Raw genomic sequence first — 57083 nt, 5'->3', positions numbered from 1 at the left:
CTAAAAATTTCATCAATGAAGTTCCGGTCGGTATTAGAGGAACGATCAGAGGTGTTTTTCCGGAATGGGCGTATCAGCAGATTGATGCAAAAATGTATGGGCTTGATCTGGATGTCAATTTTAAAATTACAGATGATCTTACCTACGTTGGAAAGGGTAGTTATGTTTACGGGCAGGACGAAACCAACAACGAACCATTAATTCTAATGATGCCTCCGAATTTCTCTAATGCATTGCAGTTCAAAAAAGAAAAATGGAATAATTTCTATTTTACAGTTGAAAACCAAACATTTTTAAAGCAAACCCGATTCCCGATCAGAAATGCTGACTTAGAAATTTATGAAAACGGCGAACTGGTCAATAAAACAATTGATTTCAGCACTCCGCCCAACGGATATTCGCTTTGGAATATTCAAACGGGAATCAATATCAGCAAAAATCTTTCTGCAGGTGTTATTGTAAATAATCTCTTCAACACTTCGTACAGGGATTACCTTAATCGTTTGAGATTCTTTGCGGATGAGGCAGGAAGAAACTTTATTCTAAACTTTAGATATAGATTCTAAAGATTTCAAAAAAAATTATTTAATCAAAATTTTACAATCTTAAATTTATCAAAATGAACAAATTATTCAATACTAAAAATATCATCAAATTATTAGCTGTTTTATTCATCACAATTACGTTTGTTTCTTGTCAGAGAGACGGCTCGGCAGAAGAAGATGACCTTCCGCAGGAAGAACTCACCAATATCATCTTATTGGTGAAAGAAGATGCTCCGGGAGCTGCTGTAATAGAATATAACTACAGCATTGGTGCAGGAGGAATACCTACCATTCCCCTTACAAATGGGAAATCCTACACGGTTGAAGCAAAATTCAGAAACGGAAATGAAGATGCAACAGGTGAAATCATTGATGCCAAAGATGAGCATTTTCTTATTTTCGATTTCCCGAAATCTACCATCAATATCACAAGATTAGATGGAAACGATCTGAGAAATGATGGGAAAAGAGTAGGGCTGAGAACAAAATGGGAAGTTGTAAATGTGGTAAATTCTCAAGCTCCATTTTTAAAATTAGACCTGATCCATGCTCCTCAAAGTGTAAACGATGCAATGTCCGGAACAGCTTGGGGAAGCTTAGTAGGAGGAGAGACTGATGCGGAAGCAACATTTAATCTCACGAATTAATAAAAGTCTTCAGATTGAAATAAAAACCACTGAATTTTTCGGTGGTTTTTTTATTTAACAATATTTGGCTTTATAAGTTGACTTTAATTGGTAAGTTTTCATAAAATTTTCATATTTTTGCAACCTAAAATTTTAATCAATAATGAAGGTTACCGCAAAAAACCATGATGATGTAAGTGCATTGCTTACAGTAACATTGGAGAAATCTGACTACAAAGAAAAAGTAGAAAAGCAATTGATTAATTATGCTAAAAACGCACAGGTTCCTGGTTTCAGAAAAGGAAAAGTGCCTTTAAGTATGGTTAGAAAGCAATATGAAGCAGGCATTGCATTCGAAGAGATCAACAAGCAAGTTTCTGATGCTTTAAATAACTATATCAACGAAAACAAATTAAGATTAGTTGGTCAACCCGTACCTCAACCTGTAAATGATTTCAATCATAACGCAGAGAAGCTGGAAGTTGCTTTCGAAGTAGGTTACGAACCGGAATTTACTATAGATTTAGCTAAATATGAAGCTCCTCATTATAAAGTAGAAGCTTCTGAAAAGGAAATCAACAAAAGCATCGAAAACATGCAGAAACGTTTTGCTGAGCAGGTTCCGCAAGACAAGATCACTAAAGATTCTTATATCAATTTAGAAATCTCTCAGGTAGTAGAAGAAGATGCAGAAGGTGAGCACCACCATCATCCGAAAAATGCGACCATTACTGCTGAAAACAAAGATGCTTTCAAGTTGGTAAAAGGTCTTAAAATGGATGAGTCTGTAAAAGTTTCTAAAGAAACTTTAGCTGCTGACGAAAACTTGGCTAAAGAATTAGGATTCACTAAAGAAGAAGCTGAGCATTTGCACCACGCTGAAGTGGGAGTGAAAGTAAAAGATTTCTACAGCTTAAATCTTGCAGAGCTTAACCAGGATCTATTCGATAAAGTATATGGTGAAGGAAATATCAAAACTGAAGAAGAGCTTAAAGATAAAGTGAAATCTGAGTTGGATGAATACTTCCAGCAAAATGCTGATGTACATTTCGTAAACAAAGTTTTGGAGCAGGTTTCTGAAAAAGAAGAAGTAAAACTTCCTGAATCTTTCCTTACAAAGTGGTTGGTATTCTCTAATCAGAATATCCAGACTGAAGAGCAGGCTAAAGAAATTCTTGAAAACGAAAAAACTCAGTTAAAATATCAGATCATCGAAGGTAAATTGATGAGCGACAACAATATTCAGTTAGATTATGCTGACGTTTTGGCTCAGGCTGAGCAGTTGGTAAGAAACCAATTGGCAATCTACGGAATTCACCATTTAGGAGACGAAGAAATTCAGAAATATGCTGTTGAAATGTTGAAAGACCAGGAGCAGGTAAGACAAATCTCTTCTGAAGTTGCTATGGCAAAATTGAAAGATGTAATTCTTGAAAAAGCCACTAAAAAAGAAACAGCAATCTCTCACGACGAGTTTTTAGAAGAACTTAAAAAGTAATCAGCTTTTTATATAAATTAAAACCCACCAAGTTAATTGGTGGGTTTTGTTATTTGGTAATAAACAAACAAGTTTAAAAGTATTCTTTCACTCTTTTATTTTCTAACTCTTTTCGGCTTTTTAGCTTCTTCTTCGGCTTTTTGTTTATCTATGATTTCTTGAGCTCGATTGAATAGTGTATCTGAAGATTCGTATTTGATCTCTTCATAGTTTGGAGTATCCACCAAAATATCCTGCCATTTTCTTATACGGTCTTTGGTATTCCAGTTAAAATCGGGAAACTTCTTCTTATCAGGACCTATTTTACTCATCGGATAAGTAGAAGCCAGAGCGCCGATACTGCAGGAAATAATCTGCAGCTCCTGTTGCTCAAACAGTGCACCAATGATTCCGCAAGATGAAAGGGTGATTCCGATTCTTTCGTTCTGCTTGGTTTTTTCGTTATAATCATCATCATAAGTAATTGCCTGAGCATTTCCGATTACTTTGATCTCTTTAATGTTTTTACCTTCGTAATAAACTGCCATGAGCTTACCTTTTACCTGATTAAACTCATCTTTCATATTCAGAGAATCTGCTTTGCTTATGGCAAAACCATTTCCGATTACTTTAATAGAATCTATATTTTCAGTTTGGGTATTTGAATATACTTCAACTTTATCGCCCGTTACCTGCTTTTCTCCGCTCCATAAAATCGGATCTTTATACATGTGCATCACTCCGTCGGTTTCGTTAAAAGCAATAGAATCTGCTCTTCCCTGCGCATTAGATTTATAAATTCTTGCTTTTTTGAAAGCTCTCAAATAACTTTTTTTAATGTTGGCTGAATCTGGTTTTTGATAAGAAAGTATTTTTTCCGCAGCAAAATAAACTGAATCTTTTTCAAGAATTTTTACTGCATACGGACCTTTGGTCATCATCGCAGAATCTTTCTTTTCAAAAATTTCTCCATAGCCGCCTTTCAGATATCTTTTTTCCAGAGGATCATCCAGAGTTACATTTCCTGTTGCTGTCCCAAAACCCGTCAGTTGATTAAAATAGAGAGCATCCCCGGTAAGGATTTTGTCGTTATAATAAATTCTCGAATTTTTATTGAGAAAAGATTCTTTTGTGTTCAGGTTATGCGTTCCTTTTTCTGTAAAGATTCTGTTTTTAGGATTTTTTCTATTGGTAATCGTGGTAGGCCCATTGATGTCAACGATGTTGGTATTCTGATTCTGCACCACATTGATCCCGTCTAAAATATAATCTTTGTCTTCAATTCTTACATTGTCTGTTAAATTGATGGTACGGTTTGCCAGATTATAGGTGGCGGATTTTGAGTAAGTGGTACTTTTACCGTCATTGATGGTTCCTCCTGTGTTATAATACGCAAGGTTTGAACCTCTGTCATAATACATGATTTCGGTTTTTATTACAGTACCTTTAGGATCATTCAGAACTACATTTTTTCTGGCAACGCCTTTTTGGGTGTTCCCGTCATATTCCATTTCAGAAGCGGTAATTACAGAGCCGTCCGGATTCTGAAGCCTTGTATTTCCAATTGCTTTTACAAAGTTTTCTTCATCATACATGACCACCAAATCTGCGGTGAGAATAGAGCCTTGATGTTCTATTTTTACATTGCCGACAAGATATCTGTTTCCGTCATATTTGGTGTCTTTTTTAATTTCATCAGCGTTGATCATCTTCACTTTATTATTAAGATTCGATTTAGGGGGCTGATTTTTTACGGGGTTCTGCAAAAACGGATCTCTCTGCACAGGTTTAGATTTATCCTGAGCAAAAGTGAAGGTGGAAAATAAAATAAACAGAAAAAGAAATATCTTCATTTGATTAATCATTCTTTGTGCCGTAAAAATACAGCGAATGAGAATCGATTTTCACGCCAAAAGCTTCTTCAATAGCTTCCTTAATTCCCTGAATTCTAGGGTCGCAAAACTCAATAATTTCTTCAATCTCTTTGTCTGAACCTTTTTTGTAAATCACAAGGTGATCATGCTGCTTATCAAAATATGACTTCTCATAAGACGATGAAGTCAGCGTTTTTTCACCAAACTGATGCTTACGGATCAACCCTGCATCCAGGAAAATTTCTATCGTATTGTATATTGTTGCTTTAGAAACATGATATTTCTTCTGCATCATCAAAAGATACAGGTCATCAACATTGAAGTGATGATCCATATTATAGATTTCCTCTAAAATAGTGTAGCGTTCAGGTGTATTTCGAAAGCCCTTTTCTAAAAGGTAATTTCTTAAAACATCTTTTATTAAAGTAATATTTTTTTCTTTTTGTAAAGTATCCATCAAAAAATTTATACTACAAATTTATCGATTTTTATTTAAATAAATATACCACTTCAGAGAGTATACACCTGATATTCTAAAAATTATGACGGGTATAGTTGGATTGTTCGATCTTGTTTGCAGAAATTGTTTCTTCCGTCAATGGCGCTGATTCCACTTCTACGTTATGCATCGTAACTCCCCATGCTTTAAAATCGTCACTTCCGATATACTTTACAAAGTTGTATAAACTTAGGGTGATTTTCTGTTTTACTGTTAAAAGAATATCGTTGATATAGGTGTTATCAATAATTACATACTTCAAATCGGGCGGAATATTGTGTGCTCTTAAAGATGGATGGCTGCTTCTTGATGGGATGGTACCTTCTGCCATGAGATCTTTGAGAACCATATTAAAATAATCATTGATTCTTCTGTCTATCTTAAATCCTAAAAGGAAATTAACCTTATAGATTGTTCCCGGCAAAATCTCGTCCACAGTATATTTGAAAGTATAAGGGTCCTCCTGATTGATAATGCTTAAAATGAAATAATGATCTGCTCTCTTGGGCTGTTTTTTTATAATCGAATAAATTATTTTTGCCTCTACTTCATCGTTGTATTTGGCTCTGCTCAGATAAGCCAGATTGGTACAGTATTTCGGAATCGTCTCATCCAGTTTCATATCTTTAATAACAGAAACGTATTTATTGATTTTAACGAAATTAATGAATTTAGCCTTGATTAATCTTCCGTTAATCCAAGAGTACATACAGATTCCAATAAATCCGGCTAATATAACGGTAATCCAACCTCCTTCGAAAAACTTGATAATGTTTGCACTGAAAAATCCTAATTCGATAGACATATAAGTCAGCGCAAAAATCAAAATGAAGAATTTATTCACCCTCTTCTTCAAAAGCCAGAATACCAGTAATACGGTGGTCATGAGCATTGTAACGGTAATTGAAAGACCATATGCTGCTTCCATTTTTCCGGATTCTCTGAAATGCAGAACAACAATAATACACAGGATCAAAAGTCCCCAATTAATTCTGGGAATATACATTTGTCCTTTTACACCTGAAGGATAATTGATCTTTTGATTTGGCCATAGATTGAGAGACATGGCTTCTGAAAAAATTGTAAATGAACCCGTAATCAATGCCTGACTTGCAATAATCGCCGCAGCTGTTGCAAGAATAACTCCCGGCAAGATCATCCAGCTTTCCATGATTCCAAAAAAAGGATTTATTGTTACCAGCCCTTCTTTACCATAATTACTGAGAAGCCATGAACCTTGTCCTAAATAGTTTAAAATCAACATTATCTTGACAAAAGCCCAGCTTACTCTGATGTTCTTTGCACCACAATGTCCCAAATCTGAATATAATGCTTCAGCTCCGGTGGTACAAAGGAAAACAGCTCCTAAAATAACAATGGCACTTGGTGAATCTACAATCAGTTTATAGGCATAATAAGGATTAAAAGATCTTAAGATTTCAAAATTTTCGCTTAGATGAGAAATACCCAGTCCTCCCAGAATAAGAAACCATATTACCATGATGGGTCCAAAGAATTTTCCAATGAAGCTCGTTCCAAACTGTTGAACAACAAATATTACGATCAATATGGCAATTGTAATAGGAACGACCGGTGTATGGGGGTTGTAAATCTCAAGTCCTTCTATGGCAGACATTACAGTAAGTGACGGCGTAATGACACCATCCGCAATCAACGCTGCAGCTCCAATGATTGCAATCAGGTAAAGCCAGCGTTTCTTTAAGTTTTTTACTAAAGAAAACAGAGCTAAAATTCCTCCCTCTCCTTTATTGTCGGCTCTTAAGGCAATGATGACATATTTCAATGTTGTCTGCAAGGTCAATGTCCAAATGATGCAAGACAGTGCACCTTCAATATATTCATTAAAAGGCATACTGTTTTCAGTTCCTCTTGCATTCACAATTGCTTTCATAACGTAAAGCGGTGATGTACCGATATCACCGAAAACAATTCCGAGTGATACAAGAACTCCTACGAATGAAAGTTTTTTAAGATCTATATGATGACCTCCTTCTGTAACTTCTGCCATGTCAGCTGATTATTTTTTTGAATGCGCAAATGTATAGTAAATTTATGATCCTGAGATCAAATATTGATACATTGTATAAATGAAAAAACTTCCTTTCGGAAGTTTTTCTCTATGATTTAATGTACATTGCTTTTTTGATCTCCTCTTTTACTTTCTCTAGTTTTGGGAACCAGTCTGCAAATAATGCTGCCGAATAAGGTGCGGGAGCATCAGGAGTCGTAATTCTCTTAATTGGAGCATCCAAATAATCAAATGCTTTTTGCTGAACCATGTACGTAATCTCTGAAGATACAGAACCAAATGGCCACGCTTCTTCTAAAATTACCAATCTGTTTGTCTTCTTTACCGAAGTAAGAATTGTATCAAAATCTAAAGGGCGAACGGTTCTCAGATCGATCACTTCAACAGAAATACCTTCTTTAGCCATATCTTCAGCTGCCTGAATTGCCAATTTCATGATTTTTCCGAAAGAAACCAAAGTTACATCTGTACCTTCTCTCTTTACTTCAGCTTTTCCTATTGGCAAGTAATATTCTTCTTCAGGAATTTCCATTTTGTCTCCGTACATCTGTTCAGACTCCATGAAAATGACAGGATCATTATCCTGAATTGCAGTTTTTAATAATCCTTTCGCATCGTAAGGGTTTGAAGGAACTACTACTTTAAGACCAGGTACATTGGCAAACCAGTTTTCAAAAGCCTGAGAGTGTGTTGCTCCCAACTGACCTGCAGAAGCTGTAGGACCACGGAAAACAATCGGGCAGTTCCACTGACCACCACTCATCTGACGGATCTTTGCTGCATTGTTGATGATCTGATCGATCCCTACAAGAGCAAAGTTGAATGTCATATATTCTACAATAGGTCTGTTACCATTCATTGCAGCACCCACAGCAATCCCGGTAAAACCAAGCTCAGCGATAGGTGTATCGATTACACGTTTAGCACCAAACTCATCCAACATTCCTTTTGAAGCTTTATATGCACCATTGTATTCTGCAACTTCTTCTCCCATTAGAAAAATGGATTCGTCTTTACGCATTTCCTCGCTCATTGCCTGCGCAATCACTTCACGAAAAGTATATTCTGCCATATTTATTTGAAAAATTTAGAGTACAAAAATAGTAATTATTTATTATTTACATAACAAAAAAGACAACTCATTGCCGAGTTGTCTTATATTTAATATTATTTTAAAGTGATTAGTTCACTTTGTGCCAAGTCTGGGTTTTCATTGTAATTCCCATTACAAGAGCTTTTACTTTAAGGGTATTGTCTTCTCTTACGATTTCTGTCTTGTAACTTTTACCATCTTTCGGGTTGGTAATGGTTCCGCCACCAAATTCGTTACCATCTTTTGACAGCCCTCTGATTATTTCTAAACCAATTAATGGCTTATTTTTACGGTCATCCTTACATTTTACACAGTTATTATTTTCTGGTTTTATCAAAAGTTGTACAATTTTGCCGTAATATTTACCATCACTTTTTTTAAACACTTCAACAATAGATTTAGGTTTTCCTGTTTCATCATCAATTGTTTTCCATTTTCCCTCGATTTGCGCAAATGACATAACGCTGAATAAAGAAAGTGCGACTGTAGCGAATAATTTTTTCATATTATAATAAGTTTAATTTTATGTATAGATTGCTTAAATGTTGATTAGTTAAAAATAGAAATAAATTTTAAACATACAACAATTTTTATTATCCTTTGCATATATAACAATGGAGAGAGCTTTTTTTAAAATTAAACAGCGGTTAAAATTAATTCAGCTTTCTATTCATCACTCTATTCATATAATCCTGATACCATGCTTTGGCAATCAGTTTCCCTTTTTCTGTCTCAGAAGATTTTAATTTTTCATTCAGATTATTTTCAAATCCCAAATCGTTTTTATTATAAATGCCGGTTATCTCTTTGCCGTCAAAACGATAAATGTAATTTCCGATAATAAATTGCTCAGAAGTTCCATCAGAATTTACAATCAGTGAGGGATATTTTTTTTCACTCAGCAAACTTCTTCCCCAGCTTCTGATTTTCTTATTGTATCCGATCAGATCTGCCAAAGTGGGATAAATATCAATCTGCTGTGCAACTTCATTATTGATTCCTTTTAAATTAAATTTCGGATTTGGCGAATAGAAAATCAACGGAACTGCAAATCGGTTCATTGCTTTTTCATATTCCGGATAATAAATCTGGTTGGGATGATCGCCTGTGAAAACAAAAATCGTATTGTTGTACCACGGCTGCTTTTTTGCCGTTTCAAAATATTTTTTGATTGAATAATCGGTGTACTGCATCGGCTCATGCATTTCAACATTGCCTTTTTTAAAATTTCCTTTGTATTTTTCAGGAATTTTAAAAGGATGATGAGATGAAGCGGTGAAAACGGTTGCCATAAAAGGTTTTGTTTTCCCTGTATTTTTAGCAAAATATTGGAGGAATGGCTCGTCCCAGATTGCCCACATTCCGTCAAAATCTTCATTGTGGTTGTATTCGTCTTTTCCGAAATAATGCTTAAAACCAAGAATGTTTCCAAAACCTAAAAATCCCATAGAACCATTGGGAGCACCGTGATAGAATGACGTATCATAACCCAACTCATTGCAGACTGAGACAATCGACTGTATTTTCTGATTAGAATAAGGTGAACTCGTAAAAGCATCTGTCAAACTCGGAATTCCCGCCAAAATACTGCTCATCCCGTGGATCGACTGTCTGCCGTTGGCAAAAGTATTCGGGAAAATCAGGCTTTCTTTTGCCAGACTGTCGATAAAAGGTGTGTAAGAAACATAATCTTTAATATTTTTATCCTTATTAAAAGCTCCGGAATATTCCCTCCCGAAAGATTCTACGATAAAAATCACCACATTGGGTTTGTCATTTACTTGTCTGTCGTAGATTTTATAAGGATAAATGTTTTCGTCTATAAATTTCTCATCAACAAAATGCACTTCTTTAAAATTATTGCTTCCCAAGGTTCTGAAAAACGAAAAAGTACTGTTAAGAACTACGTTTCCCTGAAGCGGTGTTTTTACGAATTTATTGGCATCAACTAAATTTATTGGTCTTGTACTATGCTTGAAATCTCCGCGAATTCCGCCAATAATCAAAACTGCAGAAAGACAAATCATCAATATTGAAAGAATAAAATAAGGAATCAGTTTTACAGGTTTAGTTTCCCGAATTTTGAATCTTTTATAAAGGAAAACCCATACAGCCATCAGTGCAATATACCAGAGAATCACAAACGGATGTTCTTTTGTAGAAACAGTGAAAACTTTTAAAATATTTGATTCATGTTTTGCCACCTGAAAAGCAGCAGAAGTAAGTCTTGTCTGAGAAAATTTATAGTAGATAAAATCTCCGAAATTCATCGAATAAGCGATCCCGTTGGTGATAAAATAGAGCCAGAAAAGAATTTTTTGATAAATCTTTCGGGTATTTATAACGACAGGAATCAGACTTAAAAGGATAAATAACGAATTGACATACAAAATTGCTGTCATATCAAACGCAATCCCGTGATAGGCAAGGCTGAAATAATCTGCAACGCTGTCAATTTTTATTAAATCTTTATTGAAAAACCAAAATAAGAATCTGGCAAACTGGTAAAAAACAAAGACTAAAAAAATCCTGTAACCTAACGCCAGGACCTCTTGTCTTCTAAATTCTTTAAAAAATGTCATTGATATATAATGTTTTTAAAGGTCAAAATGTGACTGTATAGTATGATATAAAATTGTAAAGGTGATTTTGCGCTGCAAATTTACGTTAAATTCATAGTATTGTAATTTTTAGTTCATATTAATTAAGGTTAAAATTTTTAAAAAATGTAATTTTGCCTTTATGAATTTCATTAAAAATAATCTGGCAAACGCCATCACACTCGGAAATTTATTTTCCGGTTGCGTGGGAGCCGTTCATCTGATTTTAGGCGATTATCAAACGACTGCAGTCTGTATTATTCTTTCTTTAATTTTAGATTTTTTTGACGGATTTGTGGCAAGAGCTTTGAAAGCCAATTCCAATTTGGGAACTCAGCTTGATTCTTTGGCAGATATGGTAAGTTTCGGATTGATTCCCGGTTTGGCAATGTTTAAAATGCTTGAACCTTTCGGAAATGATTTTTTCGGTATGCATCTTCCTTTTGAGATTAAATATTTTGGTTTTTTCATTACATTATTTTCTTGTTTAAGACTGGCGATATTTAACTTAGATGAAGATCAGAAATATTATTTTAAAGGTTTGAATACGCCTTCTAATACTATTTTAATTTTTGGGATTTACTATGTTCTTCAAACTGGAATATTTTCTACAGTTGATAATCAATTCGGTTCATCTTATATCATAACAAACATTGGATTATTACCTGCAATTATTTTAACAATTCTTAGTTCTTGGCTCTTAATTTCACCAATTAAAATGATCGCCATGAAATTCAAATCAATGAAGTTGCAGGATAATTATCCGAAAGTAGCTTTGTTGATTGGTGCAATTCTTATTTTGATTATATTTAAAACAGTCGGAATTCCTTTGGTGATTCTCTATTATATTTTAATTTCTTTAATCTTTCAGAAACAACTAAAGTAGAGAACTGGAAGTTTTTTCCATTTTCAAATTAACACATTCTCAAATTTTCAAATTAATAAAATGAACATAAAACTATATAAACCGCTTTGTATATTTGATCTTGAAACCACAGGAACCAATGTGGGAAAAGACAGAATCGTTGAAATCTGTATTTTGAAAGTAAATCCAGATTCTTCGAGAGAAAGCAAAACCTGGAAAGTAAATCCTGAAATGCCAATTCCGTTGGAATCGAGCGAGATTCATGGGATTTATGATGAAGATGTAAAGGATGCTCCAACTTTCAAAGAAATTGCATCTAAAGTTGTTGAAATGATTTCTGGCGCAGATTTGGGTGGTTTTAATTCTAACCGATTTGATGTTCCATTATTGGCGGAAGAATTGCTTCGTGCAGATTTCGATTTTGATCTGAGTAAGTTCAAATTAGTCGATGCACAAACGATTTACCATAAAAAAGAACCAAGAAATTTGGGTGCAGCTTATCAGTTTTATTGCGGTAAAACTTTAGAAAATGCACATTCGGCGGAAGCTGATGTTTTGGCAACTTTTGAGGTTCTGGATGCTCAGGTTGGAAAATATGATGATATTCCGAAAGATATTAATGCTTTAAGTGAATTCAGTTTTCATAATAAGAATGCAGACTTGGCAGGATTTATCGGGTTTAATGATAAAAACATCGAGGTTTTCAACTTCGGAAAATACAAAGGACAGGGCGTAAAAGATGTTTTCAAAAAAGACCTTGGCTATTACGGATGGTTACAGAATGCTGATTTCCCGTTGTACACGAAGAAAGTCTTCACAAAAATTCAGTTAGCAAGTAAATTTTAAAAAAATGAGTGATTTAGTTAAGTTCAAATTTTACGAAACAGCTCTCGAAGCCAACAGAGATAAACAGATCTTAGCTGAAAACGATATTCAGAGCTTTATAGCCAACGAGCAGACCATTCAGTCAGATTGGTTGTTATCGCAGGCTTTAGGAGGAATCCAGTTACAGGTTTTTGAAGATGATTTTGAGAATGCCGAAAAGATTCTGACCGATTATCATGAGAACAACAAATTTTCTTTGGAAGTGGAGCACACCGTTGCAGATCCGAAGTTTGATTTTGTATGCCCTAAATGTGGCTCCAACCATATTTACAGAGACGACAGCTCAACGAGTTTCTTTGGAATTTCTTTGATTTCGAGCCATAAGTTTGTGTGTTATTATTGTGAGAATGAATTTACACATGAATAAAATAAAAAAATAAAAGTTTATGAAAATAATCTGCATAGGAAGAAATTACAGCGAGCATGCAAAGGAACTGGGAAATGAAATTCCAGATAAGCCTGTAATTTTTATGAAACCTGATACGGCGGTTTTGAAAGGAAATGATTTTTACATTCCTGAATTTTCTGCTGATGTACATTACGAATTAGAAGTTGTCGTTAAAATTTCTAAAGGTGGAAAATATATTCAGAAAGAAACAGCTAGCAAGCATTACGATGAAATTGGTTTAGGAATCGATTTTACGGCAAGAGATCTTCAGAATGATTTGAAATCTAAAGGTTTACCGTGGGAACTGGCAAAGGGTTTTGACGGCTCTGCCGTAGTTGGAAATTTCTCTAAAAAAGAAAATTATGATCTTGAAAACCTTCAATTTTCACTTCTTAAAAACAAAGAAAAAGTACAGCACGGAAACACAAAAGATATGATGTTTAAAATTGACGATATTATTGCTTTTGTTTCACAATACTTTACATTGAGAGTTGGAGATCTTATTTTCACAGGAACTCCTGAAGGTGTGGGAAAGGTCTCTGAAAATGATATTCTGGAAGCCTACCTTGAAGAAGAAAAAGCTTTAGACATCAGAATATTATAAGTTTTTAACATTCAGTCTTTCTATTTTTTCATACCTTTAAAAGACAAATTAAAAAATATGAAAACATGATAAATATAGTTCTGCCAGTAGATTTTGGCGATAAAACAGACCAGCTTGTAGACGGAGCGATAGAATTTGCAAAAAAGGTGAACGGAAAAATCAATCTGATTCACGTAGCACCTACGGATATTGGTTTTGCAATCGGGGATATGGGCTACCAATACTTTCCTGAAATTGAAGAAAACGAAATCAGAGAAGAACTGGTACTCCTCAATAAAATCAATCAGAGAATTCTTGCTCATGATATTGACTGCGAACATCTTTTGAAACAAGGTATCGCAAAAGACATCATTCTGGAATATGCTGACACAAAGAATGCAGACTTCATCGTGATGGGATCACATGGCAGAAGCGGAATTTATGATGTTTTTGTGGGAAGTCTTACAAAAGGAATTACAAAAAGTTCCAAGATTCCTGTATTGGTACTTCCGATTCACGATTAATATTAAAAGTAAACATAAAAAAGACCGATCAAAAAAAATTGACCGGTCTTTTTACTATATAACCAATTAATTAACCTTCTTTTTTATAGATCGTAGGATCGTAATAAGGGTGTTTACCCTCAGTCGGAGAATAATATTCTTTGTCTTTGTCTCCCCCAAGTGTTACCACCAAGACATAGCACCAATATGTAAATAGTACGCAACAAACAAGGAATAAAATCCAGTTGAGTACGTTTCCAAAGGTTGTGAAAAAACCAAAAGACCATTTGAAAACATCACTTAAGAATAGAAAGAAAGACGTCATTATTTTCCTTTTTTAAATTAACTTTGCACAAATTTATAAAAAATGTTTAGATTACTTTCAAAAGAAAGCAATATTTTTTCAATTCCTGTTTATATTGGTTTTCTTCTTTTAGTAGTAATTATATTTAATATACTGAATTTCAATACGTACGAAGCAATCGTTGCGGTTATTACATTTTTGGGGATTGCGCTTGGATATTTTTGTTTCAACACAATCGCGCTTAATTACCAGACGCATCTGCCTTTATTTCTGTATACATTTTTTATATTTGGTCTTTATCCCGGAGCACTGGACATAGGGATTGCTGTGGCATTGCTTACCAATTCGTTTCTTTTGCTTCTTCTTACCAGTACAGATGAAGATCTCAGAAAAAAATCATATGTTTTGGTAGGGTCTATTTTAGCCTTAAATTTCATCTTTTTGCCAACGACATGGCCAATGATTTTCTTTGTGCTGATTCACCTGATCGTTACTTCAGAAAGAATAGGTCTTAATATTTTCAGATTTATTCTTGGAATGTCTTTAATAGCGTTGAGTTATTTTTCACTGATGTTTTTTTTGAACTTCAATGACTGGAATGTAGATTATGTACCCTTCGGAAAAATGAGGTTTATTACAGAATACAAAGAGCTATTGCCTTTGGCTCCAATTATACTGATGCTGATCTATGCCATTTATGACCATTTCAAACACTATAATAAAAAAAGTCCTGTGAGCAGATACAAATATACTTTCCTTCTTGTTTTTTCGTTTGCACAGGTAGTGAGTATTGTGATGTACATGAACACCAATTATGAATATCTACTGCTGCTGGCATTTCCTGTAACGATTATTCTAAGCAGAATGTTGAGGTTTTTACCAAAATACTGGATGCAGGAAGTCAGTTTGTGGCTGATCATTGCCAGTCTGATTGGTTTTAAAGCCGGAACCCATTTCAATTTATTTTAAAAAAAGATTATGATTCAAATAGACGATAAATTAATTTCTGAAGATATTTTCTCTGAAGAATTTGTTTGCAACCTTACCAAGTGTAAAGGTGCATGTTGTGTGGAAGGCGATGTTGGTGCTCCTTTGGATAAAGACGAGCTTGTCATTTTAGACAATATTTTCGATAAAATAAAGCCTTACCTTACCGAAGCCGGAATAAAAGCTCTGGAAGAGCAGGGAACATGGACGACCGACCCCGCCGACGGAATGTATGTAACACCAATGATTGAAGATGCAGAATGTGCCTATGTAACCTTTGACGAAAGAGGAATCACCAAATGCGGAATCGAAAAAGCATACGAAGATGGAGCTGTAGACTGGCAAAAACCGATCTCTTGTCACTTATACCCGATAAGAGTTACAGAATATTCTACTTTCTCGGCTTTAAACTATCATGAATGGCCTATTTGTAACGATGCCTGTACTTTGGGCAAAGAACTTCAGGTTCCTGTCTACAAGTTCCTGAAAACACCTCTGACCAGAAAATATGGTGAAGAATTTTATTCTACTCTGAGCGAAGTAGCTGAAGAGTGGAAAAAGGAGTATGGAAGTTGATGTGTTGTAGAGAAATAGAGTGAGAGAATTGGAGGGTCTGAGTTTGAAAATCTGAAAACAATTCATAAAACAAACCACCGCAGAAATTTTTCTGCGGTGGTTTTTATTTAATCGACTAAGATTATTGAATTATTTTGCTACAGTTGCTTTTACCGTTGTAGTTTCAGCTTTTTTTGGTGCGCTTTCCCAACCGTCTTCCGGCATGAGAGTGGCAACAATCCTGTTTTTAGCCAAATATTTTTTGGCAACATCCTGAAGGTCTTTTACAGTCAGAGCTTTTACTTTTTCCTGATAGTTTAAGATTTCGTACTTGTCGCTTCCGTCCAGCTGGTTTTTAGTCAATGCATTCATCCAATACATATTGTCTTTCATATTGGTTTTGTCGTCATTGTATTCACCTTCTTTGTATTTATCAAGATCTTTCTGATCCGGACCCTTATCAATTAATTTCTGAAGTTCTGCGATAGCACTTTTTGTCAGTTTGTCAGCGTTTTCAGGACCGCAAGGGAAACTGATGCTGAATGAATAACTGTTATAAGGTACTTTAGCCATATAACCTCTCGCTCCACCGCCATAAATTCCGCTCTCATCTTCTCTCAGCTTTTCAATTACTTTGATGGTTGCCACTTCACCTAAAGCTTCTAAAGCAAGTGCTTCTTTCTCATTATAAGGAGCTTCTCCTGCATACACGATCTGCACCATACTCTTAGGATCTTTTCCTTTTTTGTAAACCTTGGTATAGTCACCATATACTTGTCTGTATCCTGTATCTTTATACTTCGTTTCTTTTCCGGTTGAAGGAAGGCTTCCGATATACTGCAAAACTTCGTTTTTAAATGTAGCCTCATCAATATTTCCTACAAAATAGAAATGGAAATTTCCTGCATTCGCAAATTTCTCTTTATAAATATCGTAAGCTTTCTTATAATCAGTTGCTGCCCAGTCTTTCTCTAAAGGAATATAACCAATGAATCTTGGGTTTTTCTGATTTAAGAATTTAGCATGTTCGCTTGAAAAATAAAACTGAGGATTTGAAAGTAAATTGTCAAGCATTGCAGACTGCTTTGTTTTATAAGCATTGAATGCTTCGGGACTGTAATTTAATCCTGTGAAATAAGAATAAATCAACTCCATTGCTGTCGGGAGATCTTTCTGGCTGGTTCTTCCGGAAATTCCTTCTGTTAAAGTTCCAATTGAAGGATTCACGCTTACTTGTTTTCCTGATAGATAATTGGTAAGATCAGCTTTTGAAAAACCGTTTACACCTGCTTCGGATAATGCCTGATAAGCAAACTGAGTTTTATTGTAATCAGCATCAGGAATGATTGAGTTTCCACCAAGACTTCTTGCTGAAAAAACAATTTCGTCGTCTTTAAAATCGGTCTTTTTAAAGGTTACTTTTGCACCGTTTCCTAAAGTCCATGTTGTTGTGCCTAATTTGGCATCAGTTTCAGTTTTAGCAATTTTACCTTCAGATTTGAAAGGTTTTACTAAATTTTTGATTGTTGCTTTTTCTTCGTATGGTTTAAGATCAGCCATTTTTACATTATCGAAAGTCTTCAGAACCATCGCTTCTGTAGGCATCGTTACGTTGTCTTTTTTAGGACCTGTAATAACGATAACACGACTGTCTTCTTTTACCATTTTCTTGATGATCTCATTGGTTTGAGCTAATGTTACGGATGGTAAAAATTTCTTGGTATCTTCATATTCCCAGGCAATTCCCGGCATTGGTTCCTTTTCAAGGAAGTTTCTTACATATTCATCTACCAGCATATCGCTTTCTGTTTTATCACGATTGTTGTAAGATCTTTCCATATTAGACATGATCTGAGCTTTTGCTCTGTCTAATTCGCTTTGAGTAAAACCAAATCTTTTTGCTCTCTCGGTTTCTTCTAAAAGTACATTCAGTGCATTCAGCTGGTTTCCTTCTTTTACCATTGCAAAACCCTGGAAAGCTTCTTTGGTTCTTGCATACGTTCCACCGTGATAAACAGATCCGAATGTGAATGGCGGATTGTTTGAATTCACCAATTCTCTCAGTCTGTTATTCAGCATCGTTGTTGCAACGTTTTCAATAAGGCTCTGATTGTACTGCTCTACCGTAACATCCGGGGTGTAAGCATCAGAATCTTTCATGATAAACTGAACCATAGAATTTGTAGCATCAGGATCTGTTTCTATTGCTACAAGAGTTTCCGGGTGATTCGGTAAATCAAATGTTTTTCTTTCTCTTGGCTTAGAAGGGTTTTTATATTTGCTGAAATTGTCTTTAATTTTTTTCTCAACCTCATCTACATTGATGTCTCCCACGACCACGATCGCCATCAAATCTGGTCTGTACCAGTCTTTGTGGAATTGTCTGATCACATCCGGTTTGAAGTTTTCAAGAACTTCTTTTTTACCAATTGGTAATCTGTTGGCATATTGAGATTTATGCAAAAGTTTAGGTAAATATTTATCAGACATTCTTTTGTCTGCACCTAGTCCTAATCTTAATTCTTCAAGAACAACTCCTCTTTCTTTGTTGATCTGCTCATCAGTAAGAGTAGCATTAAATGCCCAGTCTTCCATTACTTTAAGACCTGCGTCTAGATTACCTGGCTTGTCTAAAGGTACGGGAAGCATGTAAACCGTTTCGTCAAAACTTGTATAGGCATTAAGGTGCTGCCCGAATTTTACTCCGATTGACTGTAGAAAGTCTACCAGCTTGTTGTCGGGGAAATTTTTGGTCCCGTTGAAGTTCATGTGCTCCATAAAGTGAGCAAGACCTCTCTGATTTTCGTCTTCAAGAATAGATCCTGCATTGATTGCCAGACGGAAATCTACCTTCTTTTCCGGCAATGTGTTTTTTTTGATGTAATACTTCATACCATTCGGAAGAGTACCTGTCTTTACAGAAGCATCCATCGGGATATTCTGTGCGAATCCATTAGCTGAAGCCATAAAGACAACCCCTAATGACAATAGAATTTTTTTCATATAGTGAGCATTTAAATTTTGCGGGATAAAAATATACATTATTCACAATTATAAGAAATTTAAATGTTCATTTTTTAGTTAAATTACCGTTAAAGTTTATAATGAAACAGGTGAAAAACAGAAAAGACCGGAATAAATCCGGTCTTTTTAACATAATATTTTTATTTTACTTAAAATCGGCGTCACTCACTCCTGAGTTTAAAGTAACTTTATTGGTTTTGATTGTCACTTTCTGTCCGTTTCCTTCAGCTTCTATTAATTCAGGGAATTTTATTCCGTCTACTGTAATATAGCTTCTCATGATAGCGTCTCCTTGTCCTGTTCCTGCTTTGTAAAGTAATCCTGTAGCTGCATCAAAATAGAATTTTCCTTTATCTGATGACAGTACATTGTAATCTTTGCCATCAATTTTTTCTACAGTCACAGTCTGAAACTTTGAAGCTTCATATCCTAAAGCATCAATTGTTTTGCTCTTTTTTAGTTCTTCTATCTGATTGGCAGGAATATCATTTTTAGTTCCCATCTGATTCATGTATCCCTTTTCGCCATCAAACACCTGAGTCATTTCCTGTCCCATTACTGTTTGAACAGATTTGAATTTATTTCCCATTTTTTTGGTGGTCGAGTTGATATCCATTCCTTGCGCAGTAATGGTATTTTCGATGATAGTAGATTTTACAGCCTCTAACTTTGCTTTACCACCTAGTGCGGTGAGATAGTTATCAATCACCTGCTGCGGAGTGATCTGAGATGCCGAAGCCGCAGTTTTTACAGTAGCCGTAGATGTTTTTTGTGCCATTGCCGGTGTAGCAAAAACCACTGCACAGAAAAACGGAAGAATTATCTTTTTCATATATTAATATTTATCTTTTCAAAGATGTAAAGATAAGAATATTGATTGATACACAATAATTTCTGGATCTCAACTTTGTTGCATCAGTAAAATTTACAGCTCATCGTGATCCGTAAAGCTGTTCTATTATATAGTTTTTTTACTGATTTGCTGTTCTTTTACTCTTTGATAAATTTTACAGAAGCTGCATTTCCGTTTTTATTGATTATCTGCAAGATGTAATTTCCTTTTGGAAGGTTTGAAACATTCAGCTGTGGGTTTTTTAAACTGTTATTTCCGGAATAAACCTTTTGACCTGCCATATTAAAGATATGGAATTCTGATGCCTCTTTTGCTGATTTTACATACAGGTAATCTTTGGCGGGATTAGGATAAACAGACAGTCCGCCGTCTATTTCTACAGATTTTACCCCCAAATTATCAAGAGAATTTATTTTTACATAAGAAAAATTACCATTGGTTACACTACCTGATCCCTGCCAACAGGCCGAAAAAAGAGTGCCGTATCCTGCAGCCGTGTTCGTGCTTGTAACAGAGTGCATAGATGCTGAAGTAGCATTGCTTCCCAGATGGCGTATTTCTATAATCAGATTTCCACCGTTATACAAGTAAGGAGTATTGAATGCTAAGGAATAACTGAAAGCATTTGGGTCGCTGCCAGATGTAAATGAACCTGCAGGTATCAGTAGGCTTCCGGACTTTACCAGTGTTTGAGTCCCTGTGATGTTTGCTGCAAAATTGAGCTGTCGGTTTGCCGGGTCTACTCCGTTACTGAGATAGATCTCATAGCTGCTAAAAGTAGCGTCTGTTGGAGGCCAGGGTGCAGATGCAGAACTCAGAAGTCTGAATGAGATGGAGGTAAGATATTTTCCCGTTAAAGTCGTAAGCTGGGTATCATCAATCAGCATCTGATATGTTCTTGCAGAATTTGCGAAAGGACCTAAAAAACTTCCGGAAACATTGCTGTCCGGTATCACTTTTGAAGTTTGTGCTCTTAATGCAGAAGAATTGAAAAACGTCAAAACTAAAGTTAATAAGAACATAGCACTCATGTTTCTTCTTATTGTTTTGAAAAAGATTTGCATATTCTTTTCCTTTGTTTCTGTAAAAAATAGATTTGTTTGCATGTGGTATATTTTTGATTATCATAAAGATACAATAATATTTCATTATAATGATGTTTATATGCACAACATAATATATGCTATTTGATAGATTGATATGCTTATAGAGAAATCCGTTTATTCGACATAATTAAATTTTACCATCTGACTTATCTTTTTTAGCTTTGCCCTAAATTTTTCATCCATAGAAATGCAAAAAGATTTTTTTAAATATCAGGCACAGACCACGCAGTTTGCCGCAGGTTTTGAAGTGGAAAAAGCGGAGGGAAGCTATATTTTTGGGAAAGACGGTAGAAAATATCTTGATTTTGTTGCGGGAGTTTCTGCCAATACTTTAGGTCATTCTCATCCCAAAATTATCAGTGCTATCAAAGAACAGGCAGACAAATATCTTCATGTCATGGTCTACGGAGAGTATGCTCAGGAAAAACCAATAGAGTTGTGCAGAATGTTGGCTGAGGCTACGCCAGATCCTCTGGAAATAACCTATTTGGTAAACAGTGGAGCAGAAGCCATCGACGGAAGTTTAAAATTGGCTAAAAGATACACCGGAAGGGAAGAAATTGTTTCTTTCAAAAATTCTTACCATGGAAACACACACGGAGCGTTGAGTGTTTCAGGAAATGAATATCACAAAAGAGAATTTCGTCCGTTGTTGCCAATGGTTTCCTTTATTGAACTTAATAATGAAAATGATTTTGATAAAATAACAGAAAAAACAGCCTGTGTTATTCTTGAAACCATTCAGGGTGCTGCAGGGTTTTTAGTTCCTGATGATGATTATCTGATTAAACTTAAAAAGAGATGTGAAGAAGTTGGTACTCTTTTAATTTTAGATGAAATTCAGCCAGGCTTTGGAAGAACGGGGAAATTGTTTTCTTTCGAACACTTCGGAATCGTTCCTGATATTTTAGTAATGGGCAAAGGAATGGGTGGCGGAGTTCCTGTGGGAGCTTTTATGAGTTCAAAGAAAATCATGGAAACTCTTTCGCATTCACCAAAGTTGGGACATATAACGACTTTCGGAGGAAATCCTTTGATTGCAGCCGCATCTCACGCTACTTTAAAAGAAGTTCTGGAAAGCGGACTGATGAATCAAGTGGCAGAAAAAGAAGAACTGTTCAGAAAAATTTTAATCCACCCGAAAATTAAAAATATCAACGGAAAAGGCTTAATGCTTGCCGTAAATCTTGGAACTCCGGATTATACACTGGATGTTGCAAAAAGATGCATGGAGAAGGGTTTGGTTGTCTTCTGGCAATTATACAGAAATGAATATCTGAGAATTTCACCACCACTTACCATTTCTAAAGATGAAATTGAAGAAGGATGTAAGATCATTCTGGATGTACTGAATGAAAACTAAATAATCTGGAAACCTCTTAATTAAGAGGTTTTTTTGTGAGATATGATTAAATTAAAAACAAAAAACAGGAGGAAAAAATCTAAATTTATTTTTCTGATAAATATCATTGATAATGCATAAAAATCTATTTACTTTTTTGTGTAATAAAAAAATTAATTTATATATTGCGTGACGTTAAAAATAAGTTATATGGCGAAACATAAAGTCCATTACGAATTCCCAATGCATTGTCTTTCAGAGATTTTGTATGAATATTTGGCTAGCGCTGAGGGATTATCCGAATGGTTTGCAGATGATGTAATAGAGAAAGGTGACGATTTCTATTTTAGTTGGGGTGGTGGTTCTGAAGAAAAAGCGACTTTGATCAGATACAAGCCTGAAAGTTTCGTGCGTTTCAGATGGGAAGAAGATGAAGGTACCAAAAACTTCTTTGAAATGACCATCACAATCGATGATATTACAGAAGATCTTGCTCTCAATATTACAGACTTTTGTGAAGAAGGTGACGAAGAAGAAAATGCTTTGTACTGGGAAAACCTGATCGAAAATCTAAGAATAAAATTAGGTGCTGCTTAATATTGTAAGCAGCCTGACTTAATGGTAAAACTGATGAACGATTTATCGTTCATTATTTTTTTATAAACAATCATACTTTGGATAATACATATTTTATTTCAGAAGAGCTCGAACTGAAAAACAGAGCGTTTCTTTTGGGAGATGCTGTGAAGGTTTCATTCTTTGTAAGAAATTCTAAGCTTATCATGGATGAAGAATGCTATTTCTTCCTAATGGCATCTATGAGAAAAATGAGGATGAATATTCCTTTAGCTTATACTTTAGAATTTTTTCAGAATCTTTTTAATGAAAAAGTAATTCAGGAAAAAAAAATAGAAAACGGGATCATCAATTTTCTGGTCTACAGAAATTCTGACGGTGCGATATTATCAAAATCTAGCGTTTCCTATTTCTTTGAAGTAACCGAGATGGATGATGTTTTGGCAGTAAACGGCAGACCCTTGCAGCTTGATTTAATTAAAGAAATCAATGTCAACAACAATCTTTTAAGCAACATCAGAGTACATTGTCCCGAAAATATCTATGCAGGAATTTATGCAGAGGAAAACGATCTGGATGATGTCATTCTTTTAAATCCTAATAAAAGAATTGCACGTTCTACTTCAGGAAATCTATTGTTTCTGGAAGGAAATACTATTAAAGTTCCCAAGCATTCGGAAGGAGCTTACATTTCTCCGCTGCTCGAAAACTTTGTAACATTCCTTCATAAAAATAATCTTGCCGACATTCAGGAACATGAGATTATCGCTTTTGAATCTCAAAAAGCTGAAGAGATATTAATGATTTCTGACGAAAAAGGAATTTTTTCTGTGAAAAAAATCAGGAATAAAACTTTTGAAAACTCCAGATTTCTAGAATTGGTAGAAGGCTGGAAGAGTAGTTTCTCGAGCTAAATTGACAAACCCGGTAAACAACAGTTACGTCCTTTACCGGGTTTTATTCTGATACAATCAGAAAAGTGTATCATTTATATTATTTTTCAGCAATAATCTCAACGAATTTTTGAGCAATTTCTTTTTGCCCGGCTTCACTACTCAGATAATTTCTATCTTCAGTATTATTTAAAAATCCTAGCTCTACTAATACAGCGGGAGATTTTGATTCTCTTAATATATGAAGATTCTTCTCTTCGATATGACATTCACCAAATTTTTTTGAAATTTTTTCAGCTAAAGATTTAGACGCTTCAGAATTTTGAGTAAAGATCTCGTGTCCTTTTCTTGTTGATTCTTTTGCAGGACTTCTATTGATATGAAGAGAAATCACCATTTCAGGATTCAGCTTATTTATCATTGCAGTTCTGTCAGCTAACGTTGCGAAAGCATCAGAATCTCTTGTAAGAACTATTTCGTAATCATCCTGAGCTTGATCATATTGTTTTATTTTTGAAGCAATATCAAGAACAATTTGCTTTTCAGAAATGCCGTCATAGATTGCTCCCATATCATTTCCGCCATGTCCGGCATCAATCATTATGATTTTCTTATCGATTGGTTTAAAGGATAAAAAAGCAACAGCAAAAAGAGGGATAATAAATAATTTTTTAACGTTCATAGTTTAGTTTTTATTTATCAAAGAACGTGGAAACTATGTTAAAAATTATGTAACGAATACTTAAAATTTGTTAAATATAGAGCGCTTCTTTGTGAAGTAATGACTAGTTTAATGAAATGTCTTCCGGAGCATTTGCCCACAAAAGAAATTCACCACCAAGGTTTTGCATAATCGATTTCCATAAAGTCTGATCATTTGGAAGGGTATAATCAAGATTGTAAACGTCTACAACCGTCCACATTTTACGGTTTATTTCGCTGTCAAGCTGTAATGCTCCCCACCCGGAATATCCGGAGAATATTTTAACATCATCAATGCTGATTTCTTTGCTTAGAACCGAATTGATCACTGTTTCAATATCTTCAGTTACATAAAATTCAGGATTAATCTCCGTGTATATTTCTGAAACCTTCTTTCCTTTAATGATAAAAAATACTTTTTCGTTTTCTACCGGTCCTCCATCATAAACTTCTATTTTAAAATCGAAGAAGTTCTTGAATCTTCCGCTCATCTTAGAATTCTTCTTATTCAGGATCAGACCAAAAGCCCCATTCTCATCATGTTCGATGATAAGGACTACTGATCTGGAAAAAATATCTCCGGAAATATCAGGTGTGGAAATTAATATTTTACCTTTGTATGAGTAATTCATACTCAAATTTAATAAAAATTATTTATGGAAAACCTTCATGATAAGAGAAAAATATACGAAAAATCTCAACTTATTGAAAGTGAGATTAAAGAGAATCCGATCGAGCAGTTTAGAGACTGGTTTTTGGATGCGTCATCAAATCCGACGGTTTCTGAGGCCAATGCAATGGCAATTTCTACGCTGGAAGATGATGGCTGCCCGAGAACGAGAATGGTTTTGCTTAAAGAATATACTTACGAAGGTTTCATTTTTTACACCAATTACGACAGCAGAAAAGGAAAGGCAATCGAGAAAACACACAAAGCCTGTCTTCATTTTTTCTGGCCGGGTTTAGAAAGACAGATTATTATTAAAGCAGATTTAGAAAAAATTGCTGAAAATTTAAGTGACGGATATTTTCATTCCAGGCCGAAAGGAAGTCAGCTTGGGGCAGCTGTTTCTCCACAAAGTAAAGTCATTCCGAACAGAGAATTCTTGGAAGTGAAATTAAAAGAACTGGAAACTCAGTTTGAATATTCTGAAGTTCCGAGACCCGAAAACTGGGGAGGATATATTGCAAAACCTTACGAAATTGAGTTTTGGCAGGGAAGACCCAATAGATTGCACGACAGGATTATCTATTCACTGAAAAATATCGACTGGGAAATTTCCAGATTGGCACCGTAATACCGTCTTCCAATAAAAAAACCTCATCGGAAGATGAGGTTTGCATTTTTATGATCAGGTTGCTTATTTTTTCTTAACACCTGAAACTGCAGTTGCCAGATCAGCACCAGCTTTAAATTTAGCTACTTTCTTAGCAGCAATTTTGATCGGCTTCTTGGTTGCAGGGTTGATTCCTTGTCTTGCAGCTCTTTCAGATACAGAGAATGTACCGAATCCTACTAAAGACACTTTTCCGTCTTTTTGTTTCAGTGTTGTAGAAACGTTAGAAATAAAAGATTCCAAAGCAGCTTTTGCCGCAACTTTAGTAATTCCTGCATCTTTCGCAATTGCGTCGATTAATTCAGACTTGTTCATAATTTTTATATTAAAAGTTAGTTAGTAATTGTAGCAAATATAAAACAATTTTCAAATTGTGCAAATTTTTTCTAAAAACTTGTAATTATTTTTTGTTTTGACTTGAAAAAGATCAAAATATCATAATTTCAGATTTTACGAAAAATCTACGTTTCGAGATACTAAAATCATGCCAACTGCTTATGCTTATTGGCTTTCCAAAAAAGATAATATTAATTTTTATATTTATTAAATCCTAAATTCAATATCTGGTTTTGAGTGTTTTTAAGATTTCTTTGAAAGATATGTAACCGGATACAGAATATATTATTTTGTTCTGAATTAAATGTTTGTTTTTCTGGTAGTTCTAAAATTTACTTTACCCTCATTTTATTAAATATTATTAATAAATTTGCATTATGTTAATAGAAGTATTTAAATCTAAGATTCACAGGGTAAGAGTGACCGCCTCTGACCTTAATTATATAGGAAGCATAACGATTGATGAAGAACTTATCGAAGCTGCAGGTTTGGTTGTAGGAGAGAGGGTTTATATTGTCAACGTGAATAATGGAGAGCGTTTTGATACTTATGTGATCAAAGGCAAAAGAAAATCAGGAGAAGTATGTCTGAATGGTCCTGCTGCCAGAAAGGTGCAGAGAGACGACATCATCATCATCATTGCTTACGCACAAATGACTCCTGAAGAAGCCAAAGATTTTCAGCCGAAAATCGTTTTCCCGGATGAGAAAACTAACCTTCTTACCTGATTCATGGAAAAAAAATCGACCAATCCTTTAAAATCTGTTCTTACCATTGTCATTTCACTGGCGTTTGCAGGATTTTTTCTGTGGCTCGCTCTCAGAGGTTTTGATTTTGACGTGGTGCAAAAATCCTTATCAAAAGCCAATTATATGTGGGTTCTGTTTGCCGCAGTGTTTGGTGTTTTAGCATATTGGTTCAGAGCTGTCCGCTGGAATTTATTGCTGGAACCGATGGGGCACAGTATTTCAACTTCTAATGCATTCTGGACGATCTCTTTCGGGTATTTGATGAATTTAACGATTCCGCGAAGTGGCGAGGTTGCACGGGCGACAGCTTTATATGGCGTAGAAAAAGTTCCTGTAGACAAATCTTTCGGTACAATTATTCTGGAAAGAGTCGTGGATCTGGTTTGTATGATGGGATTTTTAGGATTGACATTAATCTTCAAATACGATGCAATTCTATCATTTTATGAAAACTCGGATATTAAAGTCAATCCAAATAAAGTTCTATTGGTAGTTTCCGCTTTAGCTGTAGGTGCAATTTTGTTTTTTGTTTTTAAAAAGAAACTTTCTAAAGTTCCAATATTAGGCAAAATCATCGGCTTTATTGATGGAATTCTACAAGGTTTAACATCAATATTTAAATTAAAGCAAAAGGTAAAATTTATACTTTATACATTAGGAATCTGGATCTGCTATTATATGGCGGCTTATCTCGTGTGTTTTGCATTACCGGAAACCTCAGATTTTACCATTGCTGACGGATTTTTCATCATCGTAGTCGGTACTTTGGGAATGATTGTTCCTGCAAGTGGAGGGATCGGAGCCTTTAATCTGGCAATGAAGTACGGTTTTATGGCACTGTTTATCTCAATGGGAAAAAACGCAGAATTCGGAGGTGAAATGGGATTGACGTATTCATTTATCTCGCTTCCTTTACAAATTGTGATTATGCTGACAACAGGATTGCTATCGATTCCGATGCTGGCAAAAGCAAGAAACAAACTTGATGCAGAGACAGAATTAAGATCTGTTTAAAATTCTAATTAAAATATATAGCCTGGTCTTCTGATTGGGCTTTTTTAATGTTTTTTTAACCTGATTATTTGGAAAATTGCTAAATCAAAACTATCTTAGATTTAAAGTACAAAACTATGGCAATTAACTTACAGAAAGGACAGCGAATTGATATCGGGCTTACAAAAATGACGATCGGTCTTGGTTGGGACCCCAATGAAGGGACGGGCTACGATTTTGATCTTGATGCTTCTGCGATTATGATTGATGCTCAGAGAAAACTGGTAAGTGAAGATTATTTTGTCTTTTACAACAATCTGAGTTCTCCTGAAGGCGCTTTAACCCATACAGGTGATGATCCGAGCGGTAAAAACAGCGACGGAGATGATGATGAAGCGATCATGATTGATCTTGAAAAAGTGGATTCCAGAGTTGAGGAAATTCTTTTCGTCGTAACGATTGAAGATTTTGAAAGAAGAAGACAAAATTTTGGACAGGTAAGAAATTCATACATCAGAATTGTTGATCAGAATAATAATCAGGAGATTGCAAAATATGAACTTGACGAAGATTTTTCTATAGAAACCGGAATTGAATTCGGAAGATTATACAAAAAGAACGGCAACTGGAAATTTGAAGCTTCGGGAATTGGCTATCGTGCTGATCTGGGTTTCTTTTTAGAGAAATATTATAAAGGAGAGATCATTAAATAAACTAAAAACTATATTGAAAAGCATACTTTTTTAGTTTAGGATTCAGTATTTCAATCTAATTTTAAAGCTAATTTTACCAATCAATTTTCAAAAAGAAAAGCGATAACCACAGTTATCGCTTCAAAAAAAACTAACTTCCACCACCGGCTCTGCCTGATTCCTCAAACTTCACCTGTTTGGTTGCTCCTTTTACATTGTTGTTTCCGAATTTGTAGGTTACAGAAAGGTAAATGTTTCTCGTAATTCCTTTACTATAATATTCGACATCATAGTTTGGGTAATATTCTGTTCCTTTGTCACGGTTGGTATTCAGTAAATCATTGACGTACAGATTGATCATTAAGTTTTTCTGCATCAGATTTAGTTTTACACCGGAATATGCTGAGAAATTACCATTAAAGTATGTATTTCCGCTTCTGTTGGGAATGTTGCTCCATAATCCAAGCATGATGGTGACGGTTTTTTCTTTGTTTAAAAAGAAATTGTTATCAAAATTAAAGTTGGCTCCATATCCTGCAGCCGCAGCAACTGCTTGTGGATCGTAAGATTTTGATTTGGCATAAAAACCGTTCACGAAAACATTAGATTCCAGCCATTTTAGTTTGTTGTAATTGTATGAAATATTGATTCCCGCCTGATCTTCATTGTAAAAGTTTTTTACAATGTTGTATTTCTGGTTTCCTTCAACAACCTGAATTCTGTCTGAATTGTTTTTGTTGTAATTATAATAAGCAGTAATGTTGAAATTATTTTTTAGAACATACCCGAATTCCAGATTATCTGAGAAAGACGGTAATAAATAAGGGTTTCCGGTTCTGTACTCAAACTCTGAAATAATGTATTTAAAAGGATTCAGATTTCCAAAATACGGTCTGCTGATTCTTCGCGAATAATTTACAGAGAATGTATTGTTGTCATTTGCTTTATAGCTCAGATATGCGGTAGGAAAAAATTTGCCGTATTTGATGTTTGTGGTGATGTTGTCGTTGACAGAGATTCCTTCCAGATTGGTGTATTCATATCTCAATCCGGCTTTAGCATCCCATTTTTCGTTGATTTTAAAGCTTGTGGAAGCGTATGCAGCATAGTTTTGTTCGTTATAGAAAAAGTCATTGCTTCGAACGGTGTTTCTGATATTCTGCCCGTTTTCAATATCAAAAAAATTGAAGTAGGAATCATTTTTAATGGTCGTATATTTTAATCCGGCTTCTGTTTTTATTTTCGCAAAATTCTTTTCAAGATCTGCCTGTCCGGAGTAGATTTTATATTGACTTATAGGATTTACAAATGATGAAGTTGTAACATCGGTAATTGTATTGTAAAAGTTTTTTGCATTGGCATCGTTTAGCATTACATTCGCTGAAAGACTCAGTTTGCTTCCCAATGTATCTAGTTTTAGATCATAAAAAGCCGTGGCATTGTGTACTTTTCTGATATTTCTATTGTTAGAGTCCGAGTAAAAATCCTGTTGAACATTATCAGTCTGTCTTTGAGTATAGTTTTTTGCCTGTTCTATCGGATTGCTGTATGAATAATTGTAATTGACCCCTACCAGATTTTTATCGTTGATTTTATATTCACCTTTTATATTTCCGCCTTTGTAGCGGTAGTTATTTGAGCCTCTGCTGTCGGTATTCCAATAATCTGTATTTCCTTTTCCTATAAGGTAATTGTATGATTTCTGTTCCCAATAGTTATCACCTAAAGATAAGTTGGTTGTGATGGAAAGTTTTTTACCCTGATAATTAAAGCTTGCTCCGCTTCTCGTGGAAACTGCCGGTCTGTTCCAGTAATAACTCCCGGATGTCTGCAAAGAGCCGTTCCATCCGAGACTTGTATTCTTTTTTAAAACAATATTGATCAGTCCGCTTTTTCCTTCCGCTTCATATTTTGCGGGTGGGGTAGTGATTACCTCGATCTTTGCAATATCATCTGATCGCAAAGTTTTAAGATAATTGATCATTTCCTGTCCGGAAAGATTAAGTAATCGATCATTGACCATAATTGCGACATTACTTTTTCCTGCAATGGAAATTGCGTCATCGGTTGCACGAACCATTGGGGTTTTCGCCAAAGCTTCCACTGCATCAATTCCCTGGGAGGCAACAGAATTTTCAACATTAAAAACCAATCGGTCTACTTTTCTTTCAAAAAGTTTTTTCTTCGCCGTCATGGTTACCCCTTCTATTTTTTGTTCGGCAGGTGTGTTTTCTTCTTTTATTTCAACGTTCTTAAGGAGATTTCCTTTTACGGTAATGTTTTCTGTGTTTGTGGTAATACCGTCTTTGATGATTTGTAAAATATAATTTCCATCTTCTTTCAATGGAATTTTAAATTTTCCTTTTTCGTCTGTGATGGCAGAGAATTTCAAATTTTCTTTGGTTAAAAGAATTTCTGTATCAATAGCCGGCTGATGAGATTTATCGGTGATGGTTCCTTCAATACTTTGCGCGGACATAAATGCTGATGAGGCAATCGCAAAAAGAAAAATCATTTTTTTATTCATTTATATTATTTTACTGATAAGACAGTCGTCAATGATGAAATATTACAACGTTGGGGGAAATATTTTGTAAGTATTTGATTTTAAGTGAGATTTTTTCTTCTTTACCTGCGGGTTTTCAATTCTTTTCCTAAAAATTAAAAATTCTATAGTTGTAATTAATAGATAAACTATTGATAAAATAACAAAGGTCGTGAGAGCACTGTGCGAATGATAATCAATTGATAAATTAATAATAAATGAGGAAAGCAGATGGCAGTGCCAAAAAAGTAAAAACACAATCTTTTAATCTGCCATTAATTTTTCAATGTCGGTCGGTTTAAAATAAAAGCCAACAAGTTATTAACGACTGTCGGCAAGTTCTGTGGGTGTTACTCCGAAATGTTTTTTGAAAGCGTATGAAAAATGCGATAAGTTTTCAAAACCTGTTTCTAAATACACTTCAACAGGTTTTCTATTTTTTTCGGTAAGTTGGTAATGTGCCAATTCTAAACGTTTTTTTGTCAGCCAACGTTGCGGTGTTGTGCCGTAAATGGCGTTAAAATCTCGCTTAAAAGTTGACAAACTGCGTCCTGTCAGGTAACTAAACTTTTCCAAAGGCATATTAAACATAAAGTTCTTTTCCATAAAATCTGCTAACTCAATTTTATAGGGTTCTTCAAAGTTTGCCAATATGTTGTCAATGCTTTTGTCAATCGTTCTGAGGATAGAGATTGCTTCCGTGATTTTTAATGAGGCAATATTTTCTGGAAATTTTTCCTGCACATCAAAGTAAGGTATCAGCGAAGCAAGGCAACTTTCTAATAATGGATGTTTATCAAAGCTTAGAATTTTTTGTGTGGCGGCAACTTTTGTTTTTACCGTCTCATTGGCGTAGAATGCTCTAAGCCGGTCAATAGACAAGTGCATTACTACCGACTTGTGTGGCAGTCCGTCTTTTGGATAATTGATAATTGTCGCCAACTGATTTCTCGGAATAAGAAAAATATCACCTGATGTAAACAAGTAACTTTGGTCTGCCTGAATGATCTTTGTTTCACCCGAAATGAACCACACAAGTATGTGATGATCAAAAACGACTTCTGTTTTAAATAGCCTGTCTTCGTAAGAAGAAAGTTTAATGTCGTCTGTTATATATTTTAGATGAAATTCCATATTGTTTGTGTAGTTGCAAAGGTACAACTATCAATTAATGCTAAATGACTATTCTTTATTTTGACCAACGATAAAAGTAGCCACGAATTCTCGAATTTAATCTTTAATTTTCTTTCGAATGAAAATTTTTCCTGATTTTAGGTGAAAAAAATCGTGCATTCGTGGCAAATGATAATTAGTCCGCTTTTTAGACAATCACATAACTTTAAATGTTATACCTGTCAATGTTTCGCTTAATTTCCACAAACGTTTTGCATTGGATTCATCTAGCGAGTACGGTTTTACTCCTGCTGAAACGTTTGGGCTCAAAGCTAATTCAGCAATGTTGGTGTCTTCACAATATACACCGCCAATGTTGTCTAGTTGCGTACTTGTTGCACACCAGATTGTTGTAGATGCACCCTGCGGAATTGTTTTGAGTGAGGCGGTCACTTCGGGTAACATATTTCCTTTTTCATCGCAAAATCCCATTTTTACAAATAGTTCTAATGGTGCTTCTCTTCCTAATTCTGTTCCTGCAATAGAACCCGGATGCAAAGAATATGCTCTTACACCAAACTCTTTTGCCCGGTTGTCTAATTCAAGAGAAAATAGATTGACAGCGGTTTTTGATTGCCCGTAAGCTTGCAGGGTTTCGTATTCCCGATGTTCAAAATTCGGATCGTCAAAATTGAAAGGTGCAAATTGGTGTCCTTGCGAAGAAACATTGATCACTCTTGCTCCATTGGCTTTTTTTAATGCGGCCCATAATTTAGCTGTGAGTTGGAATTGTGCCAAGTAATTGACGGCTAATTGAGACTCAATTCCACGATTGTCTCTGCGTAAGGGAACCCACATAATTCCTGCATTGTTGATAAGCAAATGCAATGGTTTCTCTGAAGCCAAAAACTTTTCAGCAAATATGTCAATAGATGTAGGGTTCATTAAGTCCATTTCTACGATTTCGACGTTAGCAATTTCTTGCAGATTTTTTTTGGCTTTTTCAATGTCTCTTGCCGGAACAATGACTGTTGCACCCGCTTTTGCAAGCATTTTGACTGTTTCCAATCCGATGCCTGTATTTCCGCCTGTTACAACGGCAGTTTTGCCTGTAAGGTCAATTCCTTTCATTACTTCTGCTGAAGTTGATTTTGCGTTGAAGTTCGAACCAATCGGATGCTGTAATGCTCCGCTGTAATTTGTTTGTCTCATTATTTTTAAAATTTTATTGAGACAAAGGTAAATGGGATTATTTCAGATGACTTTGTTCAAAAGTCCGGATATGCTTTGTTTAAAAGTCCATTAGTTGATGCTGCTTTTGTCATTCTAATTTTCTTTCTTTTGATACTGCAAAACAAAAAATTTTGTGTCGTACTAAATGGCGTTGTATGGTCTTCTGTTACTGTCGCCACCACCAATATCAAAGATTTTAGTATCTTTTGTGATGCCAAAAAAGAAATAAAGGCAAGTGAAGTTTCGGGGATTTGCGATGTTGGGGATTAGAATTCCGTCAGTCCAAATTTAGTACAATAGTTTCATTGAAATTATTAATGTCTAATTACTTTTTTTTGTTCCAATATTGCAAAAACCGGTGTTATAGGTAGTGCTTATTCTTTATGCGAATTTCTTTTTTGCATCATCACTTACAGGTGTGAAAAAGTTAATTAAATTCCCGTCCGGATCACGAAATAATAATGACCGATTACCCCAAGGCATTGTTGTCGGTTTCTGAACAATTTCGTTTGTTAAACCTTTAATCATTTCGTAGTTATCATCTACATTCTCAACAAGGAATTCTATAATAATACTTTTGTTAGTCGCAGGTTCAGCAACGCCTTCTCCGAAGAAAGCCAGCGTTCGTGTGCTTCCAATTGCCAGAGTAAAAGACTCAGATATCAGCTCTGCAAAGTCATCTGTTGCCCATTTGGCTTTTGTAGCTGTTGCATCCTCAAAAAACTGAACCAATCGCTTTATGTCAGCGGTAATTATTCTTACTGATACTAAATTTGCTTTACTCATTTTTCTTTTTGTTTTTAAATTAATAATAACACAAAAGTAGAGTGGCATTATGACAACAGTATGTCAGTATGGTAAAGTTTTTTTCTTTGGTGTCCAAAAAATCTTTTAATGTTAGTCTATTTGATTCAAACGAAATGTCAAGTGGTTCTATTTTAACAGTTAGTAAGCCGGGAAAGTCTTTTTATATCGTTGCTATCTGTCTTTTACTTCATTTCAAATAGGTTGATAGTCTTGTCGCTTAAGGTGAATAAGCACAAAAGCTGAAGTGTAAACTTCAGCAATGTGATAAAAAACAAATCTTATTGAGGAATTTGCTCTACCAAAATTTCATTTCCTGCTTTGTCATAATAGGTACAAGTCATTTTGTCCATACAGATTTCCCATTTTTCGATGCCAAAAGTTGCACACATTTTAATGAAAGTCAAGAAGTCTGTTTTACCTTGTTGATGAGCAACTAACTCTGCTTTAAATTCTTCGCCTTTTGAAGTGTCGGCAATTACCAATGGCTCGTACTTGGCTGGTACATTTGCTGTATAATCGTTTGCACCGTGGTAGTTAATGTGTCCGTCTGTTACGTACGCTTCATAATGCGTAACACCTAATTCCTTAATTTCTTTAATGTAAGAAGGGAAATCTGCACCCGATTTTACTTTTCCGTGAGCGGTTTTAATTTGTTCTACTGTAAACATTTTTTCTTTGTTTTTAATTGTTAAACGATTTGTTGAATGACACGCAACTATAATGCTCAAACTTGTTAAAATGATGGTTGATTTTAAGATAATTTTCTTCATTGCTTTTTGCATTATGATTACGATGCAAAGTTGCAGTACTTAAAGTTGGTGCAATTGTAAAAAATCGTTTTTTTGCCAAAATGTACAAATGGGCTTTAGTAAAAATTGTTGCATATTTATTAGTGCACAATAACAATTTTTATTCTTCATGTCACAGAAACCGTTTGAAATTTTCCGGTGTGTCGCCTGTAAATTTTTTAAAGTCTTTGATGAAATGAGCCTGGTCGAAGAAATTGTTTTCGTAACAAATTTCAGTCAGTGATTTTGTATCGTTCAGATTGTCAAGAACGGCATTGAAACGAACGATGGATGCAAATTTTTTGGCAGTGGTTCCCACCACTTTTCTAAAACGCTTTTCAAACGGACTTTGGCTTATAAAAAGCCTGTCATTCAACTCTTTTATACGGATATTTCCATTGCTTTGATAAATGAGTTTAACGGCTTCCAGAATTAATTTATCGGTTTCAATGTCCTTCAATTGTGAAACTAAAAACTGATCAACAATTTTAATTCTTTGTTTGTCTGTAGTAGCGATTGCTAACTTTTCTTCAACCTCAGTTACCTCATTCTTATCAAAAATATCGTCAAGCGAAAGGCTTAAATTAAAGAGTTCGTTGGCAGGATGCGAAGCAAAATGAGTAAAGCCAATTTCAGTAAAGTAAACCAAGATTGTACCGATGTCTGCCGAGTTTTTGAAGATTTTGTAACCGTCAGTAATTCCCGTAATTCCTGCCGAAGTCAATGTATTTTCGGTATTGTCTTGTACCGTTGCAAGTTGACCTTTATACTGAAAACCGATAACCAGTCCCGAAGACGGAAAAACGGTATATTCATTTTCCAATTCGTTCTCCGACACTACAAAATATTTGATGTAGGGTTTTAGTCGTTCTGTGGGAAAATGCTTGTCAAATTTCATTTGATGTTCTGTTGGTGAAGGTTGAAAAATTACTTACAACATTGTTGAGATTGGTGTTACTAAGGATTTATGAACCAGCGTTCGATCTATACTGATACTAAATTTATGACAAAAAGTTGAGCTCTGCAATCATCATTCCTGAAACAAAACTTTGTTATCAGTTGACCTTTAGTCCTTCAACAATTGTCATAGCCATCTTCTTGTCAAAGTTTTTCCGTTATAAATTTCTGTCAAGGTAATGCCGAAGGTTGCTTAGAATTCGTCGACATTTGGCAATATTTTGTTGTACTCTTTCCATTTTAGATGGCTAATTTTCATTAATTTAACTCCCTGTATTCTTGCGGTGTAAGTCCTGTTTTGCTTTTAAATAAACGACTAAAATAATGCGGATAGTTAAAGCCTAAAGTATAGGCAATACCGCTTATTGTTTCATTTTCACTTAGCAATAATGTTTTAGCTTTTTCGATAATAAAATTATTTACGTGGTCTTTTACAGCGTACCCTGTTTCTTTTTTCAGTAAGTCGCTTAGATAGTTTCCTGAAAGATGTATTTTGTCAGAAAAGTATTCTACGGGAGGTATGCCGGTTTCTGCAAATTGTCCGGTTTTGTAATAGTTGTTCAGTAGAGAATGAAACTGGCTCATAATATCAGAGTTTTGTGCAGACCGGGTGTTGAATTGCCTTTCATAATATCGTCTGGATAAATTCAATAACAACTCTAATGAAGATGCAATCACGTTTTGGCTATGATTGTCTATTCGTTCTGAAATTTCATTTTGAATCATGGTTTTGCAATCGGTAATCGTCTTTTGTTCTGCATCTGATAAATGTAGAGCTTCATGTACGTCATAAGTGAAAAAGCCATATTCATCAATATGTTGCCCCAAAGCTGTATTGCGAATCAGGTCGGGATGGAAAAATAACATCCATCCCTTTATTTCATCCAAATGTTGTGCTTTTGATACTGACTGCACTTGGTCGGGGGCTGTAAATATCAATACACCTTCATCAAAATCATAGTTGTTTCTGCCATATTGTAAACCACAACTCTTGTCTTTCAAACCAACTGTATATAAGTCTGATGTGTATTTTACGCCAATAAACTGTTCCGGAATTTCCCATTTTGAAACATCAATAATACTTATTAACGGATGGGTAGGTTTATCGAATCCGAAAATTTGATGCAATTCGCTTATTGACTTTATGTTTTGAATGTCTTGTTTCATTTTTTGCTAAAATTTTAGTTTATTTAACCTGACTCATGATTATTTTATCATACACTTTGTCGCCAAACCATTTTCTGATTGCTATTGCCGGCTTAGCCATGTAGCCTTTTACATATCTCGTTTTTGGCTTTTTATCAGTTGCAGCTTTTGCAATAGTTTGCCCAAGTATATCAACATCAGTCAGTTGATTTCCGGTGTACATTTTCTTAGTATTTTCTGCCACTTTATTAGCAAAACTGGCATAAGCTCCCATGCCTGAAGTTTTCTTTAAATTTTCTGCCGCAATTTCACCCCATGAAGTTTTTATACCTCCCGGTTCAACTACCACTACATCTATTCCAAATTCTTTAAGTTCTAAACGCAAGCAATCACTCCAGCCTTCTACCGCATGCTTTGTAGCGTGGTACCATGCACCAAGTGGAGTATATATTTTACCACCCATAGAAGAAATGTTTACGATTCTACCTGATTTTTGCTTGCGCATTGTGGGTAATATCAACTGCGTTAATCTTGCCATTCCAAAAAGATTTACTTCAAACTGTCTTCTTGCTTCGTCAAGCGGGACATCTTCCACAGCACCATAAGAACCATATCCTGCATTGTTAATTAAAACGTCAATTCTGCCTTCTTTTTTCAGGATTGTATTTACGGCTTCAACGATTGATTCGTCATTAGTCAGGTCAAGGGAAACGACTCCCATTCCTTTTCCTTTTAAGTCGTTCATCTCATCGGTACGTCTTGCTGCTCCATACACTGTATATCCTTGGCTATGCAATTCATTAGCCGTTGATTTACCCATTCCTGAACTTGCTCCTGTAATTAATGCTACTTTTTTCATTTTTTCTAAATTTTAAATTGTGATTAAATTATTAACAATACAAAAGTAGAATGAATAGATAGGGGAAATTAACACAAGTAACGGAATCTCTAACACAAATCACGGAATATAAGTTTCGGGCTTTTATAGGAGGTGTTCTTGGCTGTTAGCGTAGTTTTTTAGTCAATTTTGATTTTATGTTCTTGCTCAAAATAACTCACCTTGTCCATAATATTTTTTGCTGTTTCATCTTTAGAAAATTTTGTAATATTTACTATTTCTTTAAGCAAGTTATAATAATTTCCACCTATTGCCATTTGGTCATAAGCAAACTTTGTTGCAAATAAATATCTGTCAATCCAATCTTCTGTAAATTGGTCTATGATATCCTCATCATATTTTTTCACTTTAATTCGATAATCATAACCTCCAATAAATTCAATTTCGGTCCCATTCATTGTGTCTATTGAAATTGTTTCGTCCAAAAAATATTCTTTAATCTTTAAGCATTCATTGTTCGCATCATTAGAGTTTTCCATCCACAAAATCAATGATACATTGATGTAGTCATATTGATTTTCAATAGTATTTCGTAAACTATATTTATCTGCTTGTCTAAAAAAAAGAAAAATGTTTTGTCCACCAATTACATTAGCTGATTTTAAGTAGAATAATTTGTTAGAGTTATTTAAAATTTTCATTTCGTTTAAGTTCAATAAATGATCTGTCGTCTTTTAGCAGTTGGTTATTTGTCGGCGGTCCAAATTACCGTTAACATTTCGGGGCTTTGTGTTCGGGGGAGAAACGCTAGTTCGACGTAGTCAAATCGAAGTATAAAAGTTAATATCATTACTAAAGCTCAATTGAAAAACTGCCGTTGAATTTACACATCTTGTCCCGAACTTGTTTCGGGATCGGTCCGCCTGAAGCAAAACCTTAGTAACAGAAGTTTTAGTTTATTTTGCTTAGGTCTTTGAGATTGTTACAAAATTACCAGTTTCGTCAATTTTATAAATTGTTGTTGTAATTTCTGTTTCTCCACCTGATTCGTTATGGTCTTTTACTTCTATCTTGTTTTTAGAAATTTCGCTTTTGGTCCACAACCAAGATTCGGCAATTTCGTCATAAGCAATTTCTAACTCATCAATTCTCTTGAAATTTTTGTCAAATGTCATCATTATTGTTCGGAGTTCCATTTCGCCATCTTGATAAGTAAATACAAATGTTTTAAAATCAGAAGAATAGGGCAATTCATAATTCATAGAAACATCGGAACCATTTTGCAACCATTTTTCCAAGCCTAATTTTCGGACTTGCTCTTTCGATAATTTGGTGTAAACCCTTGCTACAGGATGATTTTTGCTGTAGGATTCATCACGTGTATCAAACGAAGTTTCTTCTAGAACTGGAAAATTTTCGACATCTACTTTCATAAAATTCCATTCTGAAGATGGTTTTTCAACTTTTTCAGACATCGATTTTTTGGATTTTTCATTTTTTTGTACCGAAATTTCTGCCTTTTCGGAATTTTCTTTTTTCGTAGGTTTTTCGTTACAAGAAACGATGCTAATACCAACCATGATTGCGAATAGCTTTTTGTTCACTTTTTTATTTTTTTAAGAATTAATTTCTCACCCTCTTTCTCAAATTTTATATGTCTTATTGTATATGGTTTTGGGTGTCTTTTTCTTTTTTTACACAATGCTCCAACATATGTAAAGGTGTTACAATGAAAATTAATTTCATTTTCGGAACTAAAACTATATCTACCCTCAATCCTTTCATCACAACCCATATAGCAATCTGCCTGGAAATAGAGGTGAAATGTGTAATCATCATTTATTTGCAAAAACTGCCCAAAGTGATTTTCCGGATTTTCTTTGTTGCTTGATAAAGGGGTCAACTTAATTTCTGTTAATGTTTCCAAATTTAATATATCATCACTTTTCCAAGTTCCTATAACTTCCTGGTGATATTGGTTTTTGTAGAAAAAAGCATCATAAGTCCTAAAAGTGAAATTGATTTTATCGTAAAGTGCCATCGTTTCAAAATAAAACTTCTGCTCTTTTGAGTAAGACAACAAAATATACTTGTAATTTCCGTGATCTACGCTTTTTAGCAAACGAATATTTTCCCAATCTAAATCATTTTTTAAACCTGCTTTCAAAATATCTTCATCGGTAGTTTGTTTGCCTATATTATACCAAAGTCCGTTGCCAAATAACATATCTTTTTCAGAAGCAATGATAAAAGCATCAATGATTTTTTGGCTTCTTTCGTTCTCCATTTTGATTATTTTTCCTGTACCACATTCTACAGGTTTTCTGATACTATCGTTTTGAGCGTAACTGTTTGAAAATATTGTAAATAGTATATATAGTATTAGCGGTTTTTTCATTGTGTGTTTTTTAATAATTATTCATTTTATGCTAGGAACGTAAGTCGTCTTATTTCTCTGCTTTTTTTAATTTCTCTTCTCCTTTGAAGTTCATAGTGTTTTTTAGGTGTTTGTTGATTTTATCTAACTCGCTTGATTAATAAAATATGTTTTATAATCAATAGCGTAATTTTCAAAAACAATGGGCTGTATGTTTGGGATTTTTTCTCCGTTAAGATCAATTAGCTGAACCCAATTTTTAGCATCAACAACAATTAAACAAATTGAACCAAATATTTTCTTATCGCTAATAATATAACGGCTAAAGAAACCTGTTCCTATAAAGGGAAAAGGATATTTAGTTTCAATACGATTGGCATCTTTGTCTATAATTATCAAATACTTATTTGTATCGTTTTCTGTAGGCAATGAAGAACAAAGCATTTTTCCGTCAAAAAATTTCGGACAAATTGTATGATTTTTAATTCCTGTATTGTGAAGTTGTCCTGCAATGGCGCTAAACTCGCCATAAAAATTCCCATAAATATCAATAAGGCAAGTACTTTCTTTTAGCAAATCTCCATTTGCTTCTTTTATGGGTTTTTGAAGTAATTTATAAGTAATGCCAAATCCTTTTTTGCTTTGCTCAAAATGTGTTTCCCTTCCACGCCCTGCCGAAAGTTCAAAATCAAAAACTTTACTACCACTTGTATTGTAAAGAAATGAAACCTGATTCTCTATCAATTCGTCTTTATTAATAATAATATCAGTATATACCGAAAACAAATAATCTGTTCCATCAATTTCGTGAACTTGAATTGGAAAATCTTCAAAATAATTACACTCCAACAAAGGGTTTAAACATTCGGTCTCAGTATCAAAAATTTCAACAGATATTTTCTCAAAAGGCCTGTTTTCTTTTGCATCTATCGCTAATTGAAGAACCAGCTTTGTTGGACTGACTGAATACGCCTGAATGATATATTTATCTTCTAAAAACTCAATTAATTCATCATTTTTGTACGTAAATATTTGTGTTTTTTGGATAGTTCCTTGATTAAATTTCCATTTAGGATAAGTACATTTTGTATATGTCCAATAGGTTACTTTTTGATTAAATTTTCTTTTTTTTGATGATTCCCATTGAAAAGCAGATAAATTAAACCAATGATTTTCTTCCTTATTTTGTGGTAGTTTGAATATTATATCTCCATCTTTATCTACTATTGCATTTTCTTCTCTGTTTTTTACAGCAAAAAAAACATTTAGGGTTTCTAAATGATAAAAATCAAAACCCTTCAATTCTTTTTTATTTATAAAATTTGTCATTTTCTTTTTTTTAGTAAGGTGTATGTACTATGACGGCTCACAGTTTGCCTCTTTGCGACTGCGGGGATTTTCAGCACAAAACTTCAGTAGATGCACAAAGCTTGAATTTAGCACTTCACCGTCAAAGGAGCAGGAAACTCCTGCTTTTGCAAAACGGCTGTTAGCGGTTCGGGCTTCATTCATTCGTCTGTAATTTTGGTTAATAATGCGATTTTCATTACTCGTTTATAAAAGTCTTTATATTCGTCCTTATTATATTTTGTTCGCATTGCTTTTAGAACGTCCAAAGCGCCAAAACAACCCCATTCCCAAAGCATAGTGTCAAAGTTATATTTCAGCATTTGGGTTTCAACTTCTGCTCTTAAAGATTTTATTTGTTCAGCAATCAAACCGTAATTTTCTAAAAGTTTCGTCAGTCTTTCGTCTGTTTCTGTTGTAAATTCTGTGTCTAAAAATGGTTCAAGTATCCATCCCCAAATCATCGGTCGCTCAATTGTCTTGATATTATTCTTTTTAGCAAACTCTTCAAGTTCAACTTTTTTTTCTGACGTTAAAAAAATCAGCTCGCTCCCAACTCTAAATGTAGGTGGGAATGCTTTAAAGTCTATGTCGTCAATTTGGTTTGTCTTGAATATAGTTTTTCGGTATGCGATAGAAGGCTCAAATGGATAGTTTTCAATTTTTAAAAAGTCGTCTCCGATTGTCAGTTGTCCGGAAGAAACAAACAATTCTTTCACTTCTAATTTTGAAGTGAAGATCGTCCAAATATCACTTGGTTTTTTATCTGTTCTGAAAAGCCGTTTTATAAATTCCATTCGTTTCTGTTTTAGTATCGTCTTTTAGCTTGACCGCTAACGGTTCTCGGCTTGGCGTGGCGGAAATCGGAGCACAAATATTCGTTCGGAGCACAAAACCCCATCTATTGCAAATGTGCTGTTATATGTTGCCATTCCAGCCTTTGTGTCTTAGTTTGCAATTTTGATGGTTATTAGTTTTTTAATGTCGTCAACTGTCGTTTTGTTTTTTACTTCTATTCTGATACCTCGTCCTTCAGCATAGACTTTTGCTGCTTTAAGTTCATTCCTGACGTATTCAGAAACATTGGAGCTGAGAATTTCATCGGTCGCTTTTTGTCCGAAAACAAACGCTGCCTTGAAAAACTCGTCACGGGGCAATAAGTATATGAGAACCCGCTTTTTGTCTCTAATGCGAAAACTCCAGCCATATTTCTCGCTGGAGTAATTCCATTCGTTTGTTGCAGTCGGGAATGCTTTGTTTGTGAAGTCAGCAAGACCCTTCCAATACTTGTAAGTATCGCCCAATCCATTTCTAAGATCAGCGTCAGTCGGCTCTTTCTTTTTATCTATAAATATGCTTTTCATTACGATTCTGTACTATTTATTCTAATTGTTTGCATTCATTGTTGCCCCGTTTGGATTTTTTTCTGGTTGCATATAACGTCTCGGGGCTTGGCGTTCGGGCGAGAGATTGAAGCACAAAAGCTGGTTTTATTACTAATTTCAATTGAAAAACTACCGCCCAAATTTTGCACTTCAGCCCGCCTGACGCAAAATCCTTGTTAGCCGTAATTTTTATTTTTGAATTAATTTGTAACTGATAAATTTCCCTTTAATATCTCTTATTTTTAGTTTGTATTTATACCAGCATTCGCACTTACAAATTCCTTCACCAACATTTTCATACTCAAAAATCAAAGTGTCATTTTTAATTTTATAATCACCTCCAAAAGTTTGACAACAAGCCTGTAAAAATTTGAAATCTACATTTAGTGTTGATTTTGTTATACTTTCTTTTGTGATTATTAAATCAGTTGTAGTTTTTTCAGAAATAGAATTATCACAATCACCTAAGCTTTCAAAACTTATTCCTTTCTTTAACATTCTTTCCTTAGATTCCTTAACATTTAAAGTTAGTTTTTTGTTAAAATCATCTACTTCAGATTTTTCAACTTTATTTTTTGATTCTTTTTCGTCTTGAGTTTTTTTTGATTTGTCGCAAGAAAATAATAGAATGCAAAACACAAGTAAAATGGGAAGTTTAATTATAAATTTTATGTTCATACGTTTGTTTGTTGTAAAATTGCAGATAACGGTTCGAGTATTGGCGAAGTGCGGGCTAAAAATGGACTGAAAGTTCAATTTCTACCAAGCGAAGCCAATGCTTTTTCAATGAAGTAAACTTTCAAAAAAACTGCGCATTTGAAAAGCAGTGGCGAATAAAACAGTGACAATTTCAACTCAGACTGAACCCCGCATTTTGCCAATACTAAGTTATGTGTAGTATTTTAATTCGGATTGAACTGAATATTAAAATACTTTAAATAATCCTCTATTGGTTCCAATCCCATTTCTTTTCTTCTTTCGTTTACAGTTTCAGGATTTTCTAATTTATACAATTTACCATTTTCTATTTGTGAACCATATATTTGGGGTTTTCCTTCGTCCATTAACATCCTATCTTTCATCAATGCATATTGCTGTTTAGATAAGTCTCCATTTTTTACCGCTTTCTCTATTTGTGGAAAATACTTTTTTCTGATTTCTTCAGTACTATGTTGCAGTCCCAACCAGATTGCATCCATTTGTTTTTGACCCACCTCCTTTAATGTTGGCATACCACATTTTTCAATAATGCTAATCACTAATTCCTGATTCCTATGATCTTCTTTAGCGTATTTAATGAGTTCATTTGATTTTCTTATCCGTTGGTCACTTTCTAAAACTTCGCTCAAGATTTGAACTTTTTTGCTGCAATCGACTTCAATAATATCTACTGAACCTACATACACAAACTTATCCTTATTAATGTAAAGGAATATTGATATGATTAAAACAATAGCGGTTAATATGCTAAATAATACTTTTTTTATTTTCATTTCTATTTTTGGTTTATATTACACATAACTCTCAAATTTACGCATTGCGTCAATCCTACTTATATAATATTCGCAAAGCTGTTTTCCTGTAGATTTTAAAAATGGCTTTAAGGTATTGACCATTATCAATTTATATCAATTAAAATTTTTTGTATTTTTTTTAGATTGGCGAATATTTTTGTACTTTTGATACAAACACAACCCAGATGAAATATTCAAAAATATTCAGACAAAAGCTTGAAATAGCAAGATACAGCCAATCTACAATCAAAACTTATATTTCGACTTTAGCAACTTTTTTTAAAACCCTGGATGGCATTTCCATAGAAGAAGTTGATGAGAATGTTGTTAAGAAATATATTTACAGAGAAATTAAAGAAAAAAATATTTCACAATCATATCAGAAGCATGTTTTAGGAAGCATAAAACTGTTTTATGAAGTAATGTTCAACAGAAAATTTTCTCTTTCTCATCTGTACCCGAAAAGAGTAGAGCACTCATTGCCCAAATATCTCAACAAAGAAGATATATTAAAAATGCTTAGTCTTACAGAAAACTTAAAACACAAATTGATAATAAGCCTTTTGTATGGTTGCGGCTTTAGGGTAAGTGAGCTTGTGAATCTGAAAATCACAGATATAGATTCTACCACAGGAATCATTTCAATTATTCAGTCAAAAGGTAAAAAAGATCGTTACGTGATGCTTCCTCAGTCTGTGTTGCCATTGCTTAGAGAATATTTTAAGAATAATTCGCCTGAAATTTATCTTTTTGAAGGAAGCGTAGGCGAGCAGTATTCGGTAAGAAGCGTACAGCAGATTGTAAAACAAGCTGCTTTGAAAGCAAAAATACCCAAACCGGTTACTCCTCACATCTTAAGACATAGTTTTGCAACGCATCTTATTGAAAACGGAACAGATATCAGATATGTGCAGGAACTTTTGGGGCATAACAGTCTACTGACCACTCAGGTTTATATCCATATTACTGATGGAAAAAAACGAAAAATCCAAAGTCCACTTGATGTTTAATCTTCGGGACTTTGGATTGAATGTTATCCAAATGCTCTCTTCAGCAAACTTTCCACTTTCGGCTCACTTCCTCTGAAATTTTTATAGAGTTCCATCGGGTCTTTTGTTCCGCCCGAAGAAAGAAGAATTTTATATTTTGCAGCAATTTCAGGATTGAAAATTCCGTTTTCTTTAAAATACTGGAATGCATCGGCATCCAGAACTTCCGCCCATTTGTAAGAATAATATCCTGCAGAATATCCACCCTGAAAAATATGCGAAAAACTCGGACTCATCGCTGTTTCAGAATTTGAAGGATACAATTGGGTCGCTTTTGTGTAATCATCCTCAAACTCTTTTACACTTTTATTCTCCAGTTCTGCAACCTTTGTATGATAATTCATATCCAAAATTCCAAAACCAAGCTGTCTCATGGTCTGGTAACCTTCCATGAAATTTTTAGACTGTGCAATTTTTTCGATTTTTTCGTCAGGTAAAACTTCGCCTGTTTTGTAATGTTTGGCAAAAGTTTTCAAAAATTCAGGTTCGTAGCAGAAGTTTTCGAGAAATTGAGATGGTAATTCTACAAAATCCCATTTCACAGAAGTTCCAGACAAGTTCGGATATTGTGTATTTGCCAACATTCCGTGAAGTGCATGACCAAATTCGTGGAATAAAGTCGTTACTTCCTGAAAAGTCAGTAAACTTGGAGTATCTTTTGTCGGTTTGCTGAAATTACAAACGATAGAAATATGCGGACGTGAATTTTCACCATCTTTTTTGTATTGATTTTTATAACTCGTCATCCAGGCTCCGGCTCTTTTACCTTTTCTCGGGAAATAATCAACGTAAAGAAGAGATTTATACTCACCATCCTCTTTTACTTCATATACTTTTACATCTTCATGATATTTAGGAACGTCATTTCTTTCCACAAAAGTCAATCCGAAAAGTTGATTTGATAATCCAAAAACTGCTTCCTGAACTTGCTCAAGTGGAAAATAAGGTTTCAGTTCCTCATCATTCAGATCGTATTTTGCTTTACGAAGTTTTTCGGCATAAAAAGCATGGTCATAACCGTGCATTTCATCAATTCCGGCAGCTTTTGCTAAGGATTTTAATTCTTCAATTTCTTTTTCTGCGTAAGTTTTTGCTTTTATCAAAAGTTCATTTAAAAAATCTAAAACTTTGGTCGGAGATTTTGCCATTCTTTCTTCCAAAACATAATCTGCATAGTTTGCATATCCTAAAAGTTCAGCCTTTTGTTGTTTTAATTTCAAAAGTTCTTTGATGAGGTTCTGATTGTCAAATTCTCCGCCATCGAAAGATTTTTTACCGTTTGCCAAAGCCAGTTCTTTTCTCAGTTCACGGTTTTCAGCATATGTCATAAAAGGAATATAGCTTGGATATTGTAAAGTGACAACCCAACCTTCAAGATTTCTCTCTTTAGCCTCTTCTGCATATTGGTCAGTGATTGCTTCAGGAATTCCTGCTAAATCTTTTTTATCGGTAATATGTTTGAAATAAGCATTTGTGGATGCCAAAACGTTTTGTCCAAATTTTAGAGATTTTAAAGACAAATCCATACTGATTTTCTTTAATTTTTCTTTGTCTTCTTCGTTTAAAAGAGCACCGCTTCTTACAAAACCTTTATAAGTTTCGTTCAAAAGCATTTGCTGCTCTTTGTTTAGATTGTATTTCTCCTTCTCATCATAAACTTTTTTAATTCTGCTAAATAAAGCTTCGTTTTGAGAGATTTTTGAAGAATATTCCGTTAAAATTGGTGAAACTTCCTGAGCGATTTGTTGCAGCTCGTCATTAGTTTCTGCAGAATTTAAATTGAAAAAAATATTGGAAGCCATATCCAGTTTTTCTCCCGAAAAAGCTAAAGCTTCGATCGTATTTTCAAAAGTAGGTTCTTCATTATTATCGATGATGGTATCGATTTCTGCTTCAGATTTCTGAATTAATTCTTTAAAAGCTGGAAGGAAATCTTCATTTTTAATCTGATCAAATGGTGCTGAATGATATGGTGTATTAAAATTTTCGGTTAAAATATTCATTGATGTATTTTTATAATGGTTGTAAATTTAATGAAATGAATTTGATTCAGCTTCTGGTTGCTCAAAAACAATGCCCCGAAAAAAAGATATGACAAAAATACCTTTTGCTGATTTTCTTGTCATAAGGAAAGTTGTAATTTCGTCTGAATGTGTAAATTTGGTTTTAAAATTTTAATATAAAAACTAAAATGATGTCTCAGAACAAAGAAACCGTCCGGAAATACATGGATTCTTTTCAGGAAACTGACCACGAACAAATTTTAAGCTGTCTTACCGAAGATGTGATCTGGGAAATGCCTGGAGTTTATCTGCACCACGGCAAAGAGGAATTTGACAAAGAAGTAGAAAACGAAAACTTCACCGGAAAACCAAAAATAACGGTTTTCAGAATGACGGAAGAAAATAATGTGGTGATTGCAGAAGGAAATGTAGTCGCCAGTTTTAAAAACGGAGATATTCTGAATGCCGATTTCTGTGATGTTTTTGAAATGGAAAACGGGCTGATCAAAAAACTGGTATCTTATTTAATGCAAAAAAAATAACTTAAATATATAAACGATGAAAAGATTTTTTAAAATTTTAGGAATTATTGTCCTTTTATTAGTAGCCTACGTTGTAGTTGCAATGTTGGCGTTCAGCAAAGATTATTCTTGTGAAAGATCAATTGAGATCAATGCATCTCCTGATCGGGTTTGGAGCCATATCAACTCTATGGAGAAAATCAACGAATGGAATCCGTGGATGAAATTGGACCCTGCAATGAAACTTACGTATACAGGAAACAGCGGAACTATTGGAGATAAATTCTGTTGGGACAGCACATCTGATGATGCCGGGAAAGGATGTCAGGAAATTACAAACCTGGGATATTACGGCAATAGTAATGGTTTTGTATCAAGTGTTATCAAATTTGAAAGACCGTTTGAAGGCTTGGCTTTTTCAGATATAAAAATTCAGAAAAACGGAACCGCTACAAAAGTTATCTGGAGAATGAAAACGCAAATGGCAACTTTCATGCTTCCGATGAAACCCCTGATGGATGGGCAAATGAAAAAATCTTATGATGAAGGTCTGCAAAGTTTGAAGCAGATTTCAGAAAAATAGAATAGAAGCCTTTCAATAATTTTGAAAGGCTTTTTTAATAAAAAAATATTATCTTTATGTAAAGATTACGATACATGGAGAAGACAGTATTTGAGAAAAACAACATAAGAAATTATGTGAAAAGCGTGATTTCAGAAAAAATAGAAAAACTTAAAAATTTTATAGAGTTCACTTTAGAAGCAAGCCGTGATATTAAGAAAACTCCGAAATACGACAGTATGCGTGAAGAAATGCAGGAAGAAATTTACCAGATGCAAAGACAACTCGCAGCGTTGAATGATTTGAAAACCAATCTGGCAAGAGTGCTTCCTGCAGCTACTAAAAGAGTGCAATTGGGTTCATTGGTGATTACCAACAAAGCCCGTTTTTACATTTCTGTTTCTTTGGGCGAATTCTTTTTTGAAGGAGACCGTTTCTACGCAATCTCCTCAGAAAGTCCGATGGCGAAAAAAATGATGGGGATGCAGTCCGGAAATGCATTTACCTTAAACAATATTCATCAGGAAATTATTGAGGTTCTCTAATCTTGATTCTGACTTCTGACTTCCATCTTTTTCCGTAAATTTGTGTCTATGAATAAAGCAGAAGTTTTAAAAGAAATCATAGAACAAAGAAAAAGTATCTTTCCCAAAGATTATTCTGAGACAGGAATCTCACAGGAAATCATCGACGAGATTTTAAATTCAGCAAAATTTGCTCCCAATCATAAGCGTACAAAACCTTGGCGTTTTAAAATTTTCAAAGACGGAGAAAAGGAAAAATTAGCTTTGGAAATGCAGGAAATCTACAAGTCTACACAAGCTCCACAAGTTTTTTTAGAAAAAAAATATAACGATATTGGCTTTAAGATCAACAAAGCTGATGCTGTAGTTTCTATTATTGTCAATTTTAGCGGAATGGTTCCGGAGTGGGAAGAAATCGCCGCTGTTTCTATGGCAGTTCAGAATATGTATCTTACCTGTACCGCAAATGGAGTAGGATGCTACTGGAGTTCGCCAAAAATTGTAGACCATTTGAAGGAATCTTTAACCATCGAAGAAAACCAAAAATGTCTGGGACTATTTTATATGGGAAATGTTGAATAATCTAACAATGTAAAAGTTTATCAATTTAACAATGAAGAACAAGTTTTTGTTATTTTTAATTTGTTTAATAATTATTTTTATATATTTTTCTTTTTTTAAAAACAAAAATCCCTACGATGATGTAATTTGGGTTGAAGATTATCCTGGAGTATCATCAAGGGTTGTAAATTTTACACCTTTTCTGAAATCAGATCCTAAATTAAGAATAGGTAATGATTCTTTTGGTGCGGATTATGGTAGAATGGTATTTGAAGATATTGATAACGATGGCATAAAGGAAACAATAATTGAAACTAAACAACCTTTTTATAGTTTTGATGATGCAGTAATTCCGACAAAAGTTGTTTTAAAATATGAAAAAGATGCAGACAATCAACCAAAATTTATTATTGTAAAAGAAAAAACTTTATTGGAATAAACTTCCGGAGGATTTCATCAAAAACTTTCACACTTGAAAATTTTTACTATCTTTGCACACTTAAATATTTAACTGGGACGAGTTCCCTTAAAATTCAAACATTATGTCAGTAAAAATTAGATTACAAAGACACGGATCAAAAGGAAGACCTTTTTTCCACATCGTGGTTGCAGATGCAAGAGCTAGAAGAGATGGTAGATTCATCGAGAAACTAGGTACTTACAACCCAATTACTAACCCTGCTACTATCGATTTGAACGTTGATTCTGCTGTAAAGTGGTTAAACAACGGTGCTCAGCCAACTGATACTGCAAGAGCTATTCTTTCTTATAAAGGAGTTCTTTACAAAAAACACTTACAAGGTGGTGTTGCTAAAGGAGCTTTTGATGAGGCTGAAGCTGAAAAAAGATTTGCTGCTTGGTTAGAATCAAAAGAACAAAAAGTACAAGGTAAAGTAGAAGGTTTATCTAAAGCTCAGGCTGATGCTAAGAAAGCTGCTTTCGATGCTGAAACTAAAGTAAACGAAGCTAGAATTGCTGCTGCTGCACAGGTAGAAGCTGACGCTAAAGCTGCTGAAGAGGCTGCAAACGCACCTGCTGAAGAAGTTGCTGCTGAAGCTACAGAAGGAGAAACTCCTGCTGCTGAAACTGAAGAAAACACTGAAGCTTAACAACAAACCGGTATGCGTAAAGAAGATTGCTATTTTTTAGGAAAAATCACGCGCAGACACGGCCTTGCGGGAAACGTTATCCTTAAATTGGATACAGACCAACCCGAGCTTTACAATAAATTGGAATCAATATTCGTTGAAATCAACGGATTATTGGTTCCTTTTTTTATTGAAAAATCATCATGGAGCAAACTTGATGCTCTGAATATCGCTTTTAAAAATTCCTCCGAGGCTTTAGTAGATCAATCTTTAGGTAAAAATGTATATCTTCCGTTGAATACTTTGCCAAAACTTACCGGAAACCAATTTTATTACCACGAAGTAATTGGTTTTGAAATTATGGATCAGGATAATAAAGATTGTGGGGTCATCAGATCTGTAAATGATCAGACTGCACAAAACTATTTTATTACCAATTTATATGGTAAGGAAGTAGTAATCCCAATGATCAAAGACTGGATTCTTGAGGTAAATCGTGAAGAAAGATATATCAAAATAGAACTTCCTGAAGGTTTGATTGATGTTTTTCTGGTTCCTTCCAAAAAAGATGAGTAAATTTTTTAGTTTAGCAGTTTAAGTTTAATGTGATTTTGCTCTAAACTCTGGCTCTAAAATTCACTTACCTCTTCAACTTCTCCTGCAGATCGTCAATCTGCTCATACATTTTATTAAAAAACATTTTCCTTTCCCTGTTTCCTGATGTATTCAGCGATTTTGAATTTTTGATTTCATGTTCAAAATAAATCAACGTGTCATTACAGGTGTTTTCGTCATTCGTCATCATATAACCGAACATATTAAAGGGAATGAAAAACGAAGACTGATATTCATTTTTAAATAAAATGTTATTGCTTAAAATTACCAAATCGTTTACATAAAAATTAAATTCAGGATTATGCTGAATTTTATATTCAATATTTCTCAGGACAATTCTCACTTCTTCCAAAATCAAGATAATATCTTTGAATTTTAAAAGTCCCATTTCAGAATAAAACGAAATCTGCATCAGAATACTCATGATGGTTGTATCGTTCCATACTTCTGTCACGTTCTGATTTTCATATAAATCTCTCAACATCTCATTTTTTGGTGAATGGTAAGGAAGATCAAAATCTTCAAAAGAGCACAAATATTTGTCTTCATTCAGCAAATTCATCCAGACATAAAATTTAAAACGGGAAAGAATGGTATCTGATATAGTATAAAAAAACGGAATGTCTTTCGCAGAATAATATACCTTCGACTGATTGACATTCTGGAAAACGTTCAGAATCTTCAGCGAGCTTTCAAAAAAATGCAATAAATCTTCCTGTGTTTTTACAGGTCTGGTTCTTTTGACGACCAACTGATTTTCTGATCCCAAAAATTGATCAATCGAAATCTGATAATATTTTGCCAATTCTATAGCTTCCTCAAAACTGAATTTTGCCTTCATCGATGTTCTTCGGTGTGCAGCATCGTAACTGATATTTAGAATATTGGCGATCTCGTCATTCAAAGATTTGTCTCCGATTTTCTTTCTGATTTGTTTGAGTAGAATTTCCTGATTCATGTTTTTTTGCGATTTTCACAAATGTATCGATTTATTTTAATTTTTTATCGCATTCATAAAATTGCTTTTCAAAATTAGCTTTGAGGTATAATTTAAAATTAAATATTATGAAAACGAAATTATTTTTAATTGTTGCCTTTTTGTCAGGCAGTTTAATATTCGGTCAGGATAGTTTGAAAGTGAATCAGCAGAAGGTAAGGTTTATTTCAATGACTCCTCTTAATCCACAAATTGAAAAAGTAAATGGTCTTGCTGTAGGTTTAGGTTTCGATTCGAAATACTTGGCTAAAGACCAGAATACTTCTAATCTTCAAACAGTAAATGGGCTTAATCTGGAAGTAAACCCTTTAGGACTGTTGTTTTGGATGTTTTACGATCCTTCGAAAAGTTCTAATATAGAATCCGTTCAAGTGAATGGTCTCAACATTTCTGTGTCAGGATATCTGAGAGGAGTAAGTCACAACGGCGTCAGTGTTTCTTTATATAATTATGGTCACACGATGAATGGTTTAATGGGGTCACTTCTTCATTTCGATACTGAAAAATCTAAAGGAGTTTTTGTAACGGGATTATCTTTCTCTTCAAATGAACTGACAGGACTGAGTGTCTCACCTTTTAATAACGCAGGAATTTTAAAGGGTGTTCAGTTAGGTTTTCTTAATACAAATATTGAGGGAAAGGGTCTGCAGATTGGCTTGGTTAACAAATCAGAGAAAATGAAGGGCTTACAGATCGGCTTTTGGAACAAAAACGGAAAACGCACACTACCATTTATTAATTTTTAGATCATGAAAACAATTGTTATTATCCTATTTTTATTTTGCACAGGGCTTTCTGCACAAAATTTGGAATCAAAAACTTCTGAACATTCTTTGATTGAAACTGGTGTCTTTATGAGTTTTTCTGATTTAAAAGTAAAAGATCACATGGGTTTTTATGGTGGCTATTGGTATCGGTACGCTGCGGATGAAACAAATACTCATTTAGAACTAGGGACAAACTTTGGATACAGCAAGAGTTTTTATGATTTCAATTACGGAAAAAATGGAGAACTTTTCCCCATACGCTCGGAAGAATTTATCTGGAATTTTGGAGCTAGGATGGTTAAAGAATTTGAATTGAAAAACAATAAAATAGAGTGGGTGACAGAATTGAGTATGCATAATCTTTTTTTCGATCAAGGAGGTATTCCGAAAGACGAACCAAATAAAACAGCTGATGATCAAACAATCTATATTGACACTCATACCGCGAGTCTGTCTTCTTTAAAAATCGGGCAGGGATTGCGTTTTTGGAAAGATAATATAGGCTTTGGCGTTCAGGCGTCTTATATTCCCTATCGACTTTGGTACAGGGAGACCATACCTAAAGGGGTTAATAGTTTTTCTTTAGAAATGTCTTTCAACATTAAATTTTGATTTAAAATGTAGCATCATGAAAAATATACCTTATATATTAATAGCAATTCGCTTCCTGTTGGCGCCGGTCATTTTCTTTTTAGCTTATCTAAATGGCGAAAAATCAGCATATTTAATTTTAACATTAATGTTTATCGGATTACTCACAGATATTTTTGACGGAATCATTGCACGAAAAGTAGGTGTTTCATCCGAAAAACTGAGAAGACTCGACAGTCAGATAGATTTGGTTTTCTGGCTTTCACTTGGGTTTGCAGCGTATTTTCTTAATCCTGAATTAATAAAAAACGAATGGGAAAATATTACTTTAGTTTTTGTCATGGAAGCTCTCTGTTATTTAATAAGCATCTTGAAATTCGGGAAAGAAACCTGTACTCATGCATTTTTATCCAAAATGTGGGGATTGAGTTTGGTGATTGCTTTTACTTATTTAATAGGATTTCAGCAGACAGGTTGGGCATTTTACTTGGCAATAATTTTAGGAATAGTTTCTCATATTGATGTGATCCTGATCATTTTAATACTTCCAAAGTGGCAGTATGACGTGCCGAGCTGTTATCACGCATGGAATATCAGGAAAGGGAAGCAGCGAAAAAAGAGCACCCTTTTTAATTAAATGAAAGTGATTTTTCAGAAGTAAAATGATCATTTTTAAATCAAACCGTGTAATCATGGAAAAATTACACTGTTTTTTGTAGATTTGCACACATTAATTTTTATATAAGAATTTATAAATCAACAAATGAAAAAGCAGACGATTAAAGAAGTCCTACAGGATTACAAAAAAGTATTACATCATGACATTACAGTTTACGGTTGGGTAAGAACTTTCCGTGCAAATCGCTTCATTGCGCTTAATGATGGTTCTACGATTAATAATTTGCAGGTTGTTGTTGATTTCGAAAATTTCGACGCAGAAATTATCAATAAAATAAGCACAGCTTCTTCTCTAAAAGTTGTAGGTGAAGTGGTAGAAAGTCAGGGAGCAGGACAAGCTGTAGAAATTATTGCTAAAAAAATCATCATTTTGGGTGATAACTTTACCGAAGAGAGAGATAAAACGATTCTCCAGCCAAAAAAACACTCATTAGAAGTGTTAAGAGATCAGGCGCATTTAAGATTCAGAACCAATTTATTTGGTGCTGTTTTCAGAGTACGTCATGCAGTGAGTTTTGCAATTCACTCTTTCTTCAACCAAAACCAATTCTTTTACATTAACACTCCTATCGTAACAGGAGCTGATGCAGAAGGAGCAGGCGAAATGTTTGGCGTAACCAACTTTGATTTAAATAATATTCCAAGAGACGAGCAGGGTGATATCGATTTTGCTCAGGATTTCTTTGGGAAAAAGACCAACTTAACGGTTTCGGGACAGCTTGAAGGCGAAACTGCAGCAATGGGATTGGGAAGAATCTACACTTTCGGACCTACTTTTCGTGCAGAAAACTCAAATACAACACGCCACTTAGCTGAATTTTGGATGATCGAGCCTGAAGTTGCTTTCAACAATCTTGAAGATAACATCGATTTGGCAGAAGATTTCTTAAAATATGTGATTCAATATGTTTTAGATAACTGTAAAGATGATCTTGAATTCTTAGACAAGCGTTTTGAAGAAGAACAAAAATCAAAACCTGAAAAAGAAAGAGCAAAAGAAGGTTTGATCGAAAAGCTTGAAAATGTTATTGCTAAACGTTTCAAAAGAGTTTCTTATACAGAAGCAATTGAGATTTTATTAAATTCAAAAGAAAATAAAAAAGGGAAATTTGCTTATCCGATCGAAGAGTGGGGCGCAGATCTTCAGTCTGAGCACGAAAGATTCTTGGTAGAGAAGCATTTTGAATGTCCGGTTGTTCTTTTTGATTATCCAAAAGAAATCAAAGCATTCTATATGAAGCTGAATGACGATAACAAAACGGTTGCAGCAATGGATGTACTTTTCCCGGGAATCGGTGAAATTATCGGTGGATCAGAAAGAGAAGCGAGATTAGAGGTTTTAAAACAGAAAATGTCAGAAATGCATGTAGACGAGCACGAGCTTTGGTGGTATCTTGATACAAGAAAATTTGGTTCGGTTCCTCATGCAGGTTTCGGGCTAGGTTTGGAGCGTTTGGTTTTATTTGTGACAGGTATGACGAATATCCGTGATGTGATTCCTTTCCCAAGAACTCCAAAGAATGCGGAATTTTAAATTTATTTAAATATATTATCAATGCGCTAAATTAATTTTAGCGCATTTTTTATTTCTCTCCCAAATTTTCTATCTCATTGGCTTTTTCAGATTCAGAAATTTGTATTTTCTTTCTTATGAATCTATAATATATATAAGTCGAAAGAGCAGCAATTATAAATGATGATATATTTATTAGCAGAATATTATCTACAATTGTCTGTTTAGGATTTTCTGATATACTAAATTTTAATACAGAAATCATAATAGAAAATCTGCAGAGAAGTTGAAAACTAAAAAATATTACTAAACTTAAAAAGATAGGTAAACCCATTTTACGATTATAGTCTTGACCAAGTCTTCCAAAGAAAATAAAAATTAGCATGAAAGGTAAAAGATAAAATAGACCTATTTGGATCATTGGTTTATAATTATTAAAAGAATTAGATCAATTGAATGATAAAACTAAATTAATTAAAATTTCAACTCGTTTTACTTTTTTGAAAGAATTTATCTAGCTCCTTTTGAGCGCAATGTTTGTAGAAAAAGGTGATGAATGATATTGAGCTCCGTAGGAGCAGTACGTTTGTATACATTAAAGATAAAAAAAACTAACAATTAAAATTTAGGAGCCATGAATAAAACTTCGGGAAGAAAATTCACAAACCGTACTTATTCAGATAATCGCCCCTTTAATAACTACAAATCAAACTGATCAATCCCCCGAACCATTTTGCCTTACTGATTTCTCCCCTTCTCCCACCCTCCGACACCCCCTCTCTCCATCTCTCCAGCACTCCGACGTTCTCCCTCCCCAACCTTTGTCTTCTAAACATTAGTTTAAATTTTTGTTACAGGTTATCAGAGTTTTAGGTTTGCATATTAATTTAAATTAAACATAATGTTAAATAAGTTTGGATTGTAAGGGTATGAATTGCTACTTTTGCCCCACTGAAAAACGGAAGTTTGTAAGTAAGCGCAGAAGAGCCTTTAGGTAGGTAATAAAATTAAAGCTCCGATAGAAAAAACCTTAAGAAAAGATCATTAAATTTTAGGTAAATAAATTTTGTGAGTTTGGAAAAAGTTTTTATCTTTGCAGTCCCGATACGGGGAGCGCAGGAGTGGAT

Annotated in this window: 61 protein-coding genes (1 of these 61 running past the window's edge); 29 read left to right on the top strand and 32 right to left on the bottom strand. The window is 34.4% G+C overall.

The genetic code is table 11. The features are described 5' to 3' along the window. From AC4FQ5_RS07100 to AC4FQ5_RS07090, 3 genes are all read left to right on the top strand, one after another. A protein-coding gene (locus tag AC4FQ5_RS07100) for a TonB-dependent receptor (protein ID WP_491141960.1) crosses the window boundary here: on the top strand, positions 1-566 show its final stretch. The gene continues 1819 nt to the left of window position 1, outside the view; 566 of the gene's 2385 nt are visible here — the last part of the coding sequence; the start codon falls outside the window, past its left edge; it ends in the stop codon at positions 564-566. Positions 567-619: 53 nt separating this feature from the next. Then, complete coding sequence (locus AC4FQ5_RS07095) at positions 620-1192, top strand: hypothetical protein (protein WP_491141959.1); 573 nt, start codon at positions 620-622, stop codon at positions 1190-1192. Positions 1193-1334: 142 nt separating this feature from the next. Further along, positions 1335-2669 carry a trigger factor gene (locus AC4FQ5_RS07090; RefSeq protein ID WP_491141958.1) on the top strand — a complete coding sequence of 445 codons (1335 nt, stop codon included), beginning with the start codon at positions 1335-1337 and terminating at the stop codon, positions 2667-2669. A gap of 95 nt (positions 2670-2764) precedes the next feature. On the opposite strand, the gene AC4FQ5_RS07085 is transcribed toward AC4FQ5_RS07090, so the two are convergent. The 6 genes from AC4FQ5_RS07085 to AC4FQ5_RS07060 form a co-directional block, all read right to left on the bottom strand. Beyond that, positions 2765-4501 (bottom strand): OstA-like protein, encoded by a 1737-nt coding sequence (locus AC4FQ5_RS07085; protein ID WP_491141956.1) that lies wholly within the window; start codon positions 4499-4501, stop codon positions 2765-2767. A gap of 4 nt (positions 4502-4505) precedes the next feature. Next, entirely contained in the window at positions 4506-4979 is a 474-nt protein-coding gene (locus tag AC4FQ5_RS07080) for a Fur family transcriptional regulator (RefSeq protein WP_047444463.1), read from the bottom strand. 76 nt (positions 4980-5055) lie between these two features. Further along, complete coding sequence (locus AC4FQ5_RS07075) at positions 5056-7050, bottom strand: KUP/HAK/KT family potassium transporter (protein ID WP_491141954.1); 1995 nt, start codon at positions 7048-7050, stop codon at positions 5056-5058. A gap of 109 nt (positions 7051-7159) precedes the next feature. Further along, positions 7160-8143, bottom strand: a complete 984-nt coding sequence (locus AC4FQ5_RS07070) for a pyruvate dehydrogenase complex E1 component subunit beta (protein ID WP_491141952.1) — start codon at positions 8141-8143, stop codon at positions 7160-7162. 109 nt (positions 8144-8252) lie between these two features. After that, on the bottom strand, positions 8253-8669 hold the full coding sequence (locus tag AC4FQ5_RS07065) for a DUF2147 domain-containing protein (protein ID WP_491141950.1): 417 nt from the start codon (positions 8667-8669) through the stop codon (positions 8253-8255). 148 nt (positions 8670-8817) lie between these two features. Beyond that, positions 8818-10746, bottom strand: coding sequence for an LTA synthase family protein (locus AC4FQ5_RS07060; protein ID WP_491141948.1), 1929 nt, complete (start codon positions 10744-10746; stop codon positions 8818-8820). A gap of 160 nt (positions 10747-10906) precedes the next feature. Between AC4FQ5_RS07060 and AC4FQ5_RS07055 the strand changes: the two genes are divergently transcribed. The 5 genes from AC4FQ5_RS07055 (at position 10907) to AC4FQ5_RS07035 (ending at position 14009) form a co-directional block, all read left to right on the top strand. Next, positions 10907-11650, top strand: a complete 744-nt coding sequence (locus AC4FQ5_RS07055) for a CDP-alcohol phosphatidyltransferase family protein (RefSeq protein WP_491141946.1) — start codon at positions 10907-10909, stop codon at positions 11648-11650. Positions 11651-11710: 60 nt separating this feature from the next. Further along, positions 11711-12475 (top strand): exonuclease domain-containing protein, encoded by a 765-nt coding sequence (locus AC4FQ5_RS07050; RefSeq protein WP_491141944.1) that lies wholly within the window; start codon positions 11711-11713, stop codon positions 12473-12475. 4 nt (positions 12476-12479) lie between these two features. Next, entirely contained in the window at positions 12480-12881 is a 402-nt protein-coding gene (locus tag AC4FQ5_RS07045) for a putative signal transducing protein (protein WP_491141942.1), read from the top strand. Between the two features lie 19 nt (positions 12882-12900). Continuing rightward, positions 12901-13506 carry a fumarylacetoacetate hydrolase family protein gene (locus AC4FQ5_RS07040; RefSeq protein ID WP_491141940.1) on the top strand — a complete coding sequence of 202 codons (606 nt, stop codon included), beginning with the start codon at positions 12901-12903 and terminating at the stop codon, positions 13504-13506. 65 nt (positions 13507-13571) lie between these two features. Next, entirely contained in the window at positions 13572-14009 is a 438-nt protein-coding gene (locus AC4FQ5_RS07035) for a universal stress protein (RefSeq protein WP_491141938.1), read from the top strand. A gap of 70 nt (positions 14010-14079) precedes the next feature. Here AC4FQ5_RS07035 and AC4FQ5_RS07030 read toward each other — a convergent pair whose 3' ends face one another. Further along, positions 14080-14313, bottom strand: a complete 234-nt coding sequence (locus tag AC4FQ5_RS07030; RefSeq protein WP_300355032.1) for a DUF6341 family protein — start codon at positions 14311-14313, stop codon at positions 14080-14082. A 42-nt stretch (positions 14314-14355) separates the two neighbouring features. Here AC4FQ5_RS07030 and AC4FQ5_RS07025 point away from each other — a divergent pair, with 42 nt between their 5' ends. Further along, a complete protein-coding gene (locus AC4FQ5_RS07025) occupies positions 14356-15261 on the top strand; it encodes a DUF6427 family protein (RefSeq protein WP_491141935.1) in 906 nt (301 codons plus the stop codon). 9 nt (positions 15262-15270) lie between these two features. Next, positions 15271-15855 (top strand): DUF3109 family protein, encoded by a 585-nt coding sequence (locus tag AC4FQ5_RS07020; protein WP_491141933.1) that lies wholly within the window; start codon positions 15271-15273, stop codon positions 15853-15855. A 129-nt stretch (positions 15856-15984) separates the two neighbouring features. Here AC4FQ5_RS07020 and AC4FQ5_RS07015 read toward each other — a convergent pair whose 3' ends face one another. The 3 genes from AC4FQ5_RS07015 to AC4FQ5_RS07005 all read right to left on the bottom strand — a co-directional run bounded on the left by AC4FQ5_RS07015 (position 15985) and on the right by AC4FQ5_RS07005 (position 20817). After that, entirely contained in the window at positions 15985-18837 is a 2853-nt protein-coding gene (locus AC4FQ5_RS07015) for a M16 family metallopeptidase (protein ID WP_491141931.1), read from the bottom strand. A 166-nt stretch (positions 18838-19003) separates the two neighbouring features. Continuing rightward, positions 19004-19690 (bottom strand): hypothetical protein, encoded by a 687-nt coding sequence (locus AC4FQ5_RS07010; RefSeq protein WP_491141929.1) that lies wholly within the window; start codon positions 19688-19690, stop codon positions 19004-19006. A gap of 158 nt (positions 19691-19848) precedes the next feature. After that, positions 19849-20817: a T9SS type A sorting domain-containing protein gene (locus AC4FQ5_RS07005; protein WP_491141927.1), complete on the bottom strand. Its 969-nt coding sequence runs from the start codon at positions 20815-20817 to the stop codon at positions 19849-19851. Positions 20818-21004: 187 nt separating this feature from the next. Between AC4FQ5_RS07005 and AC4FQ5_RS07000 the strand changes: the two genes are divergently transcribed. From AC4FQ5_RS07000 to AC4FQ5_RS06990, 3 genes are all read left to right on the top strand, one after another. Beyond that, positions 21005-22180: an aspartate aminotransferase family protein gene (locus AC4FQ5_RS07000; RefSeq protein WP_491141925.1), complete on the top strand. Its 1176-nt coding sequence runs from the start codon at positions 21005-21007 to the stop codon at positions 22178-22180. Positions 22181-22369: 189 nt separating this feature from the next. Continuing rightward, a complete protein-coding gene (locus AC4FQ5_RS06995; protein ID WP_300355011.1) occupies positions 22370-22756 on the top strand; it encodes an START-like domain-containing protein in 387 nt (128 codons plus the stop codon). 77 nt (positions 22757-22833) lie between these two features. After that, the gene (locus tag AC4FQ5_RS06990) at positions 22834-23649 is read left to right on the top strand and encodes an aminotransferase class IV (RefSeq protein WP_491141924.1); all 816 of its coding nucleotides are present in this window, start codon (positions 22834-22836) and stop codon (positions 23647-23649) included. 79 nt (positions 23650-23728) lie between these two features. Here AC4FQ5_RS06990 and AC4FQ5_RS06985 read toward each other — a convergent pair whose 3' ends face one another. Both AC4FQ5_RS06985 and AC4FQ5_RS06980 read right to left on the bottom strand, forming a co-directional pair. Next, on the bottom strand, positions 23729-24310 hold the full coding sequence (locus AC4FQ5_RS06985) for an N-acetylmuramoyl-L-alanine amidase family protein (protein WP_491141922.1): 582 nt from the start codon (positions 24308-24310) through the stop codon (positions 23729-23731). Positions 24311-24413: 103 nt separating this feature from the next. Further along, positions 24414-24962, bottom strand: coding sequence for a YqgE/AlgH family protein (locus AC4FQ5_RS06980; protein WP_491141920.1), 549 nt, complete (start codon positions 24960-24962; stop codon positions 24414-24416). A 24-nt stretch (positions 24963-24986) separates the two neighbouring features. Here AC4FQ5_RS06980 and pdxH point away from each other — a divergent pair, with 24 nt between their 5' ends. Continuing rightward, positions 24987-25628, top strand: coding sequence for a pyridoxamine 5'-phosphate oxidase (pdxH, locus tag AC4FQ5_RS06975; RefSeq protein ID WP_491141918.1), 642 nt, complete (start codon positions 24987-24989; stop codon positions 25626-25628). 63 nt (positions 25629-25691) lie between these two features. Here pdxH and AC4FQ5_RS06970 read toward each other — a convergent pair whose 3' ends face one another. Then, positions 25692-25982, bottom strand: coding sequence for an HU family DNA-binding protein (locus AC4FQ5_RS06970; protein WP_300354996.1), 291 nt, complete (start codon positions 25980-25982; stop codon positions 25692-25694). Between the two features lie 398 nt (positions 25983-26380). Here AC4FQ5_RS06970 and panD point away from each other — a divergent pair, with 398 nt between their 5' ends. From panD to AC4FQ5_RS06955, 3 genes are all read left to right on the top strand, one after another. Further along, the gene (gene panD, locus AC4FQ5_RS06965) at positions 26381-26731 is read left to right on the top strand and encodes an aspartate 1-decarboxylase (protein WP_050379386.1); all 351 of its coding nucleotides are present in this window, start codon (positions 26381-26383) and stop codon (positions 26729-26731) included. A 3-nt stretch (positions 26732-26734) separates the two neighbouring features. Beyond that, positions 26735-27766 (top strand): lysylphosphatidylglycerol synthase transmembrane domain-containing protein, encoded by a 1032-nt coding sequence (locus AC4FQ5_RS06960; protein ID WP_491141915.1) that lies wholly within the window; start codon positions 26735-26737, stop codon positions 27764-27766. 116 nt (positions 27767-27882) lie between these two features. Continuing rightward, on the top strand, positions 27883-28458 hold the full coding sequence (locus AC4FQ5_RS06955) for a TerD family protein (protein WP_491141914.1): 576 nt from the start codon (positions 27883-27885) through the stop codon (positions 28456-28458). Positions 28459-28588: 130 nt separating this feature from the next. On the opposite strand, the gene AC4FQ5_RS06950 is transcribed toward AC4FQ5_RS06955, so the two are convergent. The 16 genes from AC4FQ5_RS06950 to AC4FQ5_RS06875 form a co-directional block, all read right to left on the bottom strand. Beyond that, positions 28589-30964 (bottom strand): outer membrane beta-barrel family protein, encoded by a 2376-nt coding sequence (locus tag AC4FQ5_RS06950; RefSeq protein WP_491141912.1) that lies wholly within the window; start codon positions 30962-30964, stop codon positions 28589-28591. A 339-nt stretch (positions 30965-31303) separates the two neighbouring features. After that, entirely contained in the window at positions 31304-32116 is an 813-nt protein-coding gene (locus tag AC4FQ5_RS06945; RefSeq protein ID WP_491141910.1) for an AraC family transcriptional regulator, read from the bottom strand. A gap of 195 nt (positions 32117-32311) precedes the next feature. Then, a complete protein-coding gene (locus tag AC4FQ5_RS06940) occupies positions 32312-33307 on the bottom strand; it encodes an SDR family NAD(P)-dependent oxidoreductase (RefSeq protein WP_491141908.1) in 996 nt (331 codons plus the stop codon). Between the two features lie 402 nt (positions 33308-33709). Next, positions 33710-34114, bottom strand: coding sequence for a VOC family protein (locus AC4FQ5_RS06935; RefSeq protein WP_491141906.1), 405 nt, complete (start codon positions 34112-34114; stop codon positions 33710-33712). 299 nt (positions 34115-34413) lie between these two features. Beyond that, positions 34414-34803 (bottom strand): DUF1398 domain-containing protein, encoded by a 390-nt coding sequence (locus AC4FQ5_RS06930; protein ID WP_491141905.1) that lies wholly within the window; start codon positions 34801-34803, stop codon positions 34414-34416. 253 nt (positions 34804-35056) lie between these two features. Beyond that, positions 35057-35821, bottom strand: a complete 765-nt coding sequence (locus tag AC4FQ5_RS06925) for a helix-turn-helix domain-containing protein (protein WP_491141903.1) — start codon at positions 35819-35821, stop codon at positions 35057-35059. Positions 35822-36138: 317 nt separating this feature from the next. After that, on the bottom strand, positions 36139-37047 hold the full coding sequence (locus AC4FQ5_RS06920) for a helix-turn-helix domain-containing protein (RefSeq protein WP_491141901.1): 909 nt from the start codon (positions 37045-37047) through the stop codon (positions 36139-36141). 19 nt (positions 37048-37066) lie between these two features. Beyond that, a complete protein-coding gene (locus AC4FQ5_RS06915) occupies positions 37067-37885 on the bottom strand; it encodes an oxidoreductase (protein ID WP_491141899.1) in 819 nt (272 codons plus the stop codon). A 158-nt stretch (positions 37886-38043) separates the two neighbouring features. Next, the gene (locus AC4FQ5_RS06910) at positions 38044-38565 is read right to left on the bottom strand and encodes a hypothetical protein (RefSeq protein WP_491141898.1); all 522 of its coding nucleotides are present in this window, start codon (positions 38563-38565) and stop codon (positions 38044-38046) included. Positions 38566-38829: 264 nt separating this feature from the next. Beyond that, entirely contained in the window at positions 38830-39468 is a 639-nt protein-coding gene (locus AC4FQ5_RS06905; protein ID WP_491141897.1) for a hypothetical protein, read from the bottom strand. Beyond that, positions 39465-40262: a hypothetical protein gene (locus AC4FQ5_RS06900; RefSeq protein ID WP_491141896.1), complete on the bottom strand. Its 798-nt coding sequence runs from the start codon at positions 40260-40262 to the stop codon at positions 39465-39467. Before AC4FQ5_RS06900 ends, AC4FQ5_RS06905 begins: the two co-directional genes overlap by 4 nt. Positions 40263-40385: 123 nt before the next feature. Next, complete coding sequence (locus AC4FQ5_RS06895; RefSeq protein WP_491141894.1) at positions 40386-41570, bottom strand: hypothetical protein; 1185 nt, start codon at positions 41568-41570, stop codon at positions 40386-40388. A gap of 179 nt (positions 41571-41749) precedes the next feature. After that, on the bottom strand, positions 41750-42385 hold the full coding sequence (locus tag AC4FQ5_RS06890; protein ID WP_491141891.1) for a DUF7079 family protein: 636 nt from the start codon (positions 42383-42385) through the stop codon (positions 41750-41752). 150 nt (positions 42386-42535) lie between these two features. Beyond that, positions 42536-42952: a DUF3788 domain-containing protein gene (locus AC4FQ5_RS06885; RefSeq protein WP_491141889.1), complete on the bottom strand. Its 417-nt coding sequence runs from the start codon at positions 42950-42952 to the stop codon at positions 42536-42538. Positions 42953-43162: 210 nt separating this feature from the next. Beyond that, complete coding sequence (locus AC4FQ5_RS06880) at positions 43163-43651, bottom strand: hypothetical protein (protein WP_491141887.1); 489 nt, start codon at positions 43649-43651, stop codon at positions 43163-43165. Between the two features lie 224 nt (positions 43652-43875). Further along, a complete protein-coding gene (locus AC4FQ5_RS06875; RefSeq protein ID WP_491141885.1) occupies positions 43876-44466 on the bottom strand; it encodes a DUF6624 domain-containing protein in 591 nt (196 codons plus the stop codon). Positions 44467-44672: 206 nt separating this feature from the next. Here AC4FQ5_RS06875 and xerA point away from each other — a divergent pair, with 206 nt between their 5' ends. Continuing rightward, on the top strand, positions 44673-45497 hold the full coding sequence (xerA, locus tag AC4FQ5_RS06870; protein WP_491141883.1) for a site-specific tyrosine recombinase/integron integrase: 825 nt from the start codon (positions 44673-44675) through the stop codon (positions 45495-45497). 23 nt (positions 45498-45520) lie between these two features. Here the strand turns inward: xerA and AC4FQ5_RS06865 are convergent, their stop codons facing one another. Next, the gene (locus AC4FQ5_RS06865) at positions 45521-47539 is read right to left on the bottom strand and encodes a M3 family metallopeptidase (protein WP_491141881.1); all 2019 of its coding nucleotides are present in this window, start codon (positions 47537-47539) and stop codon (positions 45521-45523) included. 188 nt (positions 47540-47727) lie between these two features. Between AC4FQ5_RS06865 and AC4FQ5_RS06860 the strand changes: the two genes are divergently transcribed. From AC4FQ5_RS06860 to rimM, 7 genes are all read left to right on the top strand, one after another. Next, positions 47728-48081, top strand: coding sequence for a nuclear transport factor 2 family protein (locus AC4FQ5_RS06860; RefSeq protein WP_491141879.1), 354 nt, complete (start codon positions 47728-47730; stop codon positions 48079-48081). A 16-nt stretch (positions 48082-48097) separates the two neighbouring features. Continuing rightward, the gene (locus AC4FQ5_RS06855; protein WP_491141877.1) at positions 48098-48643 is read left to right on the top strand and encodes an SRPBCC family protein; all 546 of its coding nucleotides are present in this window, start codon (positions 48098-48100) and stop codon (positions 48641-48643) included. Between the two features lie 74 nt (positions 48644-48717). Continuing rightward, a complete protein-coding gene (locus tag AC4FQ5_RS06850; RefSeq protein WP_491141875.1) occupies positions 48718-49167 on the top strand; it encodes a hypothetical protein in 450 nt (149 codons plus the stop codon). 48 nt (positions 49168-49215) lie between these two features. Then, positions 49216-49728, top strand: a complete 513-nt coding sequence (locus AC4FQ5_RS06845; RefSeq protein ID WP_491141873.1) for a nitroreductase family protein — start codon at positions 49216-49218, stop codon at positions 49726-49728. A 31-nt stretch (positions 49729-49759) separates the two neighbouring features. Continuing rightward, complete coding sequence (locus tag AC4FQ5_RS06840; protein ID WP_491141871.1) at positions 49760-50146, top strand: hypothetical protein; 387 nt, start codon at positions 49760-49762, stop codon at positions 50144-50146. Between the two features lie 103 nt (positions 50147-50249). Further along, positions 50250-50816, top strand: coding sequence for a 30S ribosomal protein S16 (locus AC4FQ5_RS06835; protein ID WP_491141869.1), 567 nt, complete (start codon positions 50250-50252; stop codon positions 50814-50816). A gap of 12 nt (positions 50817-50828) precedes the next feature. Next, a complete protein-coding gene (gene rimM / locus AC4FQ5_RS06830; protein ID WP_300354923.1) occupies positions 50829-51371 on the top strand; it encodes a ribosome maturation factor RimM in 543 nt (180 codons plus the stop codon). A 64-nt stretch (positions 51372-51435) separates the two neighbouring features. Here rimM and AC4FQ5_RS06825 read toward each other — a convergent pair whose 3' ends face one another. Further along, positions 51436-52368 carry a helix-turn-helix domain-containing protein gene (locus tag AC4FQ5_RS06825; RefSeq protein WP_491141867.1) on the bottom strand — a complete coding sequence of 311 codons (933 nt, stop codon included), beginning with the start codon at positions 52366-52368 and terminating at the stop codon, positions 51436-51438. Between the two features lie 107 nt (positions 52369-52475). Here AC4FQ5_RS06825 and AC4FQ5_RS06820 point away from each other — a divergent pair, with 107 nt between their 5' ends. The 4 genes from AC4FQ5_RS06820 (at position 52476) to asnS (ending at position 55977) form a co-directional block, all read left to right on the top strand. After that, entirely contained in the window at positions 52476-53153 is a 678-nt protein-coding gene (locus AC4FQ5_RS06820) for an LA_2272 family surface repeat-containing protein (RefSeq protein WP_491141865.1), read from the top strand. Positions 53154-53156: 3 nt separating this feature from the next. Continuing rightward, positions 53157-53786, top strand: a complete 630-nt coding sequence (locus AC4FQ5_RS06815; RefSeq protein WP_491141863.1) for a hypothetical protein — start codon at positions 53157-53159, stop codon at positions 53784-53786. Between the two features lie 16 nt (positions 53787-53802). Beyond that, positions 53803-54402 carry a CDP-alcohol phosphatidyltransferase family protein gene (locus tag AC4FQ5_RS06810; RefSeq protein ID WP_491141860.1) on the top strand — a complete coding sequence of 200 codons (600 nt, stop codon included), beginning with the start codon at positions 53803-53805 and terminating at the stop codon, positions 54400-54402. A 126-nt stretch (positions 54403-54528) separates the two neighbouring features. Next, positions 54529-55977, top strand: a complete 1449-nt coding sequence (asnS, locus tag AC4FQ5_RS06805; RefSeq protein WP_491141858.1) for an asparagine--tRNA ligase — start codon at positions 54529-54531, stop codon at positions 55975-55977. Between the two features lie 49 nt (positions 55978-56026). On the opposite strand, the gene AC4FQ5_RS06800 is transcribed toward asnS, so the two are convergent. Further along, entirely contained in the window at positions 56027-56377 is a 351-nt protein-coding gene (locus tag AC4FQ5_RS06800) for a hypothetical protein (RefSeq protein ID WP_491141857.1), read from the bottom strand. Positions 56378-57083: the final 706 nt, after the last annotated feature.

It is taken from the genome of Chryseobacterium sp. DT-167, from assembly GCF_058310155.1.
This window is presented reverse-complemented; position numbering and strand designations above follow the sequence as displayed.

Bases quoted from the DNA above. Each gene is read 5' to 3' on its own strand.
- AC4FQ5_RS06845 (WP_491141873.1), top strand. From the start codon at position 49,216: ATGAATAAAGCAGAAGTTTTAAAAGAAATCATAGAACAAAGAAAAAGT.
- AC4FQ5_RS06835 (WP_491141869.1), top strand. From the start codon at position 50,250: ATGTCAGTAAAAATTAGATTACAAAGACACGGATCAAAAGGAAGACCT.
- panD (WP_050379386.1), top strand. From the start codon at position 26,381: ATGTTAATAGAAGTATTTAAATCTAAGATTCACAGGGTAAGAGTGACC.
- AC4FQ5_RS06855 (WP_491141877.1), top strand. From the start codon at position 48,098: ATGAAAAGATTTTTTAAAATTTTAGGAATTATTGTCCTTTTATTAGTA.
- AC4FQ5_RS07055 (WP_491141946.1), top strand. From the start codon at position 10,907: ATGAATTTCATTAAAAATAATCTGGCAAACGCCATCACACTCGGAAAT.
- AC4FQ5_RS06815 (WP_491141863.1), top strand. From the start codon at position 53,157: ATGAAAACAATTGTTATTATCCTATTTTTATTTTGCACAGGGCTTTCT.
- AC4FQ5_RS06800 (WP_491141857.1), bottom strand. From the start codon at position 56,377: ATGATCCAAATAGGTCTATTTTATCTTTTACCTTTCATGCTAATTTTT.
- AC4FQ5_RS07060 (WP_491141948.1), bottom strand. From the start codon at position 10,746: ATGACATTTTTTAAAGAATTTAGAAGACAAGAGGTCCTGGCGTTAGGT.
- AC4FQ5_RS06880 (WP_491141887.1), bottom strand. From the start codon at position 43,651: ATGAACATAAAATTTATAATTAAACTTCCCATTTTACTTGTGTTTTGC.
- AC4FQ5_RS06910 (WP_491141898.1), bottom strand. From the start codon at position 38,565: ATGAAAATTTTAAATAACTCTAACAAATTATTCTACTTAAAATCAGCT.
- AC4FQ5_RS06995 (WP_300355011.1), top strand. From the start codon at position 22,370: ATGGCGAAACATAAAGTCCATTACGAATTCCCAATGCATTGTCTTTCA.
- AC4FQ5_RS07010 (WP_491141929.1), bottom strand. From the start codon at position 19,690: ATGAAAAAGATAATTCTTCCGTTTTTCTGTGCAGTGGTTTTTGCTACA.
- AC4FQ5_RS06840 (WP_491141871.1), top strand. From the start codon at position 49,760: ATGAAGAACAAGTTTTTGTTATTTTTAATTTGTTTAATAATTATTTTT.
- AC4FQ5_RS06825 (WP_491141867.1), bottom strand. From the start codon at position 52,368: ATGAATCAGGAAATTCTACTCAAACAAATCAGAAAGAAAATCGGAGAC.
- AC4FQ5_RS06915 (WP_491141899.1), bottom strand. From the start codon at position 37,885: ATGAAAAAAGTAGCATTAATTACAGGAGCAAGTTCAGGAATGGGTAAA.
- AC4FQ5_RS07095 (WP_491141959.1), top strand. From the start codon at position 620: ATGAACAAATTATTCAATACTAAAAATATCATCAAATTATTAGCTGTT.
- AC4FQ5_RS06885 (WP_491141889.1), bottom strand. From the start codon at position 42,952: ATGAAAAGCATATTTATAGATAAAAAGAAAGAGCCGACTGACGCTGAT.
- AC4FQ5_RS06900 (WP_491141896.1), bottom strand. From the start codon at position 40,262: ATGAAAAAACCGCTAATACTATATATACTATTTACAATATTTTCAAAC.
- AC4FQ5_RS06940 (WP_491141908.1), bottom strand. From the start codon at position 33,307: ATGAGACAAACAAATTACAGCGGAGCATTACAGCATCCGATTGGTTCG.
- AC4FQ5_RS06980 (WP_491141920.1), bottom strand. From the start codon at position 24,962: ATGAATTACTCATACAAAGGTAAAATATTAATTTCCACACCTGATATT.
- AC4FQ5_RS07000 (WP_491141925.1), top strand. From the start codon at position 21,005: ATGCAAAAAGATTTTTTTAAATATCAGGCACAGACCACGCAGTTTGCC.
- pdxH (WP_491141918.1), top strand. From the start codon at position 24,987: ATGGAAAACCTTCATGATAAGAGAAAAATATACGAAAAATCTCAACTT.
- AC4FQ5_RS07045 (WP_491141942.1), top strand. From the start codon at position 12,480: ATGAGTGATTTAGTTAAGTTCAAATTTTACGAAACAGCTCTCGAAGCC.
- AC4FQ5_RS06935 (WP_491141906.1), bottom strand. From the start codon at position 34,114: ATGAGTAAAGCAAATTTAGTATCAGTAAGAATAATTACCGCTGACATA.
- AC4FQ5_RS06920 (WP_491141901.1), bottom strand. From the start codon at position 37,047: ATGAAACAAGACATTCAAAACATAAAGTCAATAAGCGAATTGCATCAA.
- AC4FQ5_RS06820 (WP_491141865.1), top strand. From the start codon at position 52,476: ATGAAAACGAAATTATTTTTAATTGTTGCCTTTTTGTCAGGCAGTTTA.
- AC4FQ5_RS06865 (WP_491141881.1), bottom strand. From the start codon at position 47,539: ATGAATATTTTAACCGAAAATTTTAATACACCATATCATTCAGCACCA.
- AC4FQ5_RS07030 (WP_300355032.1), bottom strand. From the start codon at position 14,313: ATGACGTCTTTCTTTCTATTCTTAAGTGATGTTTTCAAATGGTCTTTT.
- AC4FQ5_RS07035 (WP_491141938.1), top strand. From the start codon at position 13,572: ATGATAAATATAGTTCTGCCAGTAGATTTTGGCGATAAAACAGACCAG.
- AC4FQ5_RS07065 (WP_491141950.1), bottom strand. From the start codon at position 8,669: ATGAAAAAATTATTCGCTACAGTCGCACTTTCTTTATTCAGCGTTATG.
- AC4FQ5_RS07070 (WP_491141952.1), bottom strand. From the start codon at position 8,143: ATGGCAGAATATACTTTTCGTGAAGTGATTGCGCAGGCAATGAGCGAG.
- AC4FQ5_RS06895 (WP_491141894.1), bottom strand. From the start codon at position 41,570: ATGACAAATTTTATAAATAAAAAAGAATTGAAGGGTTTTGATTTTTAT.
- AC4FQ5_RS06985 (WP_491141922.1), bottom strand. From the start codon at position 24,310: ATGAACGTTAAAAAATTATTTATTATCCCTCTTTTTGCTGTTGCTTTT.
- AC4FQ5_RS06925 (WP_491141903.1), bottom strand. From the start codon at position 35,821: ATGAAATTTGACAAGCATTTTCCCACAGAACGACTAAAACCCTACATC.
- AC4FQ5_RS07040 (WP_491141940.1), top strand. From the start codon at position 12,901: ATGAAAATAATCTGCATAGGAAGAAATTACAGCGAGCATGCAAAGGAA.
- AC4FQ5_RS07075 (WP_491141954.1), bottom strand. From the start codon at position 7,050: ATGGCAGAAGTTACAGAAGGAGGTCATCATATAGATCTTAAAAAACTT.
- AC4FQ5_RS07015 (WP_491141931.1), bottom strand. From the start codon at position 18,837: ATGAAAAAAATTCTATTGTCATTAGGGGTTGTCTTTATGGCTTCAGCT.
- asnS (WP_491141858.1), top strand. From the start codon at position 54,529: ATGAAAAAGCAGACGATTAAAGAAGTCCTACAGGATTACAAAAAAGTA.
- AC4FQ5_RS06850 (WP_491141875.1), top strand. From the start codon at position 48,718: ATGGAGAAGACAGTATTTGAGAAAAACAACATAAGAAATTATGTGAAA.
- AC4FQ5_RS06860 (WP_491141879.1), top strand. From the start codon at position 47,728: ATGATGTCTCAGAACAAAGAAACCGTCCGGAAATACATGGATTCTTTT.
- AC4FQ5_RS06875 (WP_491141885.1), bottom strand. From the start codon at position 44,466: ATGAAAATAAAAAAAGTATTATTTAGCATATTAACCGCTATTGTTTTA.
- AC4FQ5_RS07025 (WP_491141935.1), top strand. From the start codon at position 14,356: ATGTTTAGATTACTTTCAAAAGAAAGCAATATTTTTTCAATTCCTGTT.
- AC4FQ5_RS07050 (WP_491141944.1), top strand. From the start codon at position 11,711: ATGAACATAAAACTATATAAACCGCTTTGTATATTTGATCTTGAAACC.
- AC4FQ5_RS06970 (WP_300354996.1), bottom strand. From the start codon at position 25,982: ATGAACAAGTCTGAATTAATCGACGCAATTGCGAAAGATGCAGGAATT.
- AC4FQ5_RS06955 (WP_491141914.1), top strand. From the start codon at position 27,883: ATGGCAATTAACTTACAGAAAGGACAGCGAATTGATATCGGGCTTACA.
- AC4FQ5_RS07020 (WP_491141933.1), top strand. From the start codon at position 15,271: ATGATTCAAATAGACGATAAATTAATTTCTGAAGATATTTTCTCTGAA.
- AC4FQ5_RS07090 (WP_491141958.1), top strand. From the start codon at position 1,335: ATGAAGGTTACCGCAAAAAACCATGATGATGTAAGTGCATTGCTTACA.
- AC4FQ5_RS06930 (WP_491141905.1), bottom strand. From the start codon at position 34,803: ATGTTTACAGTAGAACAAATTAAAACCGCTCACGGAAAAGTAAAATCG.
- rimM (WP_300354923.1), top strand. From the start codon at position 50,829: ATGCGTAAAGAAGATTGCTATTTTTTAGGAAAAATCACGCGCAGACAC.
- AC4FQ5_RS06810 (WP_491141860.1), top strand. From the start codon at position 53,803: ATGAAAAATATACCTTATATATTAATAGCAATTCGCTTCCTGTTGGCG.
- AC4FQ5_RS06960 (WP_491141915.1), top strand. From the start codon at position 26,735: ATGGAAAAAAAATCGACCAATCCTTTAAAATCTGTTCTTACCATTGTC.
- xerA (WP_491141883.1), top strand. From the start codon at position 44,673: ATGAAATATTCAAAAATATTCAGACAAAAGCTTGAAATAGCAAGATAC.
- AC4FQ5_RS06890 (WP_491141891.1), bottom strand. From the start codon at position 42,385: ATGGAATTTATAAAACGGCTTTTCAGAACAGATAAAAAACCAAGTGAT.
- AC4FQ5_RS07080 (WP_047444463.1), bottom strand. From the start codon at position 4,979: ATGGATACTTTACAAAAAGAAAAAAATATTACTTTAATAAAAGATGTT.
- AC4FQ5_RS06945 (WP_491141910.1), bottom strand. From the start codon at position 32,116: ATGGAATTTCATCTAAAATATATAACAGACGACATTAAACTTTCTTCT.
- AC4FQ5_RS07085 (WP_491141956.1), bottom strand. From the start codon at position 4,501: ATGAAGATATTTCTTTTTCTGTTTATTTTATTTTCCACCTTCACTTTT.
- AC4FQ5_RS06950 (WP_491141912.1), bottom strand. From the start codon at position 30,964: ATGAATAAAAAAATGATTTTTCTTTTTGCGATTGCCTCATCAGCATTT.
- AC4FQ5_RS07005 (WP_491141927.1), bottom strand. From the start codon at position 20,817: ATGCAAACAAATCTATTTTTTACAGAAACAAAGGAAAAGAATATGCAA.